The 56139-nt window shown below is 70.2% G+C and carries 56 protein-coding genes and 2 pseudogenes (1 of these 58 only partly in view); 33 read left to right on the top strand and 25 right to left on the bottom strand.

The genetic code is table 11. The annotated features are described in order from the left end of the window. Positions 1-238, bottom strand: a pseudogene (locus amrb99_RS34065) (hypothetical protein); the annotation flags it as partial. A 33-nt stretch (positions 239-271) separates the two neighbouring features. Continuing rightward, a complete protein-coding gene (locus amrb99_RS34070) occupies positions 272-2347 on the bottom strand; it encodes a molybdopterin oxidoreductase family protein (protein ID WP_190863998.1) in 2076 nt (691 codons plus the stop codon). A gap of 164 nt (positions 2348-2511) precedes the next feature. Here amrb99_RS34070 and thyX point away from each other — a divergent pair, with 164 nt between their 5' ends. Continuing rightward, on the top strand, positions 2512-3309 hold the full coding sequence (gene thyX, locus amrb99_RS34075; protein ID WP_190864001.1) for an FAD-dependent thymidylate synthase: 798 nt from the start codon (positions 2512-2514) through the stop codon (positions 3307-3309). Positions 3310-3386: 77 nt separating this feature from the next. After that, positions 3387-4109 (top strand): dienelactone hydrolase family protein, encoded by a 723-nt coding sequence (locus amrb99_RS34080; RefSeq protein ID WP_190864003.1) that lies wholly within the window; start codon positions 3387-3389, stop codon positions 4107-4109. 16 nt (positions 4110-4125) lie between these two features. On the opposite strand, the gene amrb99_RS34085 is transcribed toward amrb99_RS34080, so the two are convergent. Continuing rightward, the gene (locus amrb99_RS34085; RefSeq protein WP_190864005.1) at positions 4126-4530 is read right to left on the bottom strand and encodes a PaaI family thioesterase; all 405 of its coding nucleotides are present in this window, start codon (positions 4528-4530) and stop codon (positions 4126-4128) included. Positions 4531-4880: 350 nt separating this feature from the next. Beyond that, the gene (locus tag amrb99_RS50240; RefSeq protein ID WP_206700217.1) at positions 4881-5072 is read right to left on the bottom strand and encodes a hypothetical protein; all 192 of its coding nucleotides are present in this window, start codon (positions 5070-5072) and stop codon (positions 4881-4883) included. A gap of 193 nt (positions 5073-5265) precedes the next feature. Here amrb99_RS50240 and amrb99_RS34095 point away from each other — a divergent pair, with 193 nt between their 5' ends. Further along, on the top strand, positions 5266-5610 hold the full coding sequence (locus amrb99_RS34095; protein WP_347256968.1) for an HD domain-containing phosphohydrolase: 345 nt from the start codon (positions 5266-5268) through the stop codon (positions 5608-5610). 269 nt (positions 5611-5879) lie between these two features. On the opposite strand, the gene amrb99_RS34100 is transcribed toward amrb99_RS34095, so the two are convergent. Next, positions 5880-6023: a hypothetical protein gene (locus amrb99_RS34100; RefSeq protein WP_190864008.1), complete on the bottom strand. Its 144-nt coding sequence runs from the start codon at positions 6021-6023 to the stop codon at positions 5880-5882. Between the two features lie 111 nt (positions 6024-6134). On the opposite strand from amrb99_RS34100, the gene amrb99_RS34105 reads away from it, so the two are divergent. Continuing rightward, on the top strand, positions 6135-6386 hold the full coding sequence (locus amrb99_RS34105) for a hypothetical protein (RefSeq protein WP_190864010.1): 252 nt from the start codon (positions 6135-6137) through the stop codon (positions 6384-6386). Positions 6387-7608: 1222 nt separating this feature from the next. Here amrb99_RS34105 and amrb99_RS34110 read toward each other — a convergent pair. Further along, positions 7609-8922: a PQQ-binding-like beta-propeller repeat protein gene (locus amrb99_RS34110; protein ID WP_190864012.1), complete on the bottom strand. Its 1314-nt coding sequence runs from the start codon at positions 8920-8922 to the stop codon at positions 7609-7611. Between the two features lie 810 nt (positions 8923-9732). After that, positions 9733-9861, bottom strand: coding sequence for a hypothetical protein (locus tag amrb99_RS52710; RefSeq protein ID WP_277820127.1), 129 nt, complete (start codon positions 9859-9861; stop codon positions 9733-9735). A gap of 1231 nt (positions 9862-11092) precedes the next feature. Between amrb99_RS52710 and amrb99_RS34120 the strand changes: the two genes are divergently transcribed. Then, positions 11093-11749, top strand: a complete 657-nt coding sequence (locus amrb99_RS34120; RefSeq protein ID WP_347256966.1) for an MBL fold metallo-hydrolase — start codon at positions 11093-11095, stop codon at positions 11747-11749. Positions 11750-12330: 581 nt separating this feature from the next. Here the strand turns inward: amrb99_RS34120 and amrb99_RS34125 are convergent. Beyond that, a complete protein-coding gene (locus tag amrb99_RS34125) occupies positions 12331-13692 on the bottom strand; it encodes a serine/threonine-protein kinase (RefSeq protein WP_206700205.1) in 1362 nt (453 codons plus the stop codon). Positions 13693-14234: 542 nt separating this feature from the next. Beyond that, complete coding sequence (locus amrb99_RS34130) at positions 14235-14408, bottom strand: fibronectin type III-like domain-contianing protein (RefSeq protein ID WP_190864016.1); 174 nt, start codon at positions 14406-14408, stop codon at positions 14235-14237. A gap of 504 nt (positions 14409-14912) precedes the next feature. On the opposite strand from amrb99_RS34130, the gene amrb99_RS34135 reads away from it, so the two are divergent. The 4 genes from amrb99_RS34135 to amrb99_RS34150 all read left to right on the top strand — a co-directional run bounded on the left by amrb99_RS34135 (position 14913) and on the right by amrb99_RS34150 (position 17115). Continuing rightward, a complete protein-coding gene (locus tag amrb99_RS34135; RefSeq protein ID WP_190864018.1) occupies positions 14913-15065 on the top strand; it encodes a hypothetical protein in 153 nt (50 codons plus the stop codon). Further along, the gene (locus tag amrb99_RS51660; protein ID WP_241756190.1) at positions 15065-15604 is read left to right on the top strand and encodes a hypothetical protein; all 540 of its coding nucleotides are present in this window, start codon (positions 15065-15067) and stop codon (positions 15602-15604) included. The genes amrb99_RS34135 and amrb99_RS51660 overlap by 1 nt, the downstream gene beginning before the upstream one ends. Then, positions 15583-16454 (top strand): IS5 family transposase gene (locus amrb99_RS34145; RefSeq protein ID WP_347256967.1). Its coding sequence is split into 2 segments (ribosomal slippage): positions 15583-15930 and positions 15933-16454, totalling 870 coding nucleotides; the frame shifts between segments, so codons are not numbered across the junction. The genes amrb99_RS51660 and amrb99_RS34145 overlap by 22 nt, the downstream gene beginning before the upstream one ends. A gap of 241 nt (positions 16455-16695) precedes the next feature. Further along, complete coding sequence (locus amrb99_RS34150) at positions 16696-17115, top strand: hypothetical protein (protein WP_206700206.1); 420 nt, start codon at positions 16696-16698, stop codon at positions 17113-17115. A 341-nt stretch (positions 17116-17456) separates the two neighbouring features. Here the strand turns inward: amrb99_RS34150 and amrb99_RS34155 are convergent, their stop codons facing one another. Beyond that, entirely contained in the window at positions 17457-18374 is a 918-nt protein-coding gene (locus amrb99_RS34155) for a LysR family transcriptional regulator (RefSeq protein ID WP_190864024.1), read from the bottom strand. Between the two features lie 70 nt (positions 18375-18444). Here amrb99_RS34155 and amrb99_RS34160 point away from each other — a divergent pair, with 70 nt between their 5' ends. The 4 genes from amrb99_RS34160 to amrb99_RS34175 all read left to right on the top strand — a co-directional run bounded on the left by amrb99_RS34160 (position 18445) and on the right by amrb99_RS34175 (position 23469). After that, on the top strand, positions 18445-19389 hold the full coding sequence (locus amrb99_RS34160) for an SDR family NAD(P)-dependent oxidoreductase (protein ID WP_190864027.1): 945 nt from the start codon (positions 18445-18447) through the stop codon (positions 19387-19389). Next, the gene (locus tag amrb99_RS34165; RefSeq protein WP_190864029.1) at positions 19386-20231 is read left to right on the top strand and encodes an SDR family NAD(P)-dependent oxidoreductase; all 846 of its coding nucleotides are present in this window, start codon (positions 19386-19388) and stop codon (positions 20229-20231) included. Before amrb99_RS34160 ends, amrb99_RS34165 begins: the two co-directional genes overlap by 4 nt. A gap of 82 nt (positions 20232-20313) precedes the next feature. Next, positions 20314-20838 (top strand): alcohol dehydrogenase catalytic domain-containing protein, encoded by a 525-nt coding sequence (locus amrb99_RS34170; protein ID WP_206700207.1) that lies wholly within the window; start codon positions 20314-20316, stop codon positions 20836-20838. Positions 20839-21261: 423 nt separating this feature from the next. Continuing rightward, positions 21262-23469, top strand: a complete 2208-nt coding sequence (locus amrb99_RS34175; protein ID WP_190864032.1) for a serine/threonine-protein kinase — start codon at positions 21262-21264, stop codon at positions 23467-23469. A gap of 382 nt (positions 23470-23851) precedes the next feature. On the opposite strand, the gene amrb99_RS34180 is transcribed toward amrb99_RS34175, so the two are convergent. Together amrb99_RS34180 and amrb99_RS34185 are read right to left on the bottom strand one after the other, a co-directional pair. Continuing rightward, positions 23852-25111, bottom strand: a complete 1260-nt coding sequence (locus amrb99_RS34180; RefSeq protein WP_206700208.1) for a hypothetical protein — start codon at positions 25109-25111, stop codon at positions 23852-23854. Positions 25112-25422: 311 nt separating this feature from the next. Continuing rightward, on the bottom strand, positions 25423-25734 hold the full coding sequence (locus tag amrb99_RS34185; RefSeq protein WP_190864036.1) for a hypothetical protein: 312 nt from the start codon (positions 25732-25734) through the stop codon (positions 25423-25425). A gap of 695 nt (positions 25735-26429) precedes the next feature. Between amrb99_RS34185 and amrb99_RS34190 the strand changes: the two genes are divergently transcribed. From amrb99_RS34190 to amrb99_RS34200, 3 genes and pseudogenes are all read left to right on the top strand, one after another. Then, positions 26430-27398, top strand: coding sequence for a threonine/serine dehydratase (locus tag amrb99_RS34190; RefSeq protein WP_206700209.1), 969 nt, complete (start codon positions 26430-26432; stop codon positions 27396-27398). A 494-nt stretch (positions 27399-27892) separates the two neighbouring features. Further along, on the top strand, positions 27893-28117 hold the full coding sequence (locus amrb99_RS51665) for a hypothetical protein (RefSeq protein ID WP_241756191.1): 225 nt from the start codon (positions 27893-27895) through the stop codon (positions 28115-28117). A gap of 14 nt (positions 28118-28131) precedes the next feature. Next, positions 28132-28505: pseudogene (locus tag amrb99_RS34200) on the top strand (DDE-type integrase/transposase/recombinase); the annotation flags it as partial. A gap of 66 nt (positions 28506-28571) precedes the next feature. Here the strand turns inward: amrb99_RS34200 and amrb99_RS34205 are convergent. Both amrb99_RS34205 and amrb99_RS34210 read right to left on the bottom strand, forming a co-directional pair. Further along, a complete protein-coding gene (locus amrb99_RS34205; RefSeq protein WP_190864041.1) occupies positions 28572-29162 on the bottom strand; it encodes a hypothetical protein in 591 nt (196 codons plus the stop codon). 312 nt (positions 29163-29474) lie between these two features. Then, positions 29475-29825, bottom strand: coding sequence for a hypothetical protein (locus amrb99_RS34210; RefSeq protein WP_190864044.1), 351 nt, complete (start codon positions 29823-29825; stop codon positions 29475-29477). 399 nt (positions 29826-30224) lie between these two features. On the opposite strand from amrb99_RS34210, the gene amrb99_RS34215 reads away from it, so the two are divergent. The 8 genes from amrb99_RS34215 (at position 30225) to amrb99_RS34245 (ending at position 36434) form a co-directional block, all read left to right on the top strand. After that, complete coding sequence (locus amrb99_RS34215) at positions 30225-30968, top strand: hypothetical protein (protein ID WP_190864046.1); 744 nt, start codon at positions 30225-30227, stop codon at positions 30966-30968. 727 nt (positions 30969-31695) lie between these two features. After that, positions 31696-32175, top strand: coding sequence for a hypothetical protein (locus amrb99_RS34225; RefSeq protein ID WP_190864050.1), 480 nt, complete (start codon positions 31696-31698; stop codon positions 32173-32175). Positions 32176-32434: 259 nt separating this feature from the next. After that, a complete protein-coding gene (locus tag amrb99_RS50245; protein ID WP_206700211.1) occupies positions 32435-32641 on the top strand; it encodes an NAD(P)H-binding protein in 207 nt (68 codons plus the stop codon). Continuing rightward, entirely contained in the window at positions 32641-32961 is a 321-nt protein-coding gene (locus amrb99_RS50250) for a hypothetical protein (RefSeq protein WP_206700212.1), read from the top strand. Before amrb99_RS50245 ends, amrb99_RS50250 begins: the two co-directional genes overlap by 1 nt. Then, positions 32958-33293 carry a hypothetical protein gene (locus amrb99_RS50255; RefSeq protein ID WP_206700213.1) on the top strand — a complete coding sequence of 112 codons (336 nt, stop codon included), beginning with the start codon at positions 32958-32960 and terminating at the stop codon, positions 33291-33293. The genes amrb99_RS50250 and amrb99_RS50255 overlap by 4 nt, the downstream gene beginning before the upstream one ends. Continuing rightward, positions 33290-34243 carry an alpha/beta fold hydrolase gene (locus tag amrb99_RS34235; RefSeq protein WP_194737424.1) on the top strand — a complete coding sequence of 318 codons (954 nt, stop codon included), beginning with the start codon at positions 33290-33292 and terminating at the stop codon, positions 34241-34243. Before amrb99_RS50255 ends, amrb99_RS34235 begins: the two co-directional genes overlap by 4 nt. Then, complete coding sequence (locus tag amrb99_RS34240; RefSeq protein WP_190864053.1) at positions 34240-34938, top strand: SDR family oxidoreductase; 699 nt, start codon at positions 34240-34242, stop codon at positions 34936-34938. The genes amrb99_RS34235 and amrb99_RS34240 overlap by 4 nt, the downstream gene beginning before the upstream one ends. A 323-nt stretch (positions 34939-35261) precedes the next feature. Further along, positions 35262-36434: an MFS transporter gene (locus amrb99_RS34245; protein ID WP_190864055.1), complete on the top strand. Its 1173-nt coding sequence runs from the start codon at positions 35262-35264 to the stop codon at positions 36432-36434. Positions 36435-36939: 505 nt separating this feature from the next. Here the strand turns inward: amrb99_RS34245 and amrb99_RS34250 are convergent. Then, the gene (locus amrb99_RS34250; protein ID WP_190864057.1) at positions 36940-37146 is read right to left on the bottom strand and encodes a winged helix-turn-helix transcriptional regulator; all 207 of its coding nucleotides are present in this window, start codon (positions 37144-37146) and stop codon (positions 36940-36942) included. Here amrb99_RS34250 and amrb99_RS34255 point away from each other — a divergent pair. Further along, on the top strand, positions 37139-37360 hold the full coding sequence (locus amrb99_RS34255) for a hypothetical protein (RefSeq protein ID WP_190864060.1): 222 nt from the start codon (positions 37139-37141) through the stop codon (positions 37358-37360). The genes amrb99_RS34250 and amrb99_RS34255 overlap by 8 nt on opposite strands. Beyond that, positions 37357-37602 (top strand): hypothetical protein, encoded by a 246-nt coding sequence (locus amrb99_RS34260; protein ID WP_190864062.1) that lies wholly within the window; start codon positions 37357-37359, stop codon positions 37600-37602. The genes amrb99_RS34255 and amrb99_RS34260 overlap by 4 nt, the downstream gene beginning before the upstream one ends. A 135-nt stretch (positions 37603-37737) precedes the next feature. Here the strand turns inward: amrb99_RS34260 and amrb99_RS34265 are convergent, their stop codons facing one another. From amrb99_RS34265 to amrb99_RS34285, 5 genes are all read right to left on the bottom strand, one after another. Next, entirely contained in the window at positions 37738-38403 is a 666-nt protein-coding gene (locus tag amrb99_RS34265; RefSeq protein ID WP_190864064.1) for a winged helix-turn-helix transcriptional regulator, read from the bottom strand. A gap of 543 nt (positions 38404-38946) precedes the next feature. Continuing rightward, entirely contained in the window at positions 38947-40479 is a 1533-nt protein-coding gene (locus amrb99_RS34270) for a PQQ-binding-like beta-propeller repeat protein (protein WP_190864067.1), read from the bottom strand. Positions 40480-40819: 340 nt separating this feature from the next. Continuing rightward, a complete protein-coding gene (locus amrb99_RS34275; protein ID WP_190864069.1) occupies positions 40820-41668 on the bottom strand; it encodes an NAD(P)H-binding protein in 849 nt (282 codons plus the stop codon). Positions 41669-41678: 10 nt separating this feature from the next. Further along, entirely contained in the window at positions 41679-42683 is a 1005-nt protein-coding gene (locus amrb99_RS34280) for a saccharopine dehydrogenase NADP-binding domain-containing protein (protein WP_190864071.1), read from the bottom strand. 92 nt (positions 42684-42775) lie between these two features. After that, positions 42776-44002, bottom strand: a complete 1227-nt coding sequence (locus amrb99_RS34285; RefSeq protein ID WP_190864073.1) for an NAD(P)/FAD-dependent oxidoreductase — start codon at positions 44000-44002, stop codon at positions 42776-42778. A gap of 317 nt (positions 44003-44319) precedes the next feature. On the opposite strand from amrb99_RS34285, the gene amrb99_RS34290 reads away from it, so the two are divergent. The 5 genes from amrb99_RS34290 to amrb99_RS34310 all read left to right on the top strand — a co-directional run bounded on the left by amrb99_RS34290 (position 44320) and on the right by amrb99_RS34310 (position 49467). Then, the gene (locus amrb99_RS34290; RefSeq protein WP_190864075.1) at positions 44320-44583 is read left to right on the top strand and encodes a hypothetical protein; all 264 of its coding nucleotides are present in this window, start codon (positions 44320-44322) and stop codon (positions 44581-44583) included. A gap of 430 nt (positions 44584-45013) precedes the next feature. Beyond that, positions 45014-45193: a hypothetical protein gene (locus tag amrb99_RS34295; RefSeq protein WP_190864077.1), complete on the top strand. Its 180-nt coding sequence runs from the start codon at positions 45014-45016 to the stop codon at positions 45191-45193. Positions 45194-45269: 76 nt separating this feature from the next. Beyond that, the gene (locus amrb99_RS34300; protein ID WP_194737425.1) at positions 45270-45917 is read left to right on the top strand and encodes a TetR family transcriptional regulator; all 648 of its coding nucleotides are present in this window, start codon (positions 45270-45272) and stop codon (positions 45915-45917) included. A gap of 119 nt (positions 45918-46036) precedes the next feature. Beyond that, on the top strand, positions 46037-48166 hold the full coding sequence (locus tag amrb99_RS34305; protein ID WP_190864079.1) for an acetate--CoA ligase family protein: 2130 nt from the start codon (positions 46037-46039) through the stop codon (positions 48164-48166). Between the two features lie 95 nt (positions 48167-48261). Beyond that, positions 48262-49467: an amidohydrolase family protein gene (locus amrb99_RS34310; RefSeq protein ID WP_190864081.1), complete on the top strand. Its 1206-nt coding sequence runs from the start codon at positions 48262-48264 to the stop codon at positions 49465-49467. A 106-nt stretch (positions 49468-49573) separates the two neighbouring features. Here amrb99_RS34310 and amrb99_RS34315 read toward each other — a convergent pair whose 3' ends face one another. The 4 genes from amrb99_RS34315 to amrb99_RS34330 all read right to left on the bottom strand — a co-directional run bounded on the left by amrb99_RS34315 (position 49574) and on the right by amrb99_RS34330 (position 53849). Next, positions 49574-50704, bottom strand: a complete 1131-nt coding sequence (locus amrb99_RS34315; RefSeq protein ID WP_190864083.1) for a hypothetical protein — start codon at positions 50702-50704, stop codon at positions 49574-49576. 27 nt (positions 50705-50731) lie between these two features. Continuing rightward, positions 50732-51607, bottom strand: a complete 876-nt coding sequence (locus tag amrb99_RS34320; protein WP_190864084.1) for an ABC transporter permease — start codon at positions 51605-51607, stop codon at positions 50732-50734. Then, a complete protein-coding gene (locus amrb99_RS34325; RefSeq protein WP_190864087.1) occupies positions 51604-52434 on the bottom strand; it encodes an ABC transporter ATP-binding protein in 831 nt (276 codons plus the stop codon). The genes amrb99_RS34320 and amrb99_RS34325 overlap by 4 nt, the downstream gene beginning before the upstream one ends. Before the next feature lie 89 nt (positions 52435-52523). Then, positions 52524-53849, bottom strand: a complete 1326-nt coding sequence (locus amrb99_RS34330; protein WP_190864088.1) for a CoA transferase — start codon at positions 53847-53849, stop codon at positions 52524-52526. A gap of 148 nt (positions 53850-53997) precedes the next feature. Here amrb99_RS34330 and amrb99_RS34335 point away from each other — a divergent pair, with 148 nt between their 5' ends. Continuing rightward, a complete protein-coding gene (locus tag amrb99_RS34335) occupies positions 53998-54954 on the top strand; it encodes an MBL fold metallo-hydrolase (RefSeq protein ID WP_190864091.1) in 957 nt (318 codons plus the stop codon). A 52-nt stretch (positions 54955-55006) separates the two neighbouring features. Beyond that, positions 55007-55489 (top strand): pyridoxamine 5'-phosphate oxidase family protein, encoded by a 483-nt coding sequence (locus tag amrb99_RS34340; RefSeq protein WP_190864093.1) that lies wholly within the window; start codon positions 55007-55009, stop codon positions 55487-55489. Between the two features lie 43 nt (positions 55490-55532). Here the strand turns inward: amrb99_RS34340 and ppk2 are convergent, their stop codons facing one another. Then, positions 55533-56139, bottom strand: the 3' portion of a protein-coding gene (gene ppk2, locus amrb99_RS34345; protein WP_190864095.1) for a polyphosphate kinase 2. The gene runs 215 nt beyond the window's last position; only the last 607 of its 822 coding nucleotides appear in the window; its start codon lies beyond the right edge, outside the window; its stop codon occupies positions 55533-55535.

A 56139-nucleotide genomic window follows, 5' to 3' on the forward strand; every position in this document is an offset into this window, starting at 1 on the left:
GCCCGCCGGGCAGCGCCGAGGCCGCCCGCTCGGCGCCGTCCAGCACCCGCAGCGCCTCGTCCACCCGGCCCGCCCCGGCCAGCGCGCGCGCCTGCCGGGCCCGGACGGCGACGGCCGACGCCCGGTCCCCGCGCGCCTCGGCGTCCTGCGCGGCGGACGCGTACGCCCCCGCGGCCTCCTCCGGGCGGCCCTGCCGCTCGTACTTGCGGGCGCGGTCGAGCATGGCCTGAAACGTCATCGATCCCTCCGTACGGCGCATACCGTATCGGGATCAGCCGGCAGCGGTGATCTCGACGCGGGTGTCGTGGAACACCGGGCCGCCGCCGAGGTCGGTGGCGCGCTCGTCCACCACCGCGTTGGCGTTCGAGCCGCCGGCGAACTTCGGCCAGTGCCCCTTCGAGGTCGCCGCGACACCGGGCCTGATCTGGTCGGTCACCCGCAGGACGGCCTCGAACGAGCCGCGGTCGTTGCCGACCCGGACCCGCTGCCCGTCCGCCAGGCCCCGCGCCGCCGCGTCGTCCGGATGGACCCGCACGGCCGGGCCGCCCGCCCGGCGCCGCAGCTCCGGGTTGTTCGCGAACTGGGTGTTCAGGAACTCGTGCGACGCCGCCGAGACCAGCGCGAACGGGTAGCGCCGCGCCCGCTCCGGATCGGCGACCTCGACCGGCGGGACGTACCCGGCCAGCGGGTCCGCCCCGGCCGCGGCCGCCCGCGCCGACCGGAACTCCAGCCGCCCCGACGGCGTCGGGAACCCGTCGGCGTACGGGACGAACGGGTCCGGCACGGCCATCCGCACGAACCCCTCCTCACGCAGCCGGTCCAGCGTGATGCCCGCCATCCACGGGTGGTCGGAGGCCAGGAGCTGCTCGGCGAGCCGCTCGTCGGAGTCGTACACGGCCGGCTCCTCGACGCCCATCCGCCGCGCGAGCCGCCGGAACGTCTCCGACGTCGGCAGGCACTCGCCGGGCGGCGCGACCGCCGGCTCGTTCCAGGTCAGGTACAGGTGGCCGTAGCCCTCGTGCAGGTCGGCGTGCTCGTGCTGCGCCGTCGCCGGGAGCACGATGTCGGCGTAGTCCACGGTGTCGGTCGGGAACTGCTCCAGCACCACCGTGAACAGGTCCTCGCGCCCGAGGCCCCGCCGCACCCTGTCCTGGTGCGGCGTGCTGCCCGCCGGGTTCGCCGCGATCACGAACAGCGCCTTCACCGGCGGGTCCTGGACGTCCAGCAGCCCCTCGCCGAGCCGGCTCATCGACAGGGTCCGCACCGGCCCCGGACGGAGGTCGTCCCGGTAGAGCGCCGCCTTGTTCAGCTTGACGTGCCCCGACGTCGAGAACGCGAGGCCGCCGCCGTGCAGCCGCCAGTCCCCGGTGACCGCCGGGATGCCGGCCAGCACCCGGAGCGCCGCCCCGCCGCCGGAGTGCCGCTGGAGGCCCTGCGTCGCCCGGATGGCGGTGGGACGGGTCCGCGCGATCCGCTCGCCCAGCGCGGCGAGGTCCGCCGCCGGGACGCCGGTGATCTCCGCGGCCCGCTCCGGCGGGAACTCCGCGATCCGCTCCCGGAACTCCTCCCACCCCTGCGTGTGGTCCCGCAGGAACTCCTCGTCCTGCGCGCCGAGGCCCACGATCACGTTCAGCAGCCCCAGCGCGAGCGCCGCGTCCGTGCCGGGCAGCGGGGCAAGGTGCTCGTCTGCCTGCTGCGCCGTCCGCGTCCGGACCGGGTCGATCGCCACCAGGCGCGCCCCCGCCCTGCGCGCGTCCTGGACGAACTTCCACACGTGGTGCCCGCTGGTCAGCGGGTTCGTCCCCCACAGCAGGATCAGCCGCGCGTGCGCCAGGTCCTGCGGGTCCATGCCGCCCGCGGAGTCGATCGCGGCCTCCATCCCGGCCGCCCCGGCCGCCGAGCAGATGTCGACGGCGTGCGCCGACGCGCCCAGCGCGTTGAAGAACCGGCGCCCGCCGAAGCCCTCGCAGCCCTGCAGGTAGCCGAGCGTGCCCGTCCCCCAGTAGGGCCAGACGGCCTCGCCGCCGTGCTCGGCGATCACGCCGCGCAGCCGCCCGGCGATCTCGTCCAGCGCCTCGTCCCAGGTGATCCGCTCGAACCGCCCCTCGCCCTTCGCGCCGGCGCGGCGCATCGGGTACAGGATCCGGTCGGGCTGCTCCGCGCGTTCGAGCCACCGGTTCACCTTGGTGCACAGCGCCCCGCGCGTGTACGGATGGTCCGGGTTGCCGCGCAGCCGCACCGCCTTCCCGTCCCGGACGGTCACCGCCCACGAGCAGCCGTCCGGGCAGTCCAGCGGGCACGCCCCCAGCACCGTCAGCCCGGCCGGCCCCGAGCCCTCCTCGACCATCCTCGACCCCCCGTAGCAGGTGAAACCTCTCCAGTGTCCGACATAACCACATGAGCGTCGTCCCGGGACGCCCATTACACGCGGTGCCGGGCACCCGGGTCGCGGCGCCTCCGGCGGGGTGGTTTCCTATAGGGCGATGGAACCGGCCCGTAGGGGGATACGAAGTGAAGAGCGTCGAGCCTGAGGTGTTCCTCGTTGCGCGGCCCGAACTGGACTACGGCGAGGTCGCCCGGTACCTGCGGGAGGTCGGCGGCGAGAGCTGGCTGGAGCGCCTCGACCGGGGCGACCTCGACGGCGAGCTGAACGACCCCCAGGCCCTCGCGGAGTTCGCCGGCCGGCTCTGCTACCGGTCCTGGGAGCCGGGCCTCAACCCCAACGTGACCAAGGTCCGCACCGACTCGTCCGCCTACCTGGAGAACATCCTCCGCAGCCTGCACGGCTCGGTGCTGGAGCACGTGAGCTTCAGCTTCGTGCTGCACAACGTCAGCCGCGTGCTGACCCACGAGCTCGTGCGCCACCGCCCCGGCGTCGCGATCTCGCAGGAGTCGCTGCGGTACGTCCGGCTCACGGACATCCCCTTCTGGTTCCCCGAGTGGGCCCGCGAGGACGCCGAGCTGATGAAGCGCGCCACCGCGATGCTGGAGCAGATGGAGGAGTTCCAGGGGTGGATGACCGAGCACTTCGGGCTGGACGAGGAGGGCGTCCCCTTCAAGGAGAAGAAGCACAAGACCTCCTTCATGCGCCGCTTCGCCCCCGAGGGCCTCGGCACGGGCCTGGTCTGGACGGCGAACGTCCGCAGCCTGCGGCACACCCTGGAGAACCGGACCGCGCCCGGCGCCGAGGAGGAGATCCGCCTGCTCTTCGGCAAGATCGGCGAGCTCATGCGCACGGAGGCGCCCGACCTGTTCGGGGACTACGAGGTCGAGGACGGCGCCTGGATCCCGAAGTGGCGCAAGGTCTGACGACCGCCCCGGGGCGCTGAGCCGGCGCCCGCGTGGGCCTGTACGTACGACGTACGCCTCCGGCAGGATGGGGCGGCATGTCGGACATCGTGATTCCCGCCGGCGCCCGCGAGCTGCCCGGGTACCTCGCCGTCCCCGAGGGCGAGGGGCCGTGGCCCGCCGTCGTCATCGTGTTCGAGGCGTTCGGCGCCACCCCTGACATGCGCGCGCAGGCCGACCGGTTCGCCTCCCGCGGCTACCTGGCCGTCCTGCCCGACTTCTACGACGGCGCGCCGTGGGTGCGGTGCGTCCGCAAGGCGCTGGGGGAGATGCGCGCCGGGCGCGGCCCCACCTACGACGCGGTCGAGGCGGCGCGCGCGTGGCTGGCCGCGCGCGGCGACTGCACCGGCGACGTGGGCGTGTGCGGCTTCTGCATGGGGGGCGGGTTCGCGCTGGTGGCCGCGGCGAAGTACGACTTCCAGGCGGCGGCGGTCAACTACGGCATGCTGCCGAGGAGGCCGGAGGAGGCGCTGCGGGAGGCGTGCCCGATCATCGCCAGCTACGGCGGCGCGGACCCGACCCTCCGCGGCGCCGCGGCCAAGCTGGACCGGGCCCTGACCGCCGGGGGAGTCCCGCACGACGTGCGGGAGTACCCCGGCAGCGGCCACGGCTTCCTCACCGACACCGAGGCGCCGGGCCTCCTCGGGCCGGTCACGAAGATCGCGTTCGGCCTGGGCCGGGGCCGCGAGAACGCGCCCGTCGCCTGGGAGCGCATCTTCGCCTTCTTCGACGAGCACGTCGCTAAAAAATCTACAACGTAAAGGCGCCGGGCCGTGGTCACGTCCGCAGAACGGCTTGGGTCTGGGTCACCTGGGCGACACGGCGGCCGGTGCCATCGTAGAGGTCGGTCTGCACCACGATGGACGTCCGGCCCGTGTGCAGCGGGTGCGAGACGCCCCGGACGCTGCCCTCCTTCACGCCCCTGAAGAAGTTGGTCTTGGACTCCAGCGTCGTCGTGGACGCGCCCGGCGGCAGGTTGAGGAAGGCGCAGGCCGCGCCGAGCGTGTCGGCGAGCGCCATCAGCGCCCCGCCGTGCATCAGCCCGCCGGCCGTGCAGCGGTCCGCCGCCCAGTCGAGGCGGCCCGTGACCTCCTCGGGAGCGGCCGCGTCGATCTCCACGCCGAGCGCGCGGGCGAACGGCATGGCGTCGGTGATCTGGTCGGGGGTGAGCCCGGTGGTCATGGGTCCTCCTCAGGGCGCCGGAACCTACCCGGCCCACCTTCACGATCACACCCGCGCGCCGTCCATTACCTCACGGGTAAAAGCCGAGGCGTCCGATCACATCGGGGGAGTCGATCGGGAAGCCTTCTTCCTGCAGTGATGGACTGATCAGGTCGAAGGAGATCGTAAGAGGTTCGAGCACGTTGGCTCCCCGCTCTGGCTCCCGTGGCTCCCCGCTGAGTTCGCTCTCCGATGGGCTCAACTCCAAGAGGTCCACGAGCACCTACGGCGCCAGAGCGCCGGGCTCGACGGGCACGCCCTACCGTGGGCAGATGGACGACCATCCGACCGTGCGAGCACTCGCCGACGCTCTACGGTCCTGGCACGTACTCCTTGATGGGATCGATACGGCTGATCTGGCGCTCGCCACCGTCAATCCCGGCTGGAGCGTCGGCGACGTCATCAATCACGCGATCGCGGTCACCGCCAAGTTCACCGCCTTCGCCGATGGCACGACCGACCGGCCACGCACTGCGGGCCGCGACTTCATCGGCACCGGCCACCGCGCCGCGTGGGGCCTCGCCGCCGATCGTGCACTAACCGCCTGGCGTAGCGCCGATCCGCGCCGACACTGCCGAACTACTTGGGACGGCGCCCTACCTGAGCGCCAGCAGAGCACGGCAACCCAAATGAGCAAGACCCCGCTATCTCCACAAAAGCGCCGGTCTGCTCGCACGCGACACGATCACCGGAATCCTGCACCACCACGAGCGCTTCGACGGCAGCGGCTACCTGCAAGGCCTGGCCGGCACCGACATCCCCCAAGTCGCTCGCATGGTCGCCGTGGTCGACGCCTTCGACGCCATGATCACCACACGGTGCGCCCCCTTGGCGCGGACCATCCCCGAAGCTGTGGAAGTACTCCGAGAGTGCGCGGGCGGCCCAACGGATCCAGACATGGTCCAAGCCTTCCTGGCCGTCCTAGAGGCTCACCACGACGAGATCGAGGACCTCAGCCGCCAGCACCGGACAACCAAACCCGACTACTCCATGTCCTCGGAGTCCTTGATCAAGGAGCTGAATGCCTGTGACCGCTCATGATGCTGCGAGCACCTCGGAAGAGCACCTGATCCGGACGTCCATGACCACGCCATGAGGCCCGAGGCACCCTGAGCGCGCGGATCCATCGTGGCTCGTTATGCTTCCCCAGTGGTAGCCGGCGCCGTGGGAGGCCTCGTACTACTCGACGACGATGACCGGCAGCGGCCCCTCCCGTGGGACCTTGATACCCACGCTCTGGGCCCAATGCCTGATCGCCGCATCGCTTCCGACCAGCGCGTGCGACGCGCGGCGCTCCTCCAATGCCTGCTCTACTTCTTGTCTAGTGCAACACCGACCCCGACCGCACCGGCGAACTCGCCCGCCGCTGGCTGGCCGAGGTCACCGCTGAGCGGCCTGGCCCGAAACGCCTCGCCGTAACCGCCACCCGCCTCGCCGGTGTCCGAATCGATCACGGCGAGAAACCTCAATAGACTCACCTGCTGAACAGCTCTCCAGCAGATTGAGTGGTGGAACGACTGACGCGAGCCGAGTCCAACACCCCTCATCGGGAAAGGAAGACACAGATGCGACTACGCAAAGCAGCCGTGAGTGCCGGGCTCACCATCCTGGCGGTCGGCGGACTGAGTACGGCCGCCCAGGCGGCCACACCGCAGATCGGCGGCTCCTCGAAATTTGGGCCGGGCCCAGGGTGGACGCTGGTCGATAACTATGCGAGCCGTTTCGAGTGCGTGGATGCGGGCCAGCAGTACGAGCGTGAGGGCTGGAAATACATCTGCTGGGACCAGGCCTTTACCACCCAACTCTGGATCAAATAGCTCAGGCACCGAACGCTGTGTACAGATCACACTTGTAATGAATGTTCGCGGTCCGGTGCATTAGCCTTCGGTTGTAAAACCCGTCTCGGCCGCACGAGTGAAGGGCGAGGCCGCGAGGCCTCGCCCTTCACTCGTGCGAATCCGGATGCTCACCCGCGAGGTCCTGCTGCAGAGCGTTTGTTGGGGATGAGGGTCTCGCAGCGTGTTCCTCACCTTGGTTACGTTGTTGCGTCGGTCAGCGAGGCATTCGACGTCTCAGCGCGTCCCCTGCGGACTTCCTGGAGACCGTCACGTTCGCGGGTGCGCGGATGTACCTGCCGGCGGTCATCGAGCACCACACCCGCCGCATCCGGGTTCCGTGAGTGTGGCCCGTAAAGGCGCGGCTGTTGAGCGACGATGACGACGTGCGCCTGGTGGCCGAGTTGATCACCGAGCACCTGCCCGTCGTCAGCGCCGACCGCGCCCAGGCTGGCGCCTCCTCGCCCGCCTGCCCAACCGCTGCAACGGCGGATCCGGCGCTACAGCGAGGTGTACGTCCTGGACGACGTTGTTTACGTTCGCGCCGGGCCTTCCAGGTGTCGGGGGCAGCGTTGGTCGCGCGGCTCCTGGCGGTATCGGCGTTGCTGCAGTCGACCGCCGACTGCACGCCCGGGGATCGGAGTCGTTGCGGTCCCCGGCCCGCGCGGCGAACGGGGCCATGCTCGGCGCGGGGGAGGCGGACCGTTAAGGGCGCGGATGCCGGAGCCAAATGCGGGTAAACACCGACCGTTCCTTGATCACCGTGCGTGGTCCGCCGCACCTGGCTATAACCAGGGGATCCGGCGCCGCATGTGCGCCCGAGGATCCTTGGGGGAGTTCTGTGTGCTGCGCCTCGTTCTGCGGCCAGACCAAGATCGTGCCTGCCGACGACCCTGCGCCTGCCGATGGCCGCGTTCAGCGCAGCGACCAGCAGCGGGGCAGTGTCCTGTGCGAGGAGTGCTGTCATGCGTGCAGCACATCGCGCCCGGGTTCGGCCCGGGTCCGGAGCGAGTCCGTCGATGGTCCGGCTTGGGTGCGTTCTCGCGGCGGCACGGTCCGGATGCTGGGCACGTTCCTGCCGGACATTCCGTTGAAGGTGCCGGCGGAGGTGGTCGAGTTCGCTGCCGCGCAGCTCGCCAGGAGCGGTCATGTTCACCCCCTGCGAGGCTAATCAGCCTTTGCAGGGGGTTCGAAAACTGCTTCTTCATGGGAGTCTGCGCGGGCTCTGAATATCGGGGCGCTCGGCGTACAGGTTGTCGGTGGTGACGCCGATGACGACGATGCCGTCGGTGACAGGTCCATAGATGAAGTTTTCTTCGCCGGTCGGGTTGCGGCCGAGGATCCTGCCGGTCCGGCCGTCCAAGACGACGAGCTCAAAGCTTTCGTTTTTGGAAACGAAGGACACGATGTAGACCCGGCCGTCGGCCACGGCGAGGCTCTCGTTGGCCTGGGGAAGGTGGCCGGAATCGGGAATCGGGGTGCGCCACAGCTCCCTGCCGGCGGCCGGATCGATCCCGCAGATGGCGTCGCCTTTCTTATCCTTGCAGAGGCTGACCTGGAGTCCGTCGTCCAAGGCGGCCGCGTACCGGTCCTTCCAGCGCCGTTTCGTCACGATTCGGCCGGTCGCCGGGTCGAGAATGTCGGTCATGTCGCCGGCCGCCACGGCCAACCGGCCGTTGACAACTCCGACGGCATCGACCATGGTGCCGGAGCGCGGCGGCCCGAACAGCTGTGAGGCGTGCAGCGCCCACCGTGTGGCTCCGGTCGCCGGGTCGAATCCGACGACTGCTTTGTCCGGTGCGTCATAGTCGTTACAGGCGACGACGAGGGTGCCCGGCAACACGGCCACACGGGCGAAGATGCTCTCGTAGGGGCAAGTGTCGGGCCATTTCTGCTTCCAGCGGGTCTTTCCGGTCGCGCGGGAGATCCCGGCGATTCCGTCGCTGCCCATCAACGCCAGCGTCGCCGTGTCGGCGTCCGGCACCGTGGAGATGGAGTTCTCGGAATCGATGTCGGGCATCTTCCGCGACCATCGGATCTTGCCTGAACGAATGGTGATCTTCACCAGGTCGCCGCTCGTCGACCGGAGGAAGACCTCGCCCGTCGAGCGATCGACCCCCACCGGCGCCGACTTGCTCTTGGTGTAGCGCCAGTAGACCTTGCCCGTGACGATGTCGACGGCGCGTACGCCGTCACCGGCGGGCATGATCGCGAGCCCGCTGTAGATCACCGTGTCCCGGGGGGCGGAGGCCACCCGGTTCGCCGAGTGCACGGGCGGCTGCGCCGCCACCGGCTGAGGGAACCGCCCGTACGGCCCCCGCATGCCGTCATCGAACACCGCCCGGAGGTGCGGCACACCCCAGGACGCCAGAGCGACGGCGATCAATGCCGTCAGGATCACGCGCAGCCGCCACCATCCCCCCCGCCTAGCCGCCGGTTTGCCGACCGTCCGCGACCCGACGGTCTCCACCTGCGATGTGGCGGGCGGGTGGGTACGCGGTTCGCTGCCCTCGGTCATCGCTGGTCCAGCCTCCGTGGCGAGCCAGGGGATTCCATTCATCCCCGGGTGAGGTCCAGTAGCGGGCTTGGCACCCACCACCAGCAAAGAGTCAGCGCGTTCACCCGAACCGCAAGTACCGGGCGACGGACCAACACGTTGATCGGCTACGCCCTGGCCAGATCCGGTGAGGCTGACGCCTTACCCAAGGGCAAGGTGTACCGCCGTCTTCCGTTGTGTGTTGGTTCACCCTACAACGTGTCGGCCATGTCGATCGGTCGTGCTGGCGTGCAGCTCGTCCGGCCAGTAGCGACAACGACTGAATCTTCGCTTCGGTTTGATCACTTGGCTCGTTTGGGCTGGTCGCGGCTTCTACGTTGCCGGGTATGCCAGTGGATTCCCTATTTGATCAGCAGGTGGCCAGGTACAGGCGGTGTGCAGTGGAGCCGCCGACGGGTGAGCCGGAGATGTCCTTCCGGCTGGATGAGCGTGCGTTGACGCTCGATCGAAGCGGGCGCTGGCGAATCGGTTGGGGTGGGCGGCGCAGTGGGGCGCGGTGCAGATGCTGGGCACCTTCGTGACCGAGGATCTGTCGGACGTTGCTCATGCCGAAAACCCCATCCATGCAGGTCATTCGGCATGCCGGTACTGGTTGAGGATTCCACCGAGACGTTGGTGTCTTTGTACGTTCAGATCGGCGATCTGGTCGGGGTCGGTGATCGGTGAGGGCAGCGGAGTGCACGGGCGGGCGTTGGCAATGCTCCGGTGCGGCCGGTGCTCGTTGTAGAAGGTTTGGAACTCGCGCAGCGTGTGGAGCAGGTGGCGCTGGTTTCAGATCAGGGTCCGGTCCAGCAGTTCGCGGCGGCAGGTCTGCACCCAATGTTCCATGATTGAGCTCATCCGTGGCATTAGCACCTCGGTGAGCACCATGCCCGCGTCGGCCAGGACGGCGTCGAACAACTCAGGGACGTGACGGCGGCCGCGACGATCATGTGCAGGTAGGTCTGCCGGGTCAGCCCGCCTTCGCCGGTTCGCCGGAGTAGGAAGAGGAACCCCGAGTAGCAGCCCGCGGCCAACCGCGTGCAGTACACAGGTGAGCGGATCGATGCCCATCTCCCCGCCGAACCGTCCCGGCGGTCAGGACGAGGCCGGCCAACAGAAGCGGCAGCGCCAGGGCGAACCGGCGTCCCGGCGACTCACGGTCGACCACCAGCGCCAGCAGCGGTACCAGCAGCACCTGCATGTTCACCACGACCGTCGAGATCCCCGGCGCGGGTTTCGGAATTGGCCTGTGTCCACAGCGGCATGTCGCCCGCCGGCAGTACGCCCGCAGCCCACACCAGCGCCGGGTTCGCCGGTCCGGGTTGCCGTGGCGGCGTTCTGCCAGCGCCAACGCGACCAGTAGCGGCATCGCCCAGGAACCATGAGGCGGATCACCCGGGTTATTCATCGGGGTCATACGTAACGTATGCTCCGACCCAGACCGCGACGAAACTCAGCGCCAGAAGCAGTAAGACGCAAAGGCAGACGCCTCGGCCAAGCCAAAGCAGGAATGCTGAGTGCGTCCTGTCGCTGAGGTAGATCAACCCTATCAATGGGGGAATGAGGGCGAGATGATCAGGCGCCAGCAAAGTCGCGTGAGTCGATTGCCGATGGCGGCTCGCTCATCCGGCGGTAGATTCGATCTGCGCAAGGCTTGCTCCCGAGCAGCTAGTGATGCACTGACCATGCGTTGAGGGCCATCCATGACAGGGCCCACCGGGGCCATGAACACCACCGACAGTGCCTCCCCGCAGTGGGCGTGCATGCCTTCGCCCGCGGGAGGGCACCTTGACGGCAGACGAGCCACTCCCGGAAGGACCGTAGCGAAAGTCGGGCTCGCTGTGGAGGCCCTGGAAACTGATCTGGCCTCCGATCCTTTTCGCTTCGAAATGCCGCCATGTCGTGGAGGTTGATGCCCTCATGTCGGCAAGTGCTTCGCGGAACCGGCTGGACCCACTGTAGCTCCAATGGGTGTCGGTGTGGCTGAAGTCAATTCCGATAGCTGCAGTCTTCCTGGTGAGTACGACAATTATTGTTCAGTTCTTTCCGGTGATGACGGCGGCGCTGGTGAAACACCAGCATGTGTGCCGTGCCTGGTCGAGGAGGGCCGCGGCGGACGCCGCCGATCTAGCCATGCACGCCGCAGCGTGTGGCCCGCGCAGCCGCCCCCCGTCGGCGCGCAGCCCCCGACCCGGGGACGCCATCTGCGTCACTCACTCCCCCCGACCACTACAGCGACCTGATCCCCTGCCTGGAGGGCATGGCCGGTGAGGCCACCGGGCGCAAGCTGCTGGTGGCCAACCCGACCGTGGCCGACCGGTTCCGCGCATTCTCGCCCTACCATGCCGACGGCATGGCCGGCATGGTCACGCTCGCTCATCCCCGGACCGAAGGGGACGGCGAACCCTCGGTCAAGGTCGGCGACCTGACGATCCACGCCACCCCGGCGCTGCACACCGAGGAGATAGGCCGCACTCGCTCGGCGATCGGCCTGGCTTACCAGACCCCGGTCGGCACGATCTGGTACACCTCCGACACCCATCTTGGCTCCGGCCTACTCGACGACGTCACCGTGCTCGCGCCCGAGCCGGCGCTAATGATCGCGCACGCGGACGCCACTAACCTGCGCCCCTCGCCTGAGCGGGCCGCGGCGTGCCACCTGGAGACCCGCGACGTGCCGGCGATCGCCGCCGCGCTGCGCCCGGGCACGTCCTCATCCACCACTACGACGCCGCCCACGCCGCACCCCGGTACCGCATCGCTCAGGCCGTCCAGCTCCAGCGCGAACTGGACCGGCGCGGCCTGACCACCCGCGTGCTGCCCTCGGCGAGGGGCGTGCGCCTCGCGCTCGCCGACGGCAAGGTGCGACACCACCTTGTCGACGTCGTCAATGACGCCGGCGCGGTCGTCGCCGAGTTTCTGCGGATCGCCTGACGCGTCGCGGGGAGTGGCTGAGTCCGCTCGTCAGCCGGGCCGAGTGCCTGCCTGCACGGTGTGATCAGTGAGCTGTCCGGCCACGTCCGCGCGCTGAATGAACCTGAAGTCCGTGATCTGATACGCCATCACCTGCTCGTTCCCGGCACGCGACTTCTACCCCGCTCCCCGCCTCCTGCCCGGGCCGGCCGCCCTTGCGGCTCGATGCCCCGGAGACAAACTCCCAGCAGCGCGGCCTGCAGGTACAGCCGGTCCTGCTGCCCCGTCGGCGCCGTGACCGGCTCCGCCGACGCGCGTCGGCCGATTCCGCAACTACGGAGCCAGAGCAGCGGTAAAGCGTTCGCCAGTAGGTCGTCCGGGAGTATAGACGGCCCAGCGCGGCGGCGAACGCCACCCTGTTTTCTCGCTTCAGCCGCGCCGCCTGAGCCTTGGCGCCCGTCCGGGCTAGGCGGCTCAGGCGACCTCGATTCGCAGGAGCGTCTTGCCGTCGTCGAGGACGACCTCGACACTGATGACGCCCGGCACGTGGACGGGGCGGACCCCGATGGTGCAGCTCCTGCCGTCCGGGGCCAGCGTGCACGGGCTCACGGCCGCGACGCCGGGCTTGGTCTGCAGCCACTGCTGGACGGCTTGGAACGTCGCTCGATCGGTGGGCGTGGCGGGGCCGGAGCACGCTGCGCCGCACGCGCGGGCGGCGGTGAGGGTGACCTGTGCCCTGCCACCGCCGACGTTCTCCTCCGATGTACGGGTGTAGCCGCTGGGCGCCCCGAGCTTCTCGGCGATGCTCAAGTTGTTCTCGTAGGTGGAGTCCGCGCCGCCACGGATGACGAACGCGAGCACCGCCGCGGCCGCGACGGCTGTCAGTGCCGCGCCGATCAGCACGGGCCACAGGAGTTTCGCGCGCCGCCTCGCCGGCGCCCCGGGCATCGGGGCCTGAGGGACCCCCTGTGGCGGCCCTTGGACAGGTGTTCGCTGGGGCGGTTCGGCGGGTGCGGGCTGACCGGAAGCGAGCTGGGCCAGCATCACCTGGAGCCGGTCGACGGTCAGCCGCTGGGCCGGGTCCTTGCGGAGAAGACCGCTGATGACCGGCTCAAGGGGGCCCGCGTGAGCGGCGGGTGCGGGATCTTCGGTCGCGACGGCGACGAAGACCGCGCCGGTGCTCGTGCCTGTGAACGGGGGACGGCCCTCCACGGCGGTGTAAAGGGTCGCGCCCAGCGACCAGAGATCGGTCTCGGCGCCGGCCGGACGCCCGCGTACCTGCTCGGGCGACATGAAGGCAGGGGTCCCGATGACCTCGCCGGAGCGGGTCAGGGCGGCGTCGCCGTCGATGGCGGCGATGCCGAAGTCGGTCAGGACGACCCGGTCGCCTTCCAGGAGGACGTTGGCCGGCTTGATGTCGCGGTGGGCGATGCCCGCCCGGTGCGCCGCCTGAAGGGCGTTGAGCATCTGCAGGCCGATCCTCGCGGCCTGTTGGGGCGGGAGCGGCCCCCGGGCTTTGAGGAGGTCGTCCAAGGACCCGCCGTGCACCAGTTCCAGGACGATCCAGGGGCGTCCGTCGTCACCGGTCACCAGATCATGGACGGTGACGATGCCCGGGTGCTTCAACCGCGCGGCCGCGCGCGCCTCGCGGTCCAGCCGCGCGATCCAGGTCCGCCGCTGGTCGGCGCTGAGATGCTCGGGGAGCCGGAGTTCCTTGACGGCGACGTCTCGCCCCAGCTGCCCGTCATGGGCGCGCCAGACGGCTCCCATGCCGCCCCGTCCCAGCAGACCCGTCAACCGGTACCGGTGGGCGAGGACCTGACCGAGATCGTTCACGAGCCGACCCTAGCCGCGCCCGGCTCAAACAGACAACCGCGTCCGGCGCGGCGCACCGGCGTGCCGGGCCGCCATGCTGTTCTGCCACTTCCTGCGCTCGGGCCGCTGCGGCCGCCAGCATGACGGCCGCACGGCGCCCTCGATGGCGACGGCAGCGTCCGGCTCGGTTGGCCGATGTCCGGCTTCCGGCGCCTCTGCAGCGGACGTTCATGATCGTGGCGTGGCGTGGTATCCGATGTTTCCTATCAGTCCCGCGTCGTGGCTGGCGCGACGCTGCCCACGGCGGCCGAGGGACGTGACTCGGCCTGGCTCATCGCGTGGCTGACCGGGTCGTGGTTCGCCAGCCCGCTCCTGTTCTGGGTGGTCGAGCTCCTGGGGGAGAACGATCGCGACACCTATCACGTTTCTCTCCGGGCCTTATCGGCGCGGCGCTGGGGTGGATCGGACCGGGCGGCGCCGTGCTTGCTCCGGTCGTCGGCCTCGTGGTGGCGTCGATCGGGCGCCGCGCCGGGCGTGCAGATCCTTCCGGCGCCTCCGCCGTCTCAGTCCTGCTCAGGCAGTTGCAACGGGACAGCGATCCGGAGGTCGGCGATGCTGTGGCCGATCTCGACGTTGTACCGCCCCGGTATCCGGGTCCAGGCTTGTGTGACCTCGTCCCATATCTCGAAGGCCCGGTCGGGAAGAGGGATCTGGACGTCGGCCGTCGTCGTCGTCATGCGCTTGCAGGAGCTCGGAGAGCAGCGAGCGACTGCCACGCCTCTGGATTCAGTAGTTTCTCGATGACACAGTGTGCTCGCACCCCGCGTCACTTCAATTTCGAAGGGGTTCGATGCACAGCTCCCTGTCCACAAGATCTGGGCGGGTACGCCGGACGGCCGTGCTGCTCGCGCTGGTCACGCTGACGCTGGGCGTGCTTTCTCCCGCAGCCTCGGCGGCCTCGCCCCGCCCCGCCACGCCCTCCACCAACGCGCCCTCGGCCAGCCTCCACCGCACTTCTTCATCACCAAGTCTGAGTAGTCGGCCGGGCTCGATGGGCACACCCGCCTGGCGCACACCCGCCAGGCCAAGGCCATTTGGGACGCTCCAGCGCCGCCCCGAGGTCATGCCCAGACCGCGGCTGCCTGTCCTGCGATGACGTGGTTCACCGACTGCGAGACCCGCACCGGCCGGGTGCTGTGGTTGGTCGACGGCGTCCCCAGGGAGAGGTCGACTACCGCTCTATGTTGGAGCTGACCACCAAGGCCAACTCCGCGGCGTTCACCGTGAAGCTGACCATCCAGGTCCAGTCCTCAGGCCTGCCCGCGGGGTCGGGCGCCGACTTCGAGCCCGACTGCGACCACCCCTGCGCCACCAACAGCTCCCTGTCGGGTTGATGGCCGTCGGCGCCGGCTACAGCGGCACCTTCACCTACACCGACACCACCACCTCCCACCACGAACCGCAGCTGACCGTCACCATCACCCCGCGCGTCCCCGATGCCGACACCACCCAGCCGGGACACGGCGTTCTGCAGATCAGGGTCCGCTGCGACGATGAGTTCGAGGGCCTGCTGGCCGGCTGCGTCAACCCCGCCTATATCCCGACCATGACCCAGCTGCCCGACATCGCCACCAACATCCGCGGCATCCAGGCCCGCGGCGGCTACGGCGTGCCCGGCAAACCGGCCTTCGCGCTGCATCGCGAAGCCGACCCGGCCGAGCAACGCGAAAACCGCGAGGAAGCCTGCAACATCCGTGTCACCGGACCCGCCCGGCAGGCCGGTCCTGCGACGAATACCCCTTCGGCTCCACCAAGGAAAGCGGCAACGCCCTGCCCGCCCTCTAGGGCCTGTCCGGTAGATCTTGGTGTTTTGCTGAGGGCGATCTGGTGGGTGTGGGTTGATGGTGTGTCGTGGTGCGACGGCATGAGTTGACCGATGCGGCGTGGCGGCGGATCGAGCCGTTGTTGCCTGCGCAGCCCGCTCGCGGGGGCCGGTGGGTCGATCACCGGACGGTGTTGAACGGGATCTTGTGGAAGTTGGCCACCGGTGTGCCGTGGCGGGACCTGCCGGAGCGGTACGGCAACTGGAAGACCGTCTATGAGCGGTACCGGCGGTGGGCTGCCGACGGCACCTTCGATGCGATCTTGACTCACGTGCAGGTCCACGACGACTCGGTCGGCCGCATCGACTGGACCGTTAGCGTGGACTCCACCATCGTGCGCGCGCACCAGCACGCTGCCGGAGCCCGCAAAAAGGGGAAGCCAGCGGGACGAACCGGGCATCACCGGCTGCCGGGCAGGCACTCGGGCGGTCACGGGGCGGGCTGACCACCAAGATCCACCTGGCGGTCGACGGGCGCGGCCTGCCTTTGTCGATCGTGCTCACGCCGGGCAACGTCAACGATTGCACCGCTTTCCCCTGCGTCCTTGCGGAGCTCGCCGTGCCGCGGCCCGGTTCGGGTCGTCCTCGGTGCCGGCCCGACCGGGTGATCGCCGACAAGGCCTACAGTTCGGCCGCGATCCGCCGGTCACTGCGGGACCGGGGAATCGCCGCGACCATCCCCGAACGCGCCGACCAGAAGGCCGGACGCGCCCGCCGCGGCTCACGTGGCGGGCGCCCACCGGTCCTCGACCCGGGCCTCTACAAGCGCCGCAACGTGGTCGAACGCTGCATCGGCCGCCTCAAGCAATGGCGCGGCATCGCCACCCGCTTCGACAAACTCGCCCGCAACTACAGAGCAGCAATCGTCCTGGTCACCGCACTGCTCTGGATCAACACATGATCCACCGGACACGACCTAGCACGGCTGGGCCTTCGTCCCCGCCGACCAGCAGAACAAGCAAGCGGGGTTCATCACCGGCTTCTACAAGCAGAACCGGGTCATCGACAACGACCCCTTCTGCGTCCAACTAGCCCGTGGCGGGTCCAGGCGCCAGCGCCGGCCAATGACCGCACCTGATGGATCTCCCGCCGCTCGCCCAATGGGCCGGGCGGTGGGAGACCGTCTGGGCAGGAATGTCGATATGAACGCACTTCAGGAGCCCCCGCGTCCGGTGACGCTGCCGGTCAGCGACTGGCTTCGGGTCGACGCAGTGCTCGACAACGAAGCATCCTGTGACGCCGACGACGACCGCCTCGCCGAGATGGCCCTCCGCATCCGTGAGACCGGATGGGCGCAACTGCCCGACTGGCCCACCGAGCCCGCCAGATTCGCCGCCTGGCCCCACCCGGGCCAGACCGTCACCGTCACACCGACCCCACCCCAATGGACCCTCACCCTCACCGCGCTGAACCGATGGGCGCATGTGGCAGACCGCGCCGCCTCCCGCGACAGCTACCTGGACGCCCACCGGCTACAGACGATCGCTACAAAGATCAGTCAGCAACTCCACGCGCCAGGAGCGGACCAGCAGGCCCGCGAGGAGGATCGGTGCAGGAAATAGCGGTAGGGCTGCCGACCTGCGCTCGTGCCCCCCAGGCCCGACAGTGCACCCACCGCTTCCGGCCGCCCTCCAACCGTGCTCTGGAACGCCAGAAGTCCACGCGGCTGCGCGGCGAAATGGACTACCGCTTGCCCTCCGCTGGCTGCACCTGACCCCCGCGGCTTCACGCGGGCGACGGGACCCCCGGAGGTCGGCGACCGTCGCGGGGGCCCCGCAGTCCAGGGAGTGTGGTGTCGAATTCTTATGGCAGAAAGGGCCGCAGGCTGCCGATTCATGCAGCATCCGCCGCAGGGTGTTGTTCCCGCGCGCGGCTGCGGCGTGCTGGCCCTGCAGGGTCGGTGTCAGGGTGAGAGGTCGGTTTTGAGGGCGGCGGTGCGGAGGGCGTCGGCGAGGCGGGCGGCGGGTTCTGGGAGTGGGCGGGGGAGGTGGGCGAGCAGGATGCGTCGTTGTTCGGCGGGGCCGCCTCGGACGGGTAGGACGCGCACTCCTGGGGGCATGGCGGGGGTGAGGGCGGCGGGGACGGTGGTGATGCCGAAACCGGCGGCGACGAGATGGAGTTTGGCGAGCCAGTCGCGGGCGGTGTGGGCGATGTGGGGTCGTTCGTCCAGTCCGGGCCATACGCCCATCACCCGCTCCTGGCCGGTGCCGGCGACCCAGCGCTGACCGTGCAGGTCGGTGACGTCGATCGCCTCGCCCCGGGCGAGCGGGTGGGCTTCGGGGACGGCGATGCGCAGGCCGCGTTCGGTGAGTGTGCGCAGGACCAGGGCGGGGGTCTGGTTGTCGGGCGGGCGGAACGGCGGTGCGGAGGCCAGCAGTGCCAGGTTGATGGTGCCGGTGCGCAGCGCGCGGACCAGGGCGGGGGTGCTTCCTTCGCGGGTGGTGACGGTGATGGCGGGGTGGGTGCGGCGCAGGGCGGTCAGTGCGGTGGGCAGGAGCCAGGCGCCGGCGCTGGTGAACCAGCCGAGCCGGACGGTGGCGTGCTCGTCGGGCAGCCCGGCCAGTTCGCGCGCGGTGGCGTCGAGCTGGTCGATGACGGTGGCGGCGCGGCGCAGGACGATCTGCCCGGCGGGGGTGAGGCGCACGCCGTCGTGGCGGCGGTGCAGCAGCGGTGTTCCGGCCGCGCGTTCCAGCGAGGCGATCTGGCGGGACACCGCGGACTGGGTGTAGCCGAGCGCGGTGGCGGCCGCGGTGAGGGTGCCGCGCTCGGCCACCTCGCGGAACACCCGCAGCGCGGTGAGCGAGGCATCGGTGAAGGCCATGACATTTACACATACCAGGGCTGAGACATTCTCGCTGGTGGAATGCCCGCCGGGTTCCTAGCCTGGGCGTATGAGCTCGATACGAACTCCTTTCGGATTCGCCAGTACGGCGGCCGAGGTCGCCGCGGGCATCGATCTGGCGGGGCGTCGCGCCGTGGTGACCGGGGCGTCCTCGGGCATCGGTGTGGAGACGGCGCGGGCGCTGGCCGCGGCCGGCGCCGAGGTCACCCTGGCCGTGCGCGACACCGACGCCGGACAGCGCGTCGCCGCCGGCATCACCTCCACCACCGGGAATCCGGCGGTGCGGGTCGCGGCGCTGGATCTGGCCGACCCGGCGTCGGTGGCGGCGTTCACCGCGTCCTGGGACGGGCCGCTGCACATCCTGGTCAACAACGCCGGCGTGATGGCCTGCCCCGAGCAGTACACCCCGCAGGGGTGGGAACTGCAGTTCGCCACCAACCATCTGGGGCACTTCGCGCTGGCGACCGGGCTGCACGCGGCGTTGGCGGCCGACGGCGCGGCGCGCGTCGTGGTGGTCAGCTCCACCGGCCACCAGACGTCCCCGGTGGTGTTCGACGATGTGAACTTCGCCTTCCGCCCCTATGACCCGTGGCTGGCCTACGGGCAGTCCAAGACCGCGAACGTGCTGTTCGCGGTCGAGGTGACCCGCCGCTGGGCCCGCGACGGGATCACCGCGAACGCGTTGATGCCCGGCGCGATCTACACGGGCCTGCAGCGCCACACCGGCGGCCGCGGCAGCGGCCGCGTCCCGCCGGAGCTGATCAAGACCGTGGAGCAGGGCGCGGCCACCTCCGTGCTGCTGGCGACCTCGCCGCTGCTGGAGGGCGTCGGCGGCCGGTACTTCGTCGACTGCAACGAGACCGAGACCATCGACCGCCGCGGCGACGCGCCGCCCCTGCACGGCGTGGCCCGCTACGCCCTGGACCCCGACGGCGCGCAGCGGCTGTGGGCGCTGTCGCAGACCCTGCTCGCTCACGCCGTGGAGGCATCATGACCACCGCACCGAGAGTCGCCCTGATCACCGGCGCCACCCAGGGCCTGGGCCTTGCTCTCGCCGAGGGGCTCGCGCAACGCCTGTCGCCGGCCGACACCGTCTACCTGACCGGACGGGCCCTGGACCGGGTCAACTGCGCCGTGGACGCGGTGCCGGCCGGCGGCGCCCAGGTGCGCGGCGAGCTGTTGGACGTCGCCGACCCGCACGCCGCCGACCGGCTCGCCGGACGGCTGCTAGAGCGGCACGGCGGCGTGGACATCGTGTTCGGCAACGCCGTCATGCGGGTCGGTCCCGACGACGACCCGCGCAAGATCGTCACCGAGTACGCCGAGGTCAACAACTTCGGCACCACCCGCGTGCTGCGGGCGTTCGCGCCGCTGCTGCGCGAGGACGGCCGCCTGATCATCGTGGCGAGCTCGCTGGGCACGCTGCATTACCTGGCGCCGGTACTGCACGACCGTTTCGACGGCCTGACCTCGCTGGAGGAGGTCGACGAGCAGGTCGCGGCGTGGCGGGACGCCGTCGCCGACGGGTCCGCCCGGGGCGGCGCCTGGCCGGGCTTCGTCAACATCCCCTCCAAGATCGGCCAGGTCGCCGCCGTCCGCGCCCTGGCCCGCCAGCGCCGCGAACGCGACGCCGCGCGGGGCGTCCTGCTGGCCGCGGTCTGCCCCGGCATGATGAACACCCCGACCTCCGGCATGTGGTGGGACGTCGGCGACGCGCCCAGCCCCGCCGACGCCGCCGTCCCCCTCCTCGATCTGGCCCTGGGCCCCGTCGACCCCGGCCACTACGGGCAACTCGTCCGCAACGGCGACGTCCTGCCCTGGAAGCCCGGCGAGTGATCGTCCGGACGCGAACCAGCGCGATTGGAGCTGCTAGTCCATTTCCTCGCGTGACAGTGAGGCGACTACCGATTAGGAAGGCATGACGATGCAGGCGATTGTGGTGGAGCAACTGGGCGGGCCGGAGGAACTGCGGATCGCCGAACGCCCGGACCCGCATCCCGGCCCAGGCGAGATCAGCGTCCGGGTTAGCGCGGCCGGGGTGAACTTCATGGACACCGGAGCGCGTCGGCTCGGCCCCGCGGTGGGCCAGGTGCCGTTCGTTCCCGGCGTGGAGGGCGCGGGGCGGGTCAGCGCGCTCGGTGCGGGCGTGACCGAGTTCGCGGTCGGCGACCGGGTCGCTTGGGTGTACGCCTACGGCTCCTACGCCGAGCAGGTGGTAATGCCGGCCGCGAGCGCCGTACCCGTCCCCGACGACGTGACCGACGAGATCGCAGCGAGCATCATGATGCAGGGCATCACCGCCCACCACTTCACCACCGAGGCCGCACCCGTGGAACCGGGCCACACCACCCTGGTCCACGCGGCGGCCGGCGGACTCGGGCAAAAGCTCACCCAGCTCATTAAGTGCCTGTTCGAGAACTTCGGTTCTTGGTTGAGGTGTTAGCGATCACTCAGGTTGAGGGCGACGGCGTCGTTGCTGGTGAGGACGTGGTTGTGCGCGAAGGCCCTGCCAGGGGCGTCGTGGCGGGGCCGTGGTGTGCAGGTTGGTGCGGTGGTGGTCGCTCTGTCGCGATGACCTCGTTGACGGCGGAGCGGGCGGCGGTTTCGTCGACGACGGTCTTGTCGGCGATGAAGGTGGCCGGCAGGGATTGGATGGCCAGGTTGTTGATCGCGCGGGGATAGCCGCGGCTGGCGGCGCGCCCCCCGCAGCCTGCCCGTCCGCGGCCCGCGCGGTCAACTCCCTATGACGGCGCCACGGCGCAGGGGAAATGTCGCCGCCGACCGTGATCCGCCCGGGAACTGTTGCCATGGGCATGGCGTCGAAGGCACGCTGGGTCGTAGATCTTGGTGGACGGGGTGACGGGGCGTGCCTGACGCCGGGCGGGAACTGATCAACGGTCGCTACCGGCTGCTCTCGGTCATCGGGCAGGGGTCCATGGGCCGGGTCTGGTGGGCGCGGGACGAGCTGCTGAACCGCGACGTGGCGGTGAAGGAGATCCTCCTCGCGGCCGAGGACGAGCCCGCGGAGCTGGCGGAGCGCGCCATGAACGAGGCGCGGTCGACGGCCGCGCTCAGCCATCCGGGCATCGTCACCGTGTTCGACGTCATCGAGCACGACGGCTCTCCGATGATCGTGATGGAGCTGCTCAAGGGCCGCTCGCTCGCCGGGATCCTCCGCGAGGAGGTCAGGCTGCCACCGCGCCGGGCCGCGGAGATCGGCGCCGAGATGCTCGCCGCCCTCCGCGAGGCCCATGCGGCCGGGATCGTGCACCGGGACCTCAAACCCGCCAACGTCTTCGTCACCGACCGCGACCGGGTTGTCATCACCGACTTCGGCATCGCCCGGCAGCGCGGGCAGCGGACTCCCGGCGCGCCCGGCGAGATGAGCGGCACCCCGGCGTTCGTCGCCCCCGAACAGGCCCGCAACGAGGCCGCCGGGCCGCCCGCAGATTTGTGGTCGCTGGGCGCCACACTCTTCAACGCGGTCGAGGGCCGCCCGCCCTACCAGGGCCCGGACTACGCGTCGATCCTGCTGACCCTGCTCACCCAGGACCCGCCCGCCCCGCGCAATGCGGGACCGCTCACCCCGGTGCTGGCCTCGCTCCTGGTCCGCGACCCGGAGCGCCGGGCCGACGCCGACGAAGTCGCCGCCGCCCTGGACCGCGTCCTCCACGCCGCCCCGGAGAACGCCCCGCCGCCCGCGCCGGTGACGCCGCCCGCGCCGGTGACGCCGCCCGCGCCGGTGACGCCGGCTGCACCGGCGGCACCGGCTGCGCCCGCGTCGCCGGCCAGCGCCGGAAAGGCACCCTCCCCGCCCGCCGGCAATGCAGGCTCGGGCAATGCGGGCTCGGCCGTCACCGCGTCCACCCCACCGCCCAGGTCGGCCGCAGCGCCCGCGTCCGCCGCGCCGCAGCCGAGGACCAGGTACGTGACCACGCGGCCGGTGCCGCCGATCAAGCAGCCGCCCACCCCGCTTCGGCAGGAACGGGTTCGGCGGCTGGTGCCGGTCCTGGTGTGCGTGCTGGTGGGCTTGGGGTGCCTCGCGGCCTTGCTCAACGTTGACACCGACCCATCGGCCGGCAGCGCGACCGGCTCTCCGGAGCCGTTCCCCAGCTACCTGATCACAGACCCGCCGGGGACGCCGGACTCCACGGATTCCCCGTCCGCCGCCCCTTCGGACGCCCCTCACCCGACCGGCGCGGCCTTCAGCCCGGACGGCCGGACGGTCGCGATCGCCTTCGGCGACACGCAGATCCGGGTCTACGACGTGCGGACCCACCGGCGCATCTCGACGCTTCACCTCGGCGGCGACAGCATTGAGGATCTGGTCGCCATGGCGATCAGTCCGGACGGCCGAGAACTCGCCATGTCACCGTCGGACGGGCCTACGGCGGTGTGGAACCTCGAGACTCACAAACAGATCGCGAAGACGAACGATTTCAGTGACGCAAGCCGCCTGACCTTCGACTCCGGCGGCGGAAGGCTCACGGCATTCGGCGAGCACGGGGACCACCTCGTCTGGCGCATCGGCAAGACCCCGCGCACAGATCAGATCGTCCCGGACGAGGGTTGTGTGATCTCCACGGTGAGCCCCGACAGCACCACGCTCGCCTGCACCGGCATGGAAGGTCCGGGTGTCACGCTGTGGGACGTCTCCGCACGGAAACAGATCGGCACGCTGACCCCACCGATGACCAGCGACCCGCCCACCACCATGGCCTTCAGCCCCGACGGCCACAGCCTCGCCCTGGAGGGCACTCCGACGGTGACCCTGTGGAACGTCGCGCTGCAGCGGCAGATCGGCACCCTCGACACTTCCCAGGCCATCGAACGGCTGCTGTTCACTCCGGACGGCACCCACCTGCTCGCCCAGGGCGGAGGGGACGTCAAGGACTGGCGGCTGACCCCGTCACCTCAGCGCTCGGCCTCCGGGTTGCCCGACTCCGATACGGGCTTCGTCACCACCGCGGCGCTCAGCCCGGACGGCAGATCCGTTCTGTTCGGCACGTCCAGCGGCAAGATCGTCGTCCGTGACCTGGCCAAAGGCAAGGACATCGAACATTGGCATGCCTGATGAGCGAATCGGGACGAACGGGGCGGGCCGCCCGGGACGCCACACCACACCGGACCCAAAGCAAGGCGAACAAGACCATCGGCGGCGCCACCGTCACCGACGACGCCATGCTGTCCATGGCCTGCATGAGTGGCGTCACGGCGAGGTGTGCCGGTTGCCGAGCGGTACCCGCTGCTGCGCCGCGCGACCGACATGAGCGAGGTCCCCGGCGAGCGAGCCGTGAAGCCCACGCCCCCTGAGAGTACCCGAGTAGAACCGCCAGCTTGGGACTGGCGACGCGCTCGTTATGCGGCACCCGAAGCTCTTTCGTCACTGTGGGGCGAGGGCTTTCGTCTGTACCACTGTCTGGGTGCGCGGGCAGCGGAGTCAGGTGGTCAGCGGTTCATCTGTTCTGATTGTTGCCAGGGCCGCGGGAGAAGGGGTTGAGGGCGGTCAGGTCTCGGGTGGCGTTCAGGTGGGTGGAGAAGTTGGGGTCCAGCCAGCCCAGGACCACGATGACGGCCCACGCCGAGGCGGCGATCGTGGCTCCGGCGCCGTAGGGGGAGGGCAGGGTCAGGCCCAGCCGTTGGGCGAGGAGCAGGACGGTGATCGGCAGGGCGGCGATGATGAGGGTCCGGGTGCCGTCCAGGAGGCGGGCGTGCCAGGCTCTGCGTACGGTCTCGGGAGTGTTCTCCCGGACCGGGAGCCGGTCGTATTCGCCGGTCAGGACGGCGCGCAGCAGGTCACAGATCCGGGCCCGGAAGTCTTCATGGCTGGTCGCGGACGGCAGGGCGATCCACAGCTGGAGGTCGGTGACCGCCTGGGATGCCTCGACTGCGCGGCTGCGGACGACCGCCCTGGTCAGCTGGGTGCCGCCGAGCGCGGCTGCGGGCATCCCGCTGCGGAGAACGGAGGCCGTCTTGCCCAGCGCGGTCAGGATCTCCCGCTGCGCCTGGGGGTGCAGTTGCCCCCGCCGGTCGGGTTTCAGGCGGGTGAGGATGGTGGTCAGCTGCTCGAACAGCGCCTCGGTGGGGGGAGCGGGTCCGGCGCGATCGGCCAGCCAGCCGTTCACCATGAACGGCATCACCGCCACCACGAGCGCCACGGTGGCGGTGCCGATGCCCTGGATGGCGGGCATCCACCATGCGTGCTTCAGGTCCACCACCCGCGCCGGGCCGTCGGCGTACCGGACATACAGCGCCAGCAGGATGAATCCGACGGTGACCGCGGTGAGCAGAGCGTCGATCAGGCCGCCGAGGAACCGGCCGTTGTCGCGTCGCCGCTCGCTCCACACCGCGACCGGGATGAACAGCCCGATCGCGGCGACCGCCTCGGCGAAGCCCCACCAGCCGATCTGGAATATCCCGATCAAGACGGCGAAGGCCCCGACGAGCGTTGCCGGGAACCACACGAATGCCACATTGCCATCGATGTTGTCCCGACGCACCGAACGCTTCGCGGCCTGGACCGCCATCAGCCGGTACCGGCTCCGCAACCACTCGGTCTCCACCGCCGGGTCCAGCCCCCGCGCGAACAGCGGCCAGGTGCTGTCCAGGCGCTTGGCCTTGGCGAACATCGCCGCCATGCGTTCGAGGTCCGGCCCGGCACACCGGGCCGCTCGATCTCCTCCGGTCGCGGGCACGACCCCCTCGCTCACGCCCATCCCGGCTTCCCCGGACATCGAGACCACACCCCTACGGTCACAGGGGACAGGCACCTAGAACGAACCCGCCCCCAACGGGCCCACACCACCTCGACCGTACAAACCGCGACCCCGCCGCCACAGGGACGAGACCAGATCGTGTCGGCCCTCCGCCCGGCACCCACCTCCAGCCCCAGGTGCGTCCTGGCGAAGTGGCAACGCCGTCGGCGTCGAAATTAGAACGTTCATGGCCACCTCGACCGCGATGGACCCGCCGCTACGGTGAGCGGCGTGGCGATCATTGCGGCGATCCTCTTGACCGCTGATCTTCTTCAACGAGGGTGGGTGTGGGAGCGGTGGTCGTCAGGGACGCGCTCATTACCGCTGTTCGCCTCATGGCTGCTGTCCGCGCGATGCCGGCCCTTGGTGGCCAGTCGGTAGATGCCGTACGTGACGCCGAGGATGAAGTCGACGGCCACCCACAGCCCGATCATCAGTCCGAGCTCGATGGTGGTGCCGATCTGCCCTGCCTGGCAATCGACATCTTGGTCGGAGCACGACTGGAACGTCGTGGCTCCGCTGGCGATCCAAGCGATGAAGGCCACCTGGATCGCCAGGAAGAACCGGCTTCCGAGAGACCTCACGTAGGAGATCAGTGGGCCTGGACCAGCCGGGCCCCTCATGGATCAGTCAACTGCTCACCTGGTAAGCAGGGCCGCCTCACGTCGCAAAACCACGGGTGATCCCTCCCGCCACATCCGGCGCCAGCAGCCCCGCACCCGCACCTCCGTAATGATCAAGATCATTCTCGGTGATGCATTGACCCCTTGAATCCAAGATCCTTTTCGACGCTTCCTCGACGCGCGGTAGGCCCTCAGGAACCGTTCGCCAGACCGGAGTCGCGAACGATGCGGCCCTCGCTCCCTTCAGACGGCTCGAAACGCCAGCCCGGCGGTGGCACGTGCCCCCTGGCGACATCCGTCACGGCGGCCGATGTCATATCAGCCCCAGCCTCGAAACTCGCCCCATCGAAGAGTCGACCTTTGAACGTCCGCCATCATTCAGGCGGTGGCCACCTGGCTCGCAGGTCGTCTACCGGTACGTGGCCATCGCCACGATCGGCTGAGGAAGGCGCCGCCGAGGGCCGGGGCCTGCATGTCGGTCTCGATCGGTGCTCTATAGGTTGGCGTGCGGCCAGGACGGCGATGGTGGCGCACACCGATGGGTGTCTGTGCCTGGGGAAGGCGGGAGACCCGGAGAACAGGGTCCTGGCCTGCTCGGTTCGCGCTGCGGTCGCCTCCTGGAGTGATGAGGCAGATCGATGAGACGACGCGGAAGGATGGCCGTGATGGTTGGCGTTGGAGAGATCGAGGCGGCGGCCGAGCTGATCGCCGGGCACGTTGTCCGCACACCGACGGTGCCGAGTCCTGGGTTGTCCGATCTGCTCGGCGCCCCGGTCACGGTCAAGCTGGAGATGTTGCAGCGCACCGGGTCCTTCAAGGCGCGGGGAGCGACCGCCAAGCTACTCGGTCTCAGCGAGGCCGAACGCGCGGCGGGCGTGGTGGCGGTAAGCGGCGGCAACCATGCGATCGCGGTTGCGGTGATGGCCGCTGCGCTCGATGTCAAGGCGACCGTCGTCATGCCGCGATCGGCCCCTGCACGCGCCGTCGAGACCGCGGCGTCGACCGGGGCCGTGGTGCGGCTGACCGACACCGTGGACGCCGCGTTCGTGCTGATGGAGCGGCTCCGGGCCGAGGGGCTGACGGTCGTGCACCCGTTCGACGATCCGGAGGTCATCGCCGGGCAGGGCACGCTCGGGCTGGAACTGGCCGAGGACGCCGGCGATCTGACAGATGTGCTGGTCAGCATCGGCGGCGGTGCGCTGATCTCGGGTGTCGCAGCGGCACTGCGGTCGCGGCGGCCGGGCGTGCGGGTCTGGGGAGTGGAGACCCGAGGGGCCGAGGCGATGTCCGAGGCGCTCACCGCTCATGGACCAGTGCCGGTCACGTTGTCGTCCATCGTGTCCACGCTGAGCGCGCCGGCCGTCTCCCAGCTGACCTACGATCACGTGTCAGCACTGGTCAACGAGGTTCTGGTGGTGTCGGACGCGGAGGCTGTGCAAGGCGTCCTGGATCTTGCCGAGCATGCCAAGGTCTGGGCCGAGCCGGCGGCCGGTTGCCTGCTCCCCGCCGCGCGGCGGGTTCTCGAACGGGTCGGCGACGGGGCTCGGCTGGGCCTGGTGCTGTGCGGCGCCAACGCCGAGCCCGCCACCGTGATCTCGTGGGCCCAGCGCCTCGGCCTGCGCTGACGTTTCTGAAGCACCGCCGGCGACGCGTTGGTGCGCTGGGGGATAACGAGGCGTGGACGCACGCGACGATCCGCTCGGTGCCGGCCAAACTGGAGGCCGACCCGCGCATCTGCACTGCAGGCCCCGCCCGCGACGTCAGCGGCAGCGCAGGCGGGGGCCGGATCATAGACCGACCGCACCGGCAGCAGTGTCGACCCACAGCAGTCCGATGGCCAGGCAGGCACAGGTCTTCTCGATGATCACAGAGCGTCGCAACCGAGGTGCCCCCGGTTCGGTGAAGTCCTTGATGTGCCCCGTGTTCGGTGGGGTCGGCTTACTGGAATCCTCATGTCTTTGATCATGAGGAGAGAGGCAGCATGCCCAGGAGTATCCTCCCGAGTTCCATCGCAGGGTGCTGGACTTGGTCAAGGCCGGACGGCCGGTCCGGCAGGTGGCTGCGGACCTGCAGATGCCGAGCCAGACCATCTACGTATGGCTCCGTCAGGACCGCATCGATGCCGGTCCTGGAGCCGGGGCTGACCTCGGCCGACCAGGCCGAGCTGGTGGCGGCCCGGCGCCGGATCGCGCAGTTGGAGGACGAGCTGGCAGTGACGCGGCGGGCGATCGAGTTGGTGAAGCAGGCGGTGCCCCAAAAGACGGTTCGAAGCGATCGCGGTGATGGTCGGCGAGGGGCTGCAGATCCCTGCGTGGTCTTCCCGGCAGCCGGCGGCGGCGCCTGATCCACCAGACGCCGACCGCTGCCGACCTGGTGGATCGCCAGTTCACCCGCAGCGAGCCGGATGAGCTGTGGGTTACCGATATCACCGAGCATCCCACCCGGGAGGGCAAGGTGTACTGCTGCGTGGTGCTGGACGCCTTCTCCCGCAAGGTGGTCGGCTGGTCGATCGACTCCGCGCAGACCGCGACGTTGGTCACCAACGCGCTCGGCATGGCCATCCAGAAGCGCCGACCCGCACCCGGCACCATGATCCACTCCGATCATGGGGTGCAGTTCAACCCTTCGATTACCTGGAGATCTTCCACAACCGCCGACGCCGCCACAGCGCCCTGGGGATGCTCAGCCCAGTCGAGTACGAAAGACTCCACTCAGCCCAAATGCTCGCATGAGATTCCGGTATCCCGACTCCACGAAAGCCGGGGAACATCAAGGACTTCACCGACCCCCGGGGCACCTCAGTCGGCGGCGTAGGGCGGACGCGGAAATGCACATAGCACGTCGATGCAGGTCTGGCGCCCCCGTTCCCAACCGTCGGCAAGCCCCGCCAGTTGTACCGCGGGTTGGGCGTGGCCAAGCTGGGCGGAGGCGGCGCCGAACCGTTCGTTGAGCACCCAGGTGAGGTCCTCTTGGGCCTGCCGTTGTTCCACCAGGGCGCGTTCTTGCTCCAGGACGGCCCGCTGGGCGTCCAGCAGAGCACGCTGCTGGTCACGGTCATCGGCGACTTCGGCCAGCCGCTGCCGCCGGTAGGCCATCACCAGCGCGAACAACGCGCCAACGCCGGCGACGGTCCCGAGAACGAGCTTGAGGACGTCCAGCATCTGGGAAAGCGGCAGGGCTTTGGTGTGCTGCAGGTGCGGAAAGCCCAGCACCGCCAGCACTACCGTCATCACCACGACCAAGCCCTCCACCGCCGTGATGCTCGCGGTCGTCAACGCCCGCCGGATCGGCCACAGGCCGGCTACCTCTTCCCGCTCTTGTTGCGGCCTGCCTGCTTCGCCCGGTCGCTCACGACCTTCCATCGCGCCGCCTTGCACCACCTCGCCCATGCCGCTCAGACGCCCTACTCACGTCGCGTGGTTCACGCAACGGCGCGCCCGGAACCGGCCGCCACGGATCGTTTCCCGAGGCCTGCCTTCTAATGGGTCATGCGCCACCTCCGGGATCTGCCAAGACCAGACTGCGCACCCATACACGTTCCATACACAGCCCATACCTGTGTGTGGAGTCAGACGCAGCGTGCAGAAATCCCCGCGTTGTCAGCAGCGAGGTGCGACCGGTAGAGCTCATGCAGGTCCGCACAGACCACGCACGCGAGCAGCCAGGCCGGGGGAGTGGGCAACATGACCACGCCGGGGACCCTATCCCCGCCTGCCGCCCGGCGGACGGTGCATCACCGGCCGCCCTCCGACCACGCCGACGAGCACGAACCCGTGCGTGCCGTACCGGTCGGCCAACGCGCCGATACCGGCGTTAGAGCCGCCGATCGGTTCGACGACCACCCGCAACCCGTAGCCCAGGCGGTCGGCCAGGGCGATGACATCGCGCAGTGCTTCCTCAACGAGTCCCGCGCCGTGCCGACCGGGCGGCGTTCGGAGGAACTGCATCGTGATCGGCTCATCCGGCCCAGCCCAGGTCAGCGTGAGCAGCACCTCCGGATGCGCCGCGCGCACGTGAGTCGCCGCTATGCGGAACCGCTCGTACTCCTGCACACCGCCCAGGTACCCGCCACGAGTGCCGTCGACCCCACACGCGCGGTTGGCCCGCGGCCGCCGCCGGTCACCCTCGCCCGGCGGGAGCACCCGAGAGCCGGAAGGAAGGCCTGTGCGCCCCTGTGATGCGGCGAGGCGTCGCCGGCGTCACCTCGACACCACCCGCAGGCCGCCGCCGCGGCGGTTGGCGAGCTTCGAGGTCGACAAGGCCCCGGAGGGGGCGTGGCGAAAGTCCACGGCCGGTGCAACCTGGCCTGGGGCGGTTCTTCCGGCTGGAGTGGGTTGCGCTGGGTTGCGTCCGGATTCGGGCGAGCGGTCTGGTGAACCGCGCGGCATGGATCGGGCGTCTGACGAGCAGGCAGCCCGGCATAACCGGGCCCGGGCGGATGGAGTCACGGTATGGCCGATGACCGCACCGAACAGGTACCCGGCCCGGGCAGGCTGCCTGGGCGGCGAGCACTGGAGCGGCGGGCGGGACTGTGGCCGATCGGCCGTGCCCTGACTGCTGCGACCGTGGCCGCCGCGCTCGGACTGGCCGTGGTGATGGTCGGTGTGCTGGCGGCATTGGGCTTCCCGCGCTTGGAGCATGCCGGAATTCTTCCGGCCACCCAGTTGCTGGACGTGTTGAAGTTCGTTCTGGGCACCGTCGCTGGCGTCGGTGCACTGTTCGCGCTAGTGATCGCCTACCGGCGCCAGTGCCTGGCTGAGGACGCCCATTTCCACGACCAGTACGATGCCGCCGAACGCCGGGTCACCGAGCTGTATAACGCCGCAGCCACCCAGCTCAGCTCCGACAAGGCGCCGGTCCGTCCCACCGCGCTGTACACCTTGGAACGGCTGGCCAACGACAACCCGCGGCACCGGCAGACCATCGTCAACATCGTCTGCGCGTACCTGAGGATGCCCTACATCCCGCCCCGGCCGACCGTCCCGGTCCCGAGGAAGAGCACCGGGATCGAGCGCGCCGCAACGCCGCCCGCTACCGCGCCGTCCGCGACCTACGCCCGGCCCCGACCGAAACTCAACACTGGGCCTCGGACCCGCACGAGGAGCACCAGGTCCGCCTCACCGCCCAACGCCTCCTCGCCACCCACCTACGCCCCGACGCCGAACAGCCCTGGGCCGACATCTCCCTGGACCTGACCGGCGCCACCCTCACCGACTTCACCCTCATCAACTGCACCGTTCACCACGCGATCCTCTCCCGCGCGACCTTCTCCGGGGACGCCAACTTCGACGGGGCGACCTTCTCTGGGGAGGCCAGGTTCGGCGAGGCAACCTTCTCGGGACATGCAGGGTTCAGCGGGGTGTGCTTCTCCAGGGACGCCGATATGACGTCGGCCACCGTGGTGGACGCCGCCGGAAGCCATGCGCCGCCGCCGGGCTGGCGGATCGAGCCGTCTGAGGGGGGCGAGGGCCGTTTCGTTCGGGACCCCGCTCCGGCGAGCGGTTCCTGAGAACCTGTCGCGCGTTAGGGAAGCGCGTCTGAGAAACGATGGCGGTCTCAGGGGGCCGTTGCATCGACCTTGGCGCAAGGGTCAGCGTAAACCGCGCTCGGCGCACGATAACCGTGGATCTGCGGGGACGGTCGTTGAGCTCGGCGGCGATCCGGTCCAGGTCGTTCTGGTCAAGAAGCCTGAGATCGGCGCTCTTGCCCAGGTACTGGCGCAGCAGTCCGTTGGTGTTTTCGTTGGTGTCGCGCTGCCAGGGGCTGCGTCTGCGGCAGAAGTAGACCGGCATGCCCGTCTGGGCGGTGAGCTGGGCATGCTCGGCCATCTCCCGGCCCCGGTCCTAGGTGAGCGGTCCTCGCATTGTGGGCGGCATCTGCTCGATGGCCTGGACCAGATGGGGGCGTACCTGGTGGACCTTGATGCCGTCGGGCAACGCGACCAGCCGGACCACGCGACTGGTCCGCTCCACCAGTGTGGCGATGCTCGGCTACCGCGCCGGCCGCAACGGTGAGTGGCGGCTGGTGCAAGAGCGGGCGGTCGCCGAACGGCGCCGCGAACTCGGCACGGTCTTCCAATTCGACAGCTTCTTCCGGGCTTCGGTCGCTTCCCGCAGCTCACCCGCCGCGCAGTGCGTGACGGTCGCGCCCTGCACCTACGGGATGCGGTGTTGCGCCATAAGGCGCGTATGCCATGCCGTTCTCGCTGTTGTCGGCCTGCATGCGCACGCGACGACAGTGGTGGGTGGATCACCGGGACCGCCGACAGGTCATCTCCGCGTCGGCGTCGTGCACGTCAGCGTGCACGGCACCCGCGCGTCGGCCAATCACCTCCGCGCGGCGGGCGTGCTGGTGTCGTTGCCACCACCGCACGGCCGGCCCTGGCCGCCCACGCGGGCATGACGCGCGGACGCTTCGAGGTCGACAACACCAACAGCACTGGCCGGCGGCTCGTCCTGGCCGCAGGCAACACGGCCGCACCGAGACGGAGATCACGCCTTTGCCCCTCCGTACCGTCCGGCTGCCGAGATCGGACGGGTGAAGGTCGCCTGACCGTCGCCGATCCGAGCCGTGAGGGTCCCGCGCGGCGAGTAGTACGAAAGTTGTACCAAAAAGTATCGTACTGTAACTTAGGTCGCATCCTCGAATGGAAGGAGGACCGATGATCCTCATTACCGGAGCGAATGGGCGTCCCGGGTCGGCGGTCGTGCGGGAGTTCGCGCGGAGCGGGCGGCCGGTCCGCGCGCTCGTGCGGAACCCGGCGGAGGCGGAGGGCTTGCGTGACCTGCCGGACGTCGAGATCGTCCACGGCGATGTGCTCCGGCCGGAGACGCTCCAGGGCGTGCTGGCGGGGTGGGCCGGGTACTGATGATCTCCAACGCCGGTCCGGAGATGCCGGAGACCCAGTGCACGTTCATCGACACCGCCATCTGGGCGGGTGTCGGGCACATCGTGAAGTTCTCCGGCAGGGACTCCATCGACGGGTTCGACAACGAGCAGTTCCGCTCCAGCCGGAGCCACGAGCAGATCCGGCGCTACCTGTTCGCCTCCGGTACGCCGTGGACCGTGCTCCAGCCGAGCCAGTTCATGCACGTGTACTTCGAGGAAGTGCCCGACATCGACGACATAGCCAAGGTGGCCCACCAGGTGCTCACCACACCCGGTCACGAAGGCGAGATCTATCCATGACCGGCCCGGAGGCCCTCACCATGGCCGATGCCGCCCGGTACATCGCCGAGGCCGTCGGCACGCCTGTCCGCTACGTCGATGTGCCCTTCGAGGACAAGGAGCAGGCCTGGTTGGCCACGGGGTATCCGCCGCCGCGCGCGACCGCGTTCTTGCAGCTCTTCCGGGAGCGTCGCAGGCTCGGCCGTTCCTCGGTCGACCACAGCACCCACGAGCGCTTCGGCGTCGAGCCGGCCACCGTCGCCCAGTTCGCCCGCCGCTACGCCGACGTCTTCCGCGGAGACGCCGCCGACACCGTCACCCCCGGCCTGGTCGCGAACGGCGGCAAGCGTTGATCACGGAGACGGGACCGGCCGCTCCCGCGGACCCGGACGCGAAGACGTTCGTGTTCGTCCACGGGGGCGCACACGGCGCCTGGGCGTTCGAGCGGGTGACGTCGCTCCTCGTCAAGGGAGGCCACCATGTGGCGACGCAGGACCTGCCCGGGCATGGGCTGAACGCCCGCCTTCCGCGGTCGTACGTCGCTCGGCCCCTCGATCCGCAGGGGTTCGCGACCGAGCCGTCCCCTCTCGCGCACGTGACCTTACGGGACTACTGCGACCAGGTCACAGGCACCATCAGGAGGCTCGCCGAGCTCATGCCGCACCGCCGGATCGTCCTGCTCGGGCACAGCATGGCCGGGCTCATCCTCAACCAGGTCGGGGAGACGGTCCCCGAGCTCATCGACCGCCTGGTCTACCTGTCCGCCTGGATGATCGCCGATGGCACGTCGTTCGGCGACTACATGGCAGCGCCGGAATTCTCCACCGGGCTGATCCCCACCGTTCTTCTCGCCGACCCGGCCGTCGTCGGCGCGCTGCGGATGGACTTCCGGTCAGCCGACCCGGACTACCGCGCGCGTGTCAAGGCGGCCTTCGGCGCCGACGTGGACGACCGCGACTGGGACGCCGTCACCCACCTGCTGACGCCGGACACCCCCATCGGACCACTCGCCGAGCGGGTCACCATCACGCCGGACCGGTGGGGCCGGATCCCGCGGACCTACATCAGCTGCACCGACGACCGGGCCGTCCCGCCCGCGGCCCAGAGGCGCTTCATCGCCGAAGCCGACAAGCACACCCCGGACAACCCCACCGACGTACGAGAGCTGCCCACCGGCCACTCGCCCTTCGTCTCCCAGCCGGAACGACTGGCCGAGGTCCTGCTGACGCTCGGCCGGTTCACGGGCGGGGCGGCCGGTCACCGCAGGGCCACAACCGAGTATTTCGTCAAGGAGAAGCCATGAAGATAGAGGGCAGTACGGCGTTCGTGACGGGTGCCAACCGCGGGCTGGGCCGGCGCTTCGCCGAGCAGCTCGTGGCCCGGGGCGCCACCGTCTACGGCGGTGTCCGCAACGTGGCGTCGCTCGAGGTGCCGGGCGTGATCCCGGTGCGGATCGACGTCACGGACCCGGCGTCAGTGACCGCAGCGTCGGACGCCGTGCCGGAGGCGTCGCTGCTGATCAACAACGCGGGCTCCTACACCGGGGCGTCGGTGTCCGACGGGTCGCTGGAGGACATCCGCCTGGAGATGGAGACCCACTACTTCGGCACCCTGGCGGTGACCCGGGCGTTCGCCCCGCAACTGGCGGCCAGTGGAGGCGGCGCGATCCTCAACGTGCTGTCGGTGCTGTCGTGGCTGACCTTCCCCGGCTACAGCGGTTACGCGGCGGCGAAGGCGGCGCAGTGGTCGCTGACCAATGCCCTGCGGCTCGAGCTCGCGGCGCAGGGCACGCAGGTCACCGGGTTGCACGTCGGCTATCTGGACACCGACATGGTGGCGTCCGTCGACGCCCCCAAGAGCGACCCGGCGGTGATCGCCGCGCTGGCGCTCGACGCCCTCGAACAGGGGTCGGTGGAGATCCTCGCCGACCAGGACGCGCAGCAGACCCAGGCGAACCTCGCGGGCGGAGTCTCGAAGCTGTTCCCGATCATGGCCTGAGCGGCTCGGCCAGGAGATCCGCGCCGGGCGGGGCCTCCGGCATGACCGGTTCGATCTGCCGAGGGCCCCCAGGCGGAGCCACAGTGCGTAGCCTCGCGGGTCGCCACGGAAGGAATGGAATGGGGCCACGGCGCAATAGCGAGGGCAAGGCCCCTGATCGGACTTCGCGCGTCCGCCTGCCGGGGGCGACGACGACCGTTCCTGTGGAACCTGATGGGGGCCTCGGTCTGCGGACGGAAGATGAGACCGCGCCCGCGCCACGCGGATCACCTGGTTTCCCGGGCTCGCCGGGGGAGGGGGATGTCGGCGGCGGATACCGCGCCGTGTTCGGAGTTCAGGAATTCCGGGCGGTATTCGCGGCGCATGTTCTCACTGTGCTGGGCGGTGTCTTCGCCGAGGTCTCGCTGGCCGTGCTCGTCTTTCGGCAGACAGGTTCAGCGCTGTTGACGGCCTTGATCTTCGCTCTGGGTTTTCTGCCCTATGCCCTCAGCGGCGTGCTGCTGTCCGGCCTCGCCGATCGTTGTCGCCCCCGTGGCCTGCTGGCTGTCTGCGATCTGCTGTCGGCGACCTGCATGGCGATGATGGCCGCACCGGCGACACCACTCGCCGCACTCTTCGTCCTGCGGTGCGCCGTCTCGATGATCTCACCGCTCTTCACGGGCGCCCGGGCGGCCAGCCTGGCGGAAATCATGCCGGGCGACTTGTATGTCCTGGGCCGTTCGCTCGTGCGGATCGTCTCGCAGAGCTCCCAGATCGTCGGCTACGGGCTCGGCGGCCTCGCGTTGGTGTGGCTGCCGCCTCGGGCCGCGCTGGCCACGGCGGCGGCCGCTCATCTCGGCTCGGCTCTTCTGCTGCGTCTCGGCACCCGCGAGCGGCCTGCCCGGGCTTCGGGAGGCGGCGCGATTGTGCGCCGGTCGTTGGTCTCGGCCGTGCGGCTGCTGGGTGAACGCCGTATTCGCGCTCTACTGCTCATGTGGTGGGTCCCGCCGATGTTCTTCGTCGTGGCCGAAGGAGTGGCGGCACCCTTCACGGACGCGGGTGGAGCGAGCACGGCCGGGTTCGGGGTGTTCCTCGCCGCGATGCCCGCAGGCACCGTGGCAGGCGAAGTGCTCGCCGGCACCCTGCTCGGGCCTGCCGCACGCAGCCGCATCACCCTCCCGCTCGCGGCGGTCTCGCTCCTGCCGATGGTCGCGTTCGGGCTGCACCCGCCCTTGCCGGTCGCCACGGTGCTCATGTTGCTCGTCGGGCTATGCGCCGCCTACACGCTCGGCATGGACCAATGGTTCGTGGACGCGGTGCCGGAGGAAAAGCGCGGTCGAGCCATGTCGCTGCTGGGCGCCGGACTGATGACCCTTCAGGGCCTCGGAATGGCAGCCGGCGGCGCGCTCGCCAGCGCCGTTCCACCGGGTGCGGTCATCTGCGGATCCGGAACCATCGGCACGTTGAGCCTGCTCGGCGTGCTTTGGACGGTACGAAAGTCTGGTGAAGGGAGGTGAGAAGACATGGGAAACGCATCGCGCAAGCGGAACTGGTTGCCCAGCTGATGCCAGCCACGGCTCATGGCGGGCCGCCGTGGGATCACGCTGACGCGTGACGCGTGACGCGGACGAGGTGGCGAGACTCGGCACGCCACCTCGTTCCGTCCGCTCGCGACGCGACGGAACAACTACACGCGCGCCGGTCGGTCTGCGGCGGGCCGGTGAAGACGGCATCGGATTCGTCGGGGCGCAAGTGCCCGGAGAGCAGACCGAGAACGGTCGCCGGGGCCGCGCCGGACGACAAGGTCAGCGTGATCCGCGGTGCCGACCCGGGCCTGGACGCGGCCGCCGCCGGTGCACACGACGACGGACTCGTCTCCGGTTTCGCACTGGATCGTGCGCTCAGCGCCGTCCGCCCTAGGCTGGTGGATGACATCCGCCGCCAGGACGAGTCACCTTGACCGGAACTCGTCACCTTCTTACGGCCGGGCCATCAAGGGCGCGCCCCAGCGGGTCAGCTCCCTCAGTGCGGGTTCCCTTCCCGGCCGGGTTCGGTGAGCCGGTAGACGGTCGTGGCGATAGGTGGCGGTTCCTTCCGGCTGGTCACCACTCCCGCCTCGGTGAGCTTGCGCAGCCGGTCGGCCAGCATGTTGGAGGCGACGCCTGGCAACCCGTCGAGCAGGTCGGTGTAGCGGCATGGCATGATCAGCAGTTCCCGGAAGATGAGCATCTACCTGCGCTTCACCGCCGCCAGTGGTGCCGTGACCGTGGCGTTCTTCGCGCTATCGGGCTTCATTTTCCTGATCACCCAGTGCTTCCAGTTCGTCAAAGGCTATGCCCCGCTGGAGACCGGCGTTCGCCTGCTTCCGGTCGCCCTGTCGGTCACGGTTGGATCGGTGGTCGGCGCACGGCTGACGTCCGGGCGGGCAACAAGGCGGTCGTGACCGCCGGCCTCCTGCTGAGCACTGCGTTGCTGTGGATTTCCACAGCGTCCGGCGACACCGTCTACCTGTGGCTGGCGCTCCAGGTGGTCGTCCTTGGAGCGGGCATGGGGCTGACCAGCGCATCGGCGATGGAGGCGATCATGGGTGCGGTGTCGCGGGACAAGGCCGGCGTCGGATCCGCCGTCAACGACGCGACGCGGCTGCTCGGCGGACTCTCGGGGGCGCCGCGTACGGCTGCCTGACGGCCGCCGCGTTCGTCACCATCGGCGCCGTCTTCGCCGCGCTCTTCCTTCCCGCCGATCCCACCGTGCCCCGTGCCTCCGAAACCGAGGCCCTTCCGGATCCGGTCACTTCCTGACGGACGGCCGGACGGTCGCTCACGGAGAGGACGCGACCTCGGGACGTGAGAACGCGGCGAGGAGGCGCTCGAAGGCCTCCGGGGCGCCGCTCAGAGTGACCAGGCCCGAGCTCAGGGCCTCTTTCAAGCCCAGGCTACCGATCATGAGGGACGCGAACGTCCTGGCGTCGGTGTCAATCGCGGCGTCCGGGCGGTCCGCGTCCCCTCGTTCGATGTCGAGGCTTCCGGCGGTGACGCGGACGACGTAATGGTCCTCGCCGAAGCGGATCGCGTAGGTGGCGTCGAAGTGGTCACCGACCGCGGGGCCGAAGTCGTCACGCAGCGCCAGCATGACCGCGTCGCTGCTGATGTGGGCGCTCAGGTCGCGGAACGGTGAGCGCCGACCCCACCGGCCGAGCTCGACCAGGACCGGCTCGAGCTCCCGGCCCCAGTCGGTCAGCTCGTACACCCACGACGCGCCCGGGGGAGGGAGCTTGCGGCGGCGGACCAGCCCGAGTTCTTCGAGCTCGCGAAGGCGGCGGGACAGCCGGTTGGGCCCCGCTTTGGGCAGCCCAGCCCGCAGGTCGGTAAACCTCTTGGGACCGAACAGCAACTCGCGGACGACCAGCAGGGCCCAGCGCTCACCGATGAGATCCAGCGCGTGCGCCGTCGCGCAGGCCTCGCCGTAGGTTCGGGTGCTCTCCACGCTTCGATTTTAGCTGTAGAGGTTCCATAAAGAGCTCATCCAGTTCTCTTAACGTACTAACCGCGCCTTCATCTGCGGCTCGCGGAGTCTGATCGTTGACCTGGGAAAGTGCCTCTGGCCTGGAAAGTGGTCTGCTGGACGCTTCGAGCCCGCGGCCTCGATCAGTGCCCGGCCGGGGCGCTGGCGCGGTGACGGCGGGCTCGCCTGGTTCATGATCCGAGGGAGACAGTCGCGGCGCGGGGCCGGCGATGACGTCGGCGTGGGGCTGAGACTGCCTGGCCGCGTTCTCACTGACCCTTTTCGGCAGCCTGGGGTGATCGTGATCAAGGAGTGATCGCGATGCCGACTTTCGGCCAGTGAAGAGAAGAAGTCCCTGGTAGGCGGCTTGATCAGCACAATCTCGACGTCCGAACCATACCCGCGAACTCGAGATCGACGTAGGGCGGATCGTCGGTCGGCTCTCGGAAGGTCGGTCGAGAAGCCTTCAAGCGCTGCAGCCTTTTCTCGGTCTCGCTCGAGGTCGTCCTTCGATGGGGCAGAGGCTCAGCGTAGGACGCGGGCGGGTGCGTCCTCGGTGATGACGGATTCGGTGCCGTCCTCGGCCACGATGACGAAACGACCGGCGGTGCGCCACAGGTCGGCGGTGTTGATCTGTCTGGTGCCGTGTACGGCGACGGTGGCCGGACGTTTGCCGGTGGCGGTGTCGACGCGGGCGATCGTGTCGACGGTGAGCGCCCAGACGGCGTCGCCGTCCGCGGCGATGCCGTTGAGGTGGTCGTCGAGTTTCGCGGTCCAGCGCAGCGTGCCGTCGATGAGGGAGAAGGCCACAAGGCGCCCTCTGGCGCTGCGGCTGATGCCGTTGTCGCCGTCGTTGGAGATGCGGACGTCACCCGGGCGGGTGGCGGAGGTGATCAGCAGGTCCCCGACGACGACCGCCCCATAGGCGGGACGGGCCGCGAATGACGTCGTCGAGAAGCCGGGTTCGTCGAGCGGTATGGCCAGCTCGCCGCTGGTCCCCGTCTGCGGGATCGTGGCGCGCGCACGCCCGGACCCGTCATAGGACACCACGGCGCGGGTTCCGCGCGGACCGCTCTCGAAGATCCAGACGGTCACCGGGTCGACCGACAGGAGCGCCAGGTCACGCGGTTCACCGCGCGCGGGCAGTGGGGCATGCCACAGCTCGCGGCCGTCGGACGGGGACAGGCTGCGCAGCACCGGTGCGGCGCCGCCGCAGGTGGCGGCGGTCACCACCCGGTTCGGCCCGGCGGCCACGCGCAGAGGCGAGCACCCGTGTCCCGCGCCCGCGCGCCAGAGGGTCCTGCCGTCCGACATGTTCACGGCCCGCCAGCCTTCGCCGTCCTGGAGCACCACCGAGCTCCGGGTCGCGGCCACCGTGCCAGGTGTGGACGGGGACCAGCCAGTGGACGGCCCGTGCACGGCTGTCGTCCACCGCGGCCTGCCGGTGGGCAGGTCCAGCGCCGTCACACGGTCGCACTCGGGGCCGTCGGCATGGGCCTCGGTGTAGCCGATCAGGCCGGTGCCGGACGCGGTCCGATCGCTCATCGCGCACACCACCTCGCGGCCGGGCGGCGCCCATGTCCAGGCCACCCGGCCGTCGCCGAGCCGGTAGGCCACCACGATGTCGGGTCGGGCCCGGACCACCAGGTCGCCGACCGTCCAGTCGCCGACCGCGCGGACATCCCCGGGACGGTCCGCCGGTGCGGCCCATACCTGCGAGACGCCCCTCCCGATCGTCGCGTAGAAGAACCAGGCCCCCAGTGCCACCCCTATCAGCAGCGCGCACAGCCGCACGGCGTGCGGCTTCTCCCAAGCGGCCACTGTGATCCCGCCCAGGGCCGGCATGAACACCAGCAGGAGGATCAGCATCGTGGGGGAGCGATGACCGCCGAAGCCGAAGGCCATCTGGGCGCTCACTCCGACCGTCGCGACCGCGATGCAACCGAACACCGTCGCCAGGGCGATCGACCCCGCTGATCGTCGGAGACCTCCCACCCTGGCGCCGCCGTCCGGACGATCTTCCGGCCTCCCCGGGTCGTCCTCAAGTTCCGTCAGCATGTCCGCGCCCCGTCCCTGCTGGAGTAGTCGCCCATCCACCGCGACCCACCGCCCTACCTGCCGGTCGACCGCCTCCCAGGGCCCATGCCGTTCCCATGGCGAGCGGGACAATCAGCTCGCGGCGGCCCCTGAGCAACTGCCTCATCGGAGCCTCTTTCCATATGAAGCGAATAAGTCTGGCGCATGCTGCGGCCTTCCGGGTGATCGGAGTTAATGACCAACCACCTCGACTTCGACGACAACGGCGCGCGTCACGACGCCGCGAGCCTCCATGGCAGATCGTTCTCCGCACCAAGCGGCCGGTGGTGACATGACCCGCGACCCCGACCGAGCTGATGGTCTATCCGGAGGCGAGGTATTCGCGCAGGGTCAATGGCGGGCGCCCAGCGAACTGCTCGATCGTCTCGGTGACGCGGAAAAGCTCGTGGCCGGATCCGATGGCGGCGAACATCGTCCACAGATGGGTCAGGTGCTCGACCGTTACCTCGTCGCGGTAGATCGACAACGCCTGCTTCGCCCAAACATTTGGGTCGACGTCGGCGTAGGGGACGCCGAAAGTGGAGGCTGTCGTACCGGCTGTGAGGATTTCACCCGCCAGCCAGAGCACGGGATCGACTGGGCCCTCGGTGCGCAGCACACCGGCGGCGACGCGGGCGACGTCCTCGGCCGCGATCAGCGGGACCACGGTGGCCGGGGAACCGAGCGGCAGGGCCAGTTCGCTGCGGTCGCCGATAGCGACGCGCAGGTTCTCGAAGAACACCGCCGCACGCAGATGCACCGCACCGATACCGGCGCGGTCGAGAGTCTGTTCGGCCACCCAGTGCCGGCGCATGTGCGGGGTGCCGGCGTCGCGCGCCGAACCGAGTTGAGACACCGCGACCACCCGCTCCAAACCCGCGTCGCGTGCCGCGGCGGCGAAAACGGCCGCCGCATCGAGCATTCCGGCGGTTACCGGGTAGGTGAAGTAAGCACGCCGCACGCCCTCCACCGCAGGCAGCAAATGGGTGATCTCGCGCAGATCGCCGACGACGATCTCGGCGCCGAGCTCCTTCAGTTCCGCAGCACGGGCATCGTCGTTGTGTACGAACGCGCGCACCGGAAGGCCCGCGCGGACGAGAATTTCGGCAACCATGCGGCCGGTGCCACCTTGACTGCCGCCGCCGGCACCTGTGACGAGGATGGGTTCCATTTCTGTTCTCCTACTGCTGTTCTGGTAGGTCGAGTGTGAATGCTCCGCGGTTGACGAGAGCGGTGAGGAAATCGGTCGCGTCGAAAGCCTCTGCGGGACTGGCAACTCCGCTCTTGGCGCGGCCTTCGGTGAGCCGGACGGCTGCCTCCACCGATGCCAGCGCGGCGGCCCGCCACAGGTCGCGGCCTCGCAGGCTCCCCGCCGCCGAACCGTGCGCGGCGAGAACTTGTGCGGCGACGGTGAATTCGCTGGCGGCGCGCGCATCGGCCGTAACGTGTTCGCTGGTGAATGCCTGTTCCTCCGCGAATGTGTTGGCGGTCAGTTGGGCCTCCACCGACCGGGTACGAGTATGCCGGGGTACGGTGACGGCCTCCGGGAACGGCACTGGAGCGATCATGGGCCGCGGGCCGACCGGAGGCGGAAAAGCGAACACAGCACTGCGCGGCTCGATGAACCCGGTTTGCAGTGCGCCATCGGCGAAACCGATTCGCTCGGTATCGGCGAACAGCAGGCGCGCCGTCTCCACGGCACCGTGTGTCATCATCCAATTGCTCACGGCGTAAGCCACTGTGATGCGGTCGATCTCGGAGACACCGCGCGCGACGGCACCGGCGAGCAGGTCACCTATACCCCCGTAGAAGCTCACGCTGGGCAGCACGGTGACGCCAGCGCTCTGCGCGCGCGTGGGAAAGGTATCGAACAGGTGCTTGACCGTATGTACCTCGACCGAGTGATCGATATAGTGGCAACCGCCCTCGACCGCAGCCCTGGCAATCGGTAGCGCGGTGGTGGCGAAGGGGCCCGCGCAATGGATGATGACGTCGGCCATCTCGGCGAGAGTGCGCAAGGCTGCGGGCTCGTCGAGCCCCGCCGGCAGAATCCGCTCGTGTCCCAGCGCGGCGAGCGCAGCCGGGTCCCGGTCGGACAGGACGACATCCTTTCCGCGGGAAAGAAGTTCGGCGGTGACAAGACGACCGGTGTGACCGGTGGCCCCGTAAATGGCGAAAACGCTCATTGACATCAACTCTCTTTCGGTTCCAGGTGGCAGCCATCTGGGTCCTCGATCCCTTTTAGATGGCCGCGGACATGGCAGGTCGACCCTCTGTGTCAATGGATTGCATGGCTCAGATTCACCTTGCCTGCTCGCAGAATGGCGCGGGGAGTGAGCAGTTCCCTCGGAGTGATGAGGCGCGAACCAAATCGGTAAAGGTGAGAGGCCATTTCCTTGTCGCGGGCGGCGGCAGAGAACATGAGCCGTTCGGCGGCGTTGAATCCTCGGGCCTGGGCGTATCGCCGGATCTGGGCTTGGTGACCGCGAAGCGCTCGGGTGTGGCGAGCGTCGTAACGCTCCAGCGCGGAGTCGAGCTCCTGCTCGTCATCCAAGGACTTGGCGACGGCGTCGACAAGCCATTGAGCGGACAACAGGGCCCATGACCCCCCGATCCCCCAGACCGGGTCGGTGGCCAGGGCGGCATCACCGATGAGAGCCAGCCCTGGACGCGACGGTTTCCGCTGGAACAGTGGGAAATTCGTGGTACCGATGATCTTCGAGATCCGCTCGGCGGCCTCGATGCGGGGCGCATCGGGAAGCGCGTGGATGTAGTCGCGAAACGATGTCGCGAGGTTGGCATTGAAGGCAGCGAGGTGGTCGGCTCTGTTGGGGGCCGCGACGATAACGCGGATCCCGTCCTCATTGACGAACGAAAATGCGCAGTCCGGGCCCATGAACCAGGCGCGGCTGAGACCGTCGTCCTCCGGGAAGTCACGGAAGTAGGAAAAGAACCCGAACCGCAGATTGCGTGATTTTCTGGTCCGGATACCCGCTGCCGCGGCCACCGCGGAAGAGCGGCCGTCCGCACCGACGATCAGGGGCGCCGTCAGATCGATCTCCTTGCCGCGGTGGGTAGCTCGAACCCCGTGGACGCGTCCGTCACGCTCGAGCACCGCCGTCGCCGCATGGCCGAGCATGAGGTCGACACCGGTCGCGGCGGCGGCGCGGCGACGCAACAGCGGATCGAGAGTCTGCCTGCGCAGGTTCAGGCCGGACGGCACCGTGCCATCACGTTCCGGCGTGATCCAGCCCCATTCGACCCACCAGGATGCGTGGTTCGGTGCGGCGCCCGCAGTCCGCAGCGCTGCGACCAGGTCGAGCCGTTCGAGTACCGGCATGGCGCTGGCGTGCAGGGAGTGGGTACACAACACCTTGTACGCGTCCACCGATGATCGCTTCTCCAGCAGCGCGACACGGGCGCCCATCGATGAGAACAGCAGCGCCGCAGTGCACCCCGCCAAACTCGCGCCGACGATCGCCACGTCATAGTCGTCCTGTGCCACAGGCGCCTCCTCAACGGTCCTACATGTCTAGACACCTCGAGCAAGCCAAACCGATCGGTGGCGCGGCGACTGTTTTCGGATCGGCACGCGCGACGTAGGTGGAAATCGGCGGTTCTGCATCAGCGACGGCAACCACATCACGACCCGCAGCGAGCTGGCGCAGCGTCGATAGGTAATCGAGCACGAGGATCTGGGCGACGGCGGCGTCGACGTGCTCGCCACGCAAGCCTCACCAGGGGGCAAGCCCTCAACGCCTAGGCGGGCACGTGCAGGCGCCGACAGTACCCAGCGGGATCCCCGTCATCGGACACATCCGCTTGGACCGGCTGCGGGCCGCGGACGTGGAGGCGGTGTTCGAGGCCATCGACGAACGCAACGACCTCATCACCCACGCCCGCACCACCGGCGACCCGGCCCTGCGCGCCCGCGTGAAGGGCTGCAGGGTGGTCGGGGCGGCGACCAAGCACCGCATTCGCGCCACCTTGCGCGCCGCGCTCAACAAGGCAATCAGGGAACGGCGCATCGACCTCAACGCGCCTTCCTCATCGAACTCCCGCCCGGTAAACGCCCCGAGGCGCTGATCTGGAGGCCCGAACGGATCCAGCAATGGGAACAGCCCCGCGACGCCTACATCACCGTCAAAGCCGAAACCCGCCGCACCCAACTCGGTGGCAGAGGCCACAGCAACCGGATCAAGCCCATCGACGTCGACCTCGACACGGGAACGATTAGGGCGCGGTGGCAGATCACACAGATCGGCGGCACCGTCCAGCAAGGACCGCCCAAGCCCGAGGCCGGTGAACGCCAGGTCACCCTGGACAAGCACACCATCCAGGAACTGGCCGGCCACCGGGCTCGCTCGAACAACGAACGGCTCGCTGCAGGCAGCACCTGGAACGACAGCGGCTTCGTCTTCACCGACGACGCCGGGAATCCCCTCCTGCCCGAATATGCACTGGACCGATTTCAGTTGATGGCCATGGAAGCCGGGCCTACCGCCCGTACGACTCCATGACCTCCGTCACCGCACGGCCACCAGCCTGCTGCGCGCCGCACGACCTGAAAGTCGTGCAGGAGACCCTGGGACTATCATCGATCACCATTGCCTCCGACACCTACACCAGCGTCCTCTCTGACTTGGCCCGCCAATCGGCCGAGGACGCCGCCGCCACCCTCCTCAAGGCTGGGTAAGAGCCGAGGGGGCCGACGTCGCCGTTCTGTGCGGGACTCGTGGGCCGTGCGCGGCCGGAGGCCCTAAACTGACGGTATGCCAGAAACCGTGCTGACCGCAGACGGCAGGGTCGCGGGCCGGCGGGCCAAGGCGACCCGGCAGCGGCTGCTGAGCCGCCTCACGGAGATGCTCGCCACCTCGCCGTACCGCGACATCACGGTGATCGACGTGGCCCGGCGAGCCGGGACGTCCCCCGCCACCTTCTACCAGTACTTCGCCGACATCGAGGCCGCCGTCCTCACCATCGCGGCCGAGATGGCCGAGGCGGGAAGGCGGCTGCGCCCGCTCGTCGAGGACCAGCCGTGGACCGGCAAGTCCGGCTACGAGACGGCGCAAATGCTCGTCGACGGCTTCCTGGACTTCTGGCGCGACAACGAGGCGGTCCTGCGGGTGGTGGACCTCGCCACGATCGAGGGCGACGAACGCTTCCACACGCTGCGCGTCCGCATGCTCAACAACGTGGTGACCGCGCTCGCCGCGGTGATCGCCGAGCAGCAGGAGCGCGGCCGGGTGGCCGAGAACGTCGATCCCGAGGCGATGGCCGGGGCGCTCGTCGGGATGCTGGCGCACAACGCCGCCCACCAGCGCGGCTACGAGGCGTGGGAGATCAGGGTCGAGGACCTGCGGGAGAGCATGGCCCAGCTGGTCTTCTGGGCCGTCTCGGGCAAGCGCCCGCCCAAGTAGCCTGCGGCCGGGCGGCCGCGGACGCCCACGTGATCCGGCGAGGCCGGGACCGGGCCTTCTCCCGTCCTTGTTTCTGATGACCCATCAGATTTCGCCGCTTCCGTGGTTAAGCTGACGGTATGTCAGATAACAGCCCCTCGCGGGCCGAGGACATCGAACGGGACGTGAGCGGCCGGGTCCTGGCGCTCCGCGGCGAGGATCTCGGCGTGTTCTTCAGGCCGCGCACGCTCGCGGTCGTCGGCGCCTCGGACACGCCAGGCCGGCCGAACACCGCCGTCTACCGGAGGCTGCGCACCTGGGCCGGGCGCGTCGGCGCGCGCGTCCACCCGGTCAACCCCGGGCGCGACCTGGTGGACGGCGAGCCGTGCCACCGGTCGGTGGCCGACGTGCCCGAACCCATCGACGTCGCCGCCGTCCTGGTCGGCGACCCGGCCGGGGTGCTCGACGAGCTCGCCGCGGCCGGGGCCCGCTTCGCCGTGGTCTTCGCGTCCGGCTTCGCCGAACTCGGCGACGAGGGCAGGGACGCGCAGGAGCGGATGGGCCGGCTCGCGCTCGACGGGCTCCGGGTGCTGGGCCCGAACACCAACCTCAACGCGTTCGAGGAGTTCCGCGACGACCTGGACGGTCCCGCGATCGCGCTCATCTCGCAGAGCGGCCACCAGGGGCGCCCCGTCTTCCAGGCGCAGGAGCTGGGCGTCCGGGTGTCGCACTGGGCGCCGACCGGCAACGAGGCGGACCTGGAGTTCGCCGACTTCCTGCGGCACTTCGCCGACCTGCCGGAGGTCGGCGCGGTGGCCGGGTACGTCGAGGGGTTCAAGGACGGCCGCACGCTGATGCTCGCCGCCGACCACGCGGCCCGGCGCGGGGTGCCGGTCGTCGTGGTGAAGGTCGGGCGGACCCGGGACGGCGCGTCGATGGCCGCCTCGCACACCGGCAAGCTCACCGGGTCCGACGCGGTCGCCTCCGCGGTGCTCGGGCAGTTCGGCGTCACCCGGGTCGACGGGCTGGACGAGCTGCTGGACACCTCCATGCTGCTGGCCCGCGCGAAACCGCCGGTGAGCGGCGGGGTCTGCGTGTACGCCATCTCGGGCGGCACCGGCGCGCACATGGCCGACCTGTGCTCGGCGGCGGGCCTGGAACTGCCCGAGCTGTCGGCCGGGACGCGGAAGGCGCTGCACGAGTGGATTCCCGGCTACCTGCGGGTCTCCAACCCGGTCGACAACGGCGGCCATCCGGTCGGCGACTGGCGCGGGCGCCGCATCCTGGAGACGATCGTGGCCGATCCGGCGGTCGGGGTGCTGATCTGCCCGATCACCGGCGCGTTCCCGCCGATGAGCGACGTCCTGGCACGGGATCTCGCCGAGATCGCCGAGCGCACCGACAAGCCCGTCTGCGTGGTGTGGGGCTCGCCGGTCGGGACCGAGCCGGCCTACCGGGACGTCCTGCTCGGCTCGCGGCGGCTGGCGGTGTTCCGCACCTTCGCCAACTGTGTCAAGGCGGTGCGCGCCTACCTCGACTTCCACGAGTTCCGGGGCCGGTACCGGTCCGCGTTCCCGGACGCGCCGCGGACCCCCTCGCCGGCCGCCGCCGGGGCGCGGCGGCTGCTCGCGGCCGGCCCCGCCTCGGAGCACACCGCCAAGGAGCTGCTGCGCGCGTACGGGATCCGGACGCCCCGCGAGGAGCTCGCCGGCAGCGCCGCGGCGGCGGCGCGGGCCGCGGCGGCGATCGGGTTCCCGGTCGTGCTGAAGGGGTGCGGCCCGGACGTGGCGCACAAGTCCGACCTCGGGCTGGTGCATCTGGACCTGCGTTCGGCGGCGCAGGTGCGCGAGGCGTACCGGCGGGTCGCCGCGCATCCCGGGGTCGACGCGGCGCTGGTCTGCGAGCAGGTGCGGGGCGGCGTCGAGACGGTCGTCGGGCTGGCGCACGACGAGCTGTTCGGCCCGACGGTGATGGCCGGGCTGGGCGGGGTCTTCGTCGAGGTGTTCCAGGACGTGGCGTTCCGGGTGCCGCCGTTCGACGAGGCCGAGGCGCACCGGATGCTGGCCGGGCTGCGTGGGTTCCCGCTGCTGGGCGGGGCCCGCGGCCGGCCGCGGGCCGACGTCGGCGCGCTGGTCGACGTGATCATGAAGGTGCAGCGGATGGGGCTGGAGCTGGACGGCGTGCTCGCCGAGCTGGACATCAACCCGCTCGCGGTCCTGCCGGACGGTGCGGTCGCGCTGGACGCGCTGGCCGTCGGCCACTTTGGCTGACAGCCCATCAGATCTGCCGCCGGGCGACCTTCCGGAATCGGCGGCACGCCACTACCTTGTTTCTGACGACCCATCAGATAAGTGGGGTGCACATCATGAGCCCGTCCTTCGGCGAGCTACCGAAGATCATCAGCGTCGACGACCACGTCGTCGAGCCGCCGCACGTCTGGCGGACCTGGCTGCCCGCCCGGCTCCGCGACCGGGGCCCGCGAATCGAGCGCCGCGGCATCGGCTCGGTCGAGCACATCGGCGGCGGCACCTACCGCCAGACCTTCGACGACGACGGCCCGCAGGCCGACTGCTGGGTCTACGAGGACCTCGTCTACATCCACAAGCGCCATGTCGCCGCCGTCGGGTTCGACCGCGACGACATGACGATGTCCCCCATCACCTACGACGAGATGCGGCCGGGCTGCTGGGACCCGAAGGCCCGGGTCGCCGACATGGAGCTCAACCATGTCGAGGCGTCCCTGTGCTTCCCGACCTTCCCCCGGTTCTGCGGGCAGACCTTCACCGAGGCCAAGGACCGCGAACTCGGCCTGGCCTGCGTGCGGGCCTACAACGACTGGATGGTCGAGGAGTGGTGCGGTGACTCGGGCGGGCGGCTGATCCCGCTCTGCCTGATCCCGCTCTGGGACGCCGAACTGGCGGCCCAGGAGGTGCGCCGCAACGCCGCGCGGGGCGTCCGGGCGGTCTGCTTCAGCGAGATCCCGCCGCACCTGGGGCTGCCGAGCGTCCACTCCGGCGCGTGGGACCCGTTCTTCGCCGCCTGCCAGGAGACCGGCACGGTCGTGAGCATGCACATCGGGTCGTCGTCCAAGATGCCGGCGACCTCGGCGGACGCGCCGCCCGCGGTCTCCGCCGCGCTGTCGTTCAACAACGCGATGGCCTCGCTGTGCGACTTCCTGTTCTCGGGCGTCCTGGTCCGCTTCCCGCAGCTGGAGGTCGCCTACTCCGAGGGGCAGATCGGCTGGCTGCCCTACGTCCTGGAGCGGGTCGACGACGTGTGGGAGGAGCACCGGGCCTGGGGCGGCGTTCGGGACACCATCCCCGAGCCGCCGTCGACCTACTTCCACCGCCAGGTGTACGGCTGCTTCTTCCGCGACGTGCACGGGCTGGAGTCGCTGCACAGGATCGGCGTCGACCGCGTCACCTTCGAGACCGACTATCCGCACACCGATTCGACCTGGCCGCACACGAGGAAGGTGGCCGAGGAGATGTTCCAGGGCCTCGACGCCGAGACCGTCTACAAGATCACCCGTGGCAACGCGATCCGGATGTTGAAGCTCGACCTCGTCTGAGCGTCCCCCGCCGCCGCGCCCGGCGCGGCGGCGGGGGAGGCCCGCGGAACCAGCGCGGCCCCGGAACCGTCCTGCCGGTTCCGGGGCCGCTCCGTCCGTGCCCGGGTCAGGGTTTGTGGCCCACGGCCTCCTCATAGAAGGTGCGGTCGACGGCCTCGGACTCGGGCACCGTTTTCCCGAGTGCGCCGCCCTCGACGTACGCCTTCTGCAACCGGTCGGTCGTGCCCTTGCGGATCTCCCAGTCCCAGACCGGGGCTGGGACGGCGGTGAGCGCCTCGGGCTTGAGGCCGAGGTTCGACGCCAGCTCCCCGACGAACGCGGCGTTCTTCTTGTAGTCCCCGGTGAAGTAGGTGTTCACGATCCGGATCAGGGCGCGGACGAACGCGACGCCCGCGTCCGCGTTCTTGCGCAGCATCCCCGGCCCGTAGATCAGGCCGCCGAGCGGCTCGCCGAGGGGCTGGCCGCCGAGGAACTGGAACCCGGGCCTGCCGTCCACCTCCTTCCAGACCGGGTCGACCATCCACGCCGCGTCGACGCCGCCGTTCTTCAGCGCGGTCACCGTGTCGGCGGGCCCGGTGAGGCTGGTGAAGCGGACCTTCTTGAGGCTGGTGCCGTGCCGGCCGAGGACCTGGCTCATCGGATAGGTGATCACGCTGCCCTTGCCGATGAGCGTGCCGACCCGCGCGTCGCCGAGCCTGACGGCGGCGGGCGCGGCGCCCTTCGGTGCGCGGGCCCAGAGCCCGGACTTGGACTGCGGGCTGGAGGAGTAGTTGCCGAGCACCCAGCGCAGTTCGAACCTCTGCTGGAGGCCGTTGAAGAACGCCGCCTCGGGCGCGGACCACATCGCGTCGAGGTCGCCCTTGGCCAGCAGCGGGATCGAGTCGGCGACCCCGAGCTGCTTGAACTCCACCTCCAGGTTCTCCTTGGCGAACTCGCCCTTGGCGATGCCGAGCCGCAGCGGGGCCACGAACTCGGCCGATCCGGTGCTGGCCGAGATCGTGATCCTGGTCTTCTTCGCCAGCGGCCGGGGCGCGGGCGCGCCGGGCTTGCAGCGGGCCGGGGCGCGGTCGGGCGCCAGGTCGGCTGGATCGCTCCAAGCCGCCGCGTCGCAGCCCGCCACCGGAGTGATCGGGCGCGCCTTGCGCGGGGCGCCGGAGTCGGCGGCGCCCTTCGCGCCGCACGCGCCGGCGGCGAGCGCCACCGCGGCGACGATGGGAACGAACAGGGGAAGTCTCATGGTGTCCTCCGGTGCCGAAGCGCCTGGTCAGGTACGGACGCGGTCACGGTCACCGGGCGCCCAGGGGGTCAGCCGCCGGCCGAGGAAGCGGATGATCTCGGAGAAGATCACGCCGAGCACCGCGACGCAGACGATGCCGACGTACATCACGTCGTTCTGGAACAGCGCCCGCGAATTGAAGATGAGGTAGCCCAGCCCGTCGGTCGCGGCGACGAACTCCGAGGCCACGATGACCAGGACGGACACGCCCGCCGCGATCCGGGCGCCGACCATGATCTGGGGCAGCGCGCCGGGCAGCAGCACGTGCCGGAACATCTGCCACCGGCCCGCCCCGAAGACCTCGCCCGCCTCGCGGTAGCCCTCCGGGACGGCCAGGAACGCCGACATCGTGGAGATCCACACGAAGAAGAAGACGGTGGCGGCGACCAGCGCGAGCTGCGGCCCCTCGCCGAGGCCGAACATGTTGAGGAAGATCGGCAGCAGCGCCAGCTTCGGCACCACGTACAGCGCGTCGAGCAGGGGCTCCAGCGCGGCGCGCACCGTCCGCGAGGTGCCCATCACCAGGCCGAGCAGCACGCCGACGCCGGTGCCGAGCAGGAAGCCGAGGACGACCCGGCGGCTCGTCGCCCAGACGTCCGGCCAGAGCCTGCCGTCCATGGCGAGGTCCCACCCGTTGGCGACGATGGTGGACGGCGAGGGGTACAGCCGCGCGTCGATCCAGCCGCGGTCCGCGGCGAGCTGCCACAGCCCGACGAGGACGACCGGGACGGCGATCGCCAGCCCGAGCTCCAGCGTGCGCCGGCGGGTCGCGGCGGCCGCCGGGGACCGCTCGGCGGGTCCCGGCTCGCGCACGATGATCCGCTCCTCGGCCGCGGCCGGCCGCAGGGTTCGCTGTTCGGTCATTCTCCGCCACCTCCGGCCGGTTCGATCTCGCCCCGCAGTAGGTCCCACAGCTCGGCCTTCAGTTCGGCGCACTCGGGGGAGTGCCGGACGTCCCCGCTGCGCGGGCGGCCGAACGGGGGCGTGCGCTCGGCAAGGACGCGGCCGGGACGGGCGCTCATCACCAGCACCCGGTCACCGAGGACGATGGCCTCCTCCAGGCTGTGCGTGATGAACAGCACGGTGCGCCGGTCCGCCTCGCAGATCGCCAGCAGCTCCTCCTGCAGGATGGTGCGCAGCTGGGCGTCGAGAGCCGCGAACGGCTCGTCCATCAGCAGGATCTCCGGCTCGACGGCGAGCGCGCGGGCGATCGACACCCGCTGCCGCATGCCGCCCGACAGCGAGGCGGGGTAGGCGTCGGCGAAGTCCGTCAGCCCCATCCGGGAGAGCCAGTCGCGGGCCCGCCGGGTCGCCTCCTTGCGCGGGACGCCCTGGACGTCCAGCCCGAAGCGGACGTTGCCGAGGACGGTCTTCCAGGGGTAGATGCCGTAGTCCTGGAAGATCATCGCGGCCGGGTGCCGGGCGGTGGCGCGGATCTCCAGGCGTCCGGCGCTCGGCCGCAGCAGCCCGGCGACCAGCCGCAGGAACGTCGACTTGCCGCAACCGGACGGCCCCACCACGCAGCAGAACTCGCCCGCCGCGATGTCGAGGTCGACCGGCCCCAGAGCGTGCACGTCCGCGCGGCCGCGGCGGAACCGGCGCTCGACCCCGGTCGCGTGGATGGCGGCGGGCGGTGGCTCCGAATCGTGCCGGGGGATCGTAGAACTCGTTCTGTTTCGGGCGAGTTCCATGGTCTCACCTCCAAGGACGCAGTGGAAGCGACAATATGATGGGGCGTCAGATTTGTGCAATAGGCAACATCGGCCGTCTCCCGGAGCGGTCAGCCGCCCTCCGCGGCGGAACCCGGCCTTGCGGGACCCGGCCCTGCGGCGCCCGCCCCCTCCGCCTTCTCCGCCCCGTCCGGCGAGCCCAGCGCGCCCGACTCGCGCAGCCGCGCGATCGCCGGCGGACCGTAGCCGAGCACCTCGCGCAGGATCTCCTCCGTGTGCTCGCCCAGGGCGGGCGCGCGGGCCGGGATCCGGCGCTCCTCGCCGACGAACCTGATCGGGCTCGGCAGCTGGTCGGTGCCGAGCCGCTCGGCCGGCAACCAGGGCAGGCGCTCCTGGAACTGCGGGTCGTCGGCCAGCGTCCGGGGCGTGTTCACCGGCGCGATCGGCACGTTGTGCTCGCCGCCGAACGCGATCCACTCGGCGCTGCCGCGACCGGCGAAGATCTTCGTCAGCTCGTCGCGCAGCACGGTGTCGCCGACGGCGTGGTCGGCGTAGCGCGAGCCCGGGTGCCGCTCGAACAGGTCGGGGCGGCCGACGGCGGTGCAGAAGTTGCGCCAGAGCTCCCGTTCGGAGGCCATGAGCAGGATGTGGCCGTCCGCCGTGCCGTAGAACTGGTACCGCACCCCGTCGCGCATGCCGGCCGTCCCCGGCTCGCGGCGCCGGAACCCGTCGGCGCTGTTGCCGGTGACCTCGCTCTCGGGCCGCTCGTAGGCCCGCCAGGTCTCGCTGCGCAGCCAGTCCATCGACGCGGCCGCGTCCGACTGGGCGACCTCCAGGCGGCCCCCGGTGCCGGTGGCCCGTGCCCGGATGACCGCGGCGAGGATGCCGAGGGCGGCGAACAGCGGCCCGGCGTTGATGCCCGTCGAGGGGTGCTCGGGGATCGCCCAGTGGCCGTCCGCGGTCGGTTCCGGGCGGACGAGCCCGGCCCAGGTGTCGAAGGCGACGCCGTGGCTCGGCAGGTCGCGGTACGGGCCGGTCTCGCCGTACCCGGAGATGCCGCAGAACACCAGCCGCGGGTTGACCTGCGCGAGCTCTTTGGGCCCGACGCCCCGGCGTTCCAGGCCGCCCGGCCGCATCGCCTCCACGACGACGTCCGCGCCCCTGGCGAGGTCGAGGAACACCTCCCGGCCCTCGGCGGTGCGCAGGTCGAGCACGATGCTGCGCTTGCCGCGGCTGATGTGCAGGTGCATCAGCGACACCCCTGAGACGAGCGGCCAGGTCGTCTCGCGGAGGTAGTCGCCGCGCGGCGGTTCGACCTTGATCACGTCGGCGCCGAGGTCGGCCAGGTGGGTGGTGGCGGCGCCGGGGCCGAGCATCGACGCCTCGACGATCCGGATCCCGGCGAGCGGCGCGCCGGGCGGGGTGTGAGCTTCCATCGGGATCTTGCCTCCGCGAGCCGACCGGACGGGCGGCCGCCGGCCACCCATTTCTGACTATCCGTCAGATTAGTGCCAGGGAACCCGAACTGAAAGCCCGTCAGATCACTGTCCCGGCTCGACCCCGGCCAGCCGTTAGGGTCACCCCATGAAGCCGCGGTTCGGTCGCCCCGACATCTCCCGCTACGCCGACCGGTTCGACGTGCCGGGGGCCGGCGAGGGCCTGTCGGTCACCTTCCTGGGGGTCTCCACCCTCCTCTTCGCGGACGGGGCCTCCGCCGTCATGACCGACGGGTTCTTCTCCCGCCCGTCGCCGGCGGCGGTGGGGCTGCGGCGCATCGCCCCGGACCGCCGCCGCATCGACGCCGCCCTCACGCGGGCCGGCGTGGCCGCGCTCGACGCGGTCGTGCCCGTGCACACCCACTTCGACCACGCCATGGACTCGGCGGTGGTCGCCGCCCGCACCGGGGCGCGGCTGGTCGGCGGCCCGTCCGCCGCCCACATCGGACGCGGCGGCGGCCTCCCCGACGACGAGATCGTCCGGGCCGCGCCCGGCGAACCGATCACGTGCGGGGCCTTCACCCTCACCCTGGTCGAATCCAGGCACTGCCCGCCCGACCGGTACCCCGGCTCGATCACGGGCCCCGTCGCCCCACCGGTCAGGGCGTCGGCCTACCGGTGCGGCGACGCGTGGTCCCTGCTCCTGCGGCACGCCGGCGGCCGTACCGCTCTCGTCCAGGGGAGCGCGGGCTTCGTCCCGGGCGCCCTGGAAGGACGATCCGCCGATGTCGCCTACCTCGGCGTCGGCCAGCTCGGCCTCCAGGACGAGGAGTACGTCCGGGCCTACTGGAAGGAGACGGTCGAGGCTGTGGGGGCGCGCAGGGTCGTCCTCGTCCACTGGGACGACTTCTTCCGGCCGCTCGACAAGCCGCTGCGCGCCCTGCCCCGTCTCGGAGACGACCTCGACGCCACGATGCGGATCATCGGCCCGCTGGCCGCCGAGCAGGGCGTCCCGCTGCACTTTCCCACCGTCTGGCGGCGCGAGGACCCCTGGTCGGGCCTGCCCGGCGGCGATCGCCGCCCGGCGCGCCACGAGCGTCCATGAGTCGGGACCTTAGGCCCTGACCGGGCCCGCGCGGGCCGAGCATGGTGGAGGAATGCAACTCGATCGCAGTGGTCTGGAGATCCTCGGTCCCGACGAGTGCCGGGATCTGCTGCGGCACGCCGAGGTCGGCCGGATCGTCTTCACCCACAACGCCCTGCCGGCGATCCAACCGGTCAACTACGTCCTCCACGGCGACGACGTCGTGTTCCGGACGTCGCGGACCTCCCGGCTGGCCACCGCTGCGAGCGGCGCCATCGTCGCCTTCGAGATCGACGCGTTCGACGCCGGCGCGCGGACCGGCTGGTCGGTGGTCGCGATCGGCCCGGCGCGCCGCGTCTCCGCGCCCGGCGAGATCGCCGCGCTGGAGAGGCTCGACCTGCGCGCCTGGGCGCCGGGGCAGCGCGACCAGTTCGTCCGGCTGCGTCCGGAGATGCTCTCCGGACGTCGCATACCGGGCGAGAACGGTGTCGCCTCGCACGACGCGGCCATGGCCCTCGGGCTGCACCCCGGCGACAACGGCTCGGCGCTCATCTGACTCCGGGAGGCGCCTGCTCCGCGGTGCGGCCAGCGGCCAGCGGTCAGCGGCCGGTGCCCAAGGTCGCGGAGTGGTCGGGGACCTGCGTCTGCATCTCCCGCGGCGACCGCTCGTAGCCCTTCGGGGCGGGACGCGGGGGCAGTTCCAGAGGCGGGCGTTCCACCTCGTGGTAGGGGATCGTCGACAGCAGGTGGGCGATCATGTTGATCCGCGCCCGCCGCTTGTCCTCGCTCTCCACGACGTACCACGGCGCCTCGGGGATGTCGGTGTGGACGAACATCTCGTCCTTGGCGCGCGAGTAGTCCTCCCACCTGGTGATCGACTCCAGGTCCATGGCGGACAGCTTCCACCGGCGCATCGGGTCCTCCAGCCGGCTGCGGAAGCGCCGCTCCTGCTCGGCGTCGCTGACCGAGAACCAGTACTTGCGCAGCAGAACGCCGTCCTCGACGAGCAGCCGCTCGAAGATCGGGCACTGGTGGAGGAAGCGCGTGTACTCCTGCTGGGTGCAGAAGCCCATGACCCGCTCGACGCCCGCCCGGTTGTACCAGGACCGGTCGAACAGCACGATCTCGCCGGCGGCCGGCAGGTGCTCGACGTAGCGCTGGAAGTACCACTGGGTGCGTTCACGGTCGGTCGGCGCGGGCAGCGCC

Source organism: Actinomadura sp. RB99 (assembly GCF_014706005.1).
Lineage (GTDB): Bacteria > Actinomycetota > Actinomycetes > Streptosporangiales > Streptosporangiaceae > Spirillospora.

Coding starts and splice junctions, on each gene's coding strand:
- amrb99_RS34215 (WP_190864046.1), top strand. CDS start 30,225: ATGGCCGATGACCGCACCGAACAGGTACCCGGCCCGGGCAGGCTGCCT.
- amrb99_RS34190 (WP_206700209.1), top strand. CDS start 26,430: ATGGCCGTGATGGTTGGCGTTGGAGAGATCGAGGCGGCGGCCGAGCTG.
- amrb99_RS34275 (WP_190864069.1), bottom strand. CDS start 41,668: ATGGAACCCATCCTCGTCACAGGTGCCGGCGGCGGCAGTCAAGGTGGC.
- amrb99_RS50250 (WP_206700212.1), top strand. CDS start 32,641: ATGATCTCCAACGCCGGTCCGGAGATGCCGGAGACCCAGTGCACGTTC.
- amrb99_RS34110 (WP_190864012.1), bottom strand. CDS start 8,922: ATGACCGAGGGCAGCGAACCGCGTACCCACCCGCCCGCCACATCGCAG.
- amrb99_RS34255 (WP_190864060.1), top strand. CDS start 37,139: ATGAGCATCTACCTGCGCTTCACCGCCGCCAGTGGTGCCGTGACCGTG.
- amrb99_RS34305 (WP_190864079.1), top strand. CDS start 46,037: ATGTCAGATAACAGCCCCTCGCGGGCCGAGGACATCGAACGGGACGTG.
- amrb99_RS34205 (WP_190864041.1), bottom strand. CDS start 29,162: ATGGGCGAGGTGGTGCAAGGCGGCGCGATGGAAGGTCGTGAGCGACCG.
- amrb99_RS34320 (WP_190864084.1), bottom strand. CDS start 51,607: ATGACCGAACAGCGAACCCTGCGGCCGGCCGCGGCCGAGGAGCGGATC.
- amrb99_RS34085 (WP_190864005.1), bottom strand. CDS start 4,530: ATGACCACCGGGCTCACCCCCGACCAGATCACCGACGCCATGCCGTTC.
- amrb99_RS34270 (WP_190864067.1), bottom strand. CDS start 40,479: ATGCTGACGGAACTTGAGGACGACCCGGGGAGGCCGGAAGATCGTCCG.
- amrb99_RS50255 (WP_206700213.1), top strand. CDS start 32,958: ATGACCGGCCCGGAGGCCCTCACCATGGCCGATGCCGCCCGGTACATC.
- amrb99_RS34170 (WP_206700207.1), top strand. CDS start 20,314: ATGACGATGCAGGCGATTGTGGTGGAGCAACTGGGCGGGCCGGAGGAA.
- amrb99_RS34300 (WP_194737425.1), top strand. CDS start 45,270: ATGCCAGAAACCGTGCTGACCGCAGACGGCAGGGTCGCGGGCCGGCGG.
- amrb99_RS34325 (WP_190864087.1), bottom strand. CDS start 52,434: ATGGAACTCGCCCGAAACAGAACGAGTTCTACGATCCCCCGGCACGAT.
- amrb99_RS34330 (WP_190864088.1), bottom strand. CDS start 53,849: ATGGAAGCTCACACCCCGCCCGGCGCGCCGCTCGCCGGGATCCGGATC.
- amrb99_RS34130 (WP_190864016.1), bottom strand. CDS start 14,408: ATGACGACGACGACGGCCGACGTCCAGATCCCTCTTCCCGACCGGGCC.
- amrb99_RS34310 (WP_190864081.1), top strand. CDS start 48,262: ATGAGCCCGTCCTTCGGCGAGCTACCGAAGATCATCAGCGTCGACGAC.
- amrb99_RS34250 (WP_190864057.1), bottom strand. CDS start 37,146: ATGCTCATCTTCCGGGAACTGCTGATCATGCCATGCCGCTACACCGAC.
- amrb99_RS34340 (WP_190864093.1), top strand. CDS start 55,007: ATGCAACTCGATCGCAGTGGTCTGGAGATCCTCGGTCCCGACGAGTGC.
- amrb99_RS34165 (WP_190864029.1), top strand. CDS start 19,386: ATGACCACCGCACCGAGAGTCGCCCTGATCACCGGCGCCACCCAGGGC.
- amrb99_RS34135 (WP_190864018.1), top strand. CDS start 14,913: ATGTTGGAGCTGACCACCAAGGCCAACTCCGCGGCGTTCACCGTGAAG.
- amrb99_RS34150 (WP_206700206.1), top strand. CDS start 16,696: ATGAACGCACTTCAGGAGCCCCCGCGTCCGGTGACGCTGCCGGTCAGC.
- amrb99_RS34155 (WP_190864024.1), bottom strand. CDS start 18,374: ATGGCCTTCACCGATGCCTCGCTCACCGCGCTGCGGGTGTTCCGCGAG.
- amrb99_RS51665 (WP_241756191.1), top strand. CDS start 27,893: ATGCCGGTCCTGGAGCCGGGGCTGACCTCGGCCGACCAGGCCGAGCTG.
- amrb99_RS34295 (WP_190864077.1), top strand. CDS start 45,014: ATGACCTCCGTCACCGCACGGCCACCAGCCTGCTGCGCGCCGCACGAC.
- amrb99_RS34315 (WP_190864083.1), bottom strand. CDS start 50,704: ATGAGACTTCCCCTGTTCGTTCCCATCGTCGCCGCGGTGGCGCTCGCC.
- amrb99_RS50245 (WP_206700211.1), top strand. CDS start 32,435: ATGATCCTCATTACCGGAGCGAATGGGCGTCCCGGGTCGGCGGTCGTG.
- amrb99_RS34070 (WP_190863998.1), bottom strand. CDS start 2,347: ATGGTCGAGGAGGGCTCGGGGCCGGCCGGGCTGACGGTGCTGGGGGCG.
- amrb99_RS34280 (WP_190864071.1), bottom strand. CDS start 42,683: ATGAGCGTTTTCGCCATTTACGGGGCCACCGGTCACACCGGTCGTCTT.
- amrb99_RS34160 (WP_190864027.1), top strand. CDS start 18,445: ATGAGCTCGATACGAACTCCTTTCGGATTCGCCAGTACGGCGGCCGAG.
- amrb99_RS34180 (WP_206700208.1), bottom strand. CDS start 25,111: ATGGGCGTGAGCGAGGGGGTCGTGCCCGCGACCGGAGGAGATCGAGCG.
- amrb99_RS34080 (WP_190864003.1), top strand. CDS start 3,387: ATGTCGGACATCGTGATTCCCGCCGGCGCCCGCGAGCTGCCCGGGTAC.
- amrb99_RS34240 (WP_190864053.1), top strand. CDS start 34,240: ATGAAGATAGAGGGCAGTACGGCGTTCGTGACGGGTGCCAACCGCGGG.
- amrb99_RS51660 (WP_241756190.1), top strand. CDS start 15,065: ATGGCCGTCGGCGCCGGCTACAGCGGCACCTTCACCTACACCGACACC.
- amrb99_RS34335 (WP_190864091.1), top strand. CDS start 53,998: ATGAAGCCGCGGTTCGGTCGCCCCGACATCTCCCGCTACGCCGACCGG.
- amrb99_RS34105 (WP_190864010.1), top strand. CDS start 6,135: ATGCGACTACGCAAAGCAGCCGTGAGTGCCGGGCTCACCATCCTGGCG.
- amrb99_RS34225 (WP_190864050.1), top strand. CDS start 31,696: ATGCCGTCGGGCAACGCGACCAGCCGGACCACGCGACTGGTCCGCTCC.